The following is a 41,234-nucleotide window of genomic DNA, read 5'->3' as shown; positions in this document are numbered from 1 at the left end:
GAACTTGCGTTTCATATATTTGTTTTCTCTACCCTTTCCAAAAAATCTCGTCTTTCCTTCGCTAGTCACAGCTACAGCAGGGACTTTTAATCCTAAATCAATGCCCATTACCTGTTCGCCTGTTGTTGTCTCTGTAGGAATTTCAAGTGAAACTTGAGCAAACCATTTTCCTGCTTTCTCAACGATTCTCATCAGACCATATTTTGCATTTTGAAGAAATTGTTTATCTCTTTCTGTTAAAAGAGCAGGGAAAATCGTCTTTTTCACTTTGTTGTCCACGATGATAGGAAAAGCAATAGAGGAATTGGCAATGGAATAGTTTTGGTTGTTGATATAGTAGGTGGGTTTCCTTAATATTGGACGCTTCATTTCCTTCTTCGTTTTCTTAAATACGCTTTTAGCATCACGAATAGCTTGATTAAGTACTGCAGAAGGGAGTTTAGCTTCTACATCTTTCGTTGTGAGTTTAGGGAAGGAACCTTCTTTTTCTGCTTGTTCTGTTAATGAATTAATAGCCCGAATATATTCTCTGCTTAATAACTTTAATTCGATGGAGTGACTTGGAAAAAATCTTATCTTTATAGTGACGGACTGCATACGTTTTCACCTTTCTCCTAAATTTGTTTCGCTCTTTTGATTGATTTATACTCGTCAAATGTTGATCCTCTAATTAAAGACCAGCCACCTATATAAGATGAACAAAAGAAAATAACAAATGGAAAAGGAAGGAAGGGGAATTTTGGAACTGTAGGAGTGTAGCTACCGCCTTTGTCTTCGGATTTCAACCACAGGTAGGGGTTAAATTAAGAAATTTGAAGACGGGCAGCGGCCGGAAGTCCAAATATTCACCGTAGTCACGGGCGAAGCCTACGTTAGCCTCTTAAGTTCATCTTATATAGCCAAAATATTTGTCGAATTTGAAATCCTTGATAAATTGTTCAGTTCTACAACAGTCGCATTTCACTCGTATGTTTTTTGACCCCCCTGTTTTTTGTTGTTCAACATATCTATTAATCGTTTCACTAGACACATTTCCTGCGGTACTTACAAAGTATGAACGTGTCCAAAGTGAAGGCAAATGAGCTAAATGTTTAAACTCCTCTCTCGGTCGTTTAGATGTGACTCCTTTAATTTTTGCCATAATATCAGCAGGACTACATGTCGGCAAAGCATTCAAAAATAGATGTGCGTGATCTTGATCTGTTTCGATTGCGATAATCTCTACTTTCAACATCAAATTTAAGAAAGATTTTCCTTCGATATCGTGGACAAAAAACAAAGTGATAATTGATTAGCGATACGGTTGTGTTGATTCTTCTATAATTATCCATACTTAATTGTATCGGTTTATGTTTAAAACTGAAACATGATAACCATAAAATATTGGAACATTAAGTGTCTTAGGACACCCCTGTTCTAATCTCGCTATCATCCCACACCTAAAGGAGTGGGCTTTCTCGCTTATTTTATGGGAGCGATTCAGAAGGGTGAACAATTAAATTCGAACAATGCGCGCGCGATTTCTAATGATGAAATTCTAAACAATCGTATTTAAGAACAGCACAATGGTGTTTCTGCTGAGAGTAGGTTTCGTTTCTCCACGTTGCAAAGAGCTTATGAGCTAGGCCTTGTGGACAGTACCGGTGTGTTAACTTCTTCCTATCGCAGTAAAGCCTGACTTGATCGACGGGCGACCCTTGAGAGGCATTTTTGGCCCAAACCGCTGCCGCTCCGCTCCACGGGAGGCATTTTTGAAAGGGTTGACCGGCACTTTCCTTTTACCAGAGGGCGGTTACAATGTAACTGTCATCCGACTCAAAGAGGCGTCCCTAGCAGCCATTTCTGGCTTCCGGGACACCCCCATCTTCGTATAAAGTCTGATTCCTGTGCTTCCTTTACTCTGCACGTTCAAGCTGCGGCTGTACGACTTCCTGATGTTTGCCCGGCCAGAAGGCCAGCCGCCCAAAGAGCACTGTGAGTGCAGGCACCAGAAAAGGACGAACCACAAAGGTATCCAGCAGCACACCGATTGCCGTAATGATCCCGAACTGCACAAGCACCTGGATCGGGAGCGTAGCCAGGACGGCAAACGTACCGGCCAGAATCAGGCCTGCCGAAGTGATGACCGAACTGGTCTCATTCACCCCTTCGGTGATAGCCTGCTTCAGCGGCATGTGCTTCCGCTTTTTCCAGATATTCGAGATCATAAAGATGTTGTAATCCTCGCCAAGCGCAACCAGGAACACAAAGGAATACAGTGGAATGGCTCCCTGAATGGCATCGGCGCCCAGCCCATAGTGAATAATGATCCAGCCCAGGCCCAGTGCCGAGAAAAAGGACAAAATCACTGTGGCCACCAGATAAAGAGTAGCCACCACAGAGCGCAAATACAGCAGCAGCAGCAAAGTGATCAATCCGATGACAACCGGGATGATCAGATCGGTATCCCGCTCGCCTACTTCCTTGTTGTCATACTGCGTTGCAGTCTGTCCGCTGACCCAGACACTGCCTGCGGGTGAATCAACGCCGACATCAACCAGCGCCTGCTCCCCCGTCGCCAGAAGCGCAGGAATATGGCTCATAGCCTCCAGTGAATAGGGATTGTTTTTAAACTCGATATCAAAGCCCATTATATTCTTGTTTACCGCACCGGCTTGCGGGTCTGAGACCGTATCCACATAAGAAAGCCCGCTCAGAACAACCTTCAGATCTTCCCCGTTCACTTTCCCCTCGGTATCCAGCATCAGCTTAGCCGGAGCCAGCTCACCCGGAGAGAACTGCTTGCCGATCAGGTCAAAGCCTTGACGTGACTCCATATCCTTGGGAAAGGATGACAGAATATCATAGGTGAACCGGATGCCGCTTGCGAAAGAAGCCAGCACCCCCAGAACCACTACTGTCACACCTACAATCATCCAAGGACGGGAAACGACCAAGCCGCCAATTCCTTTATTATGTGAGGTTTTGGGCTTGGGAGCCGGCTTGCCTTTTGCCCGGGCCCGTTCCGCCTCCATATGCGGGGTGCGCGGAATGAACGGGAAAAAGGAAGCCCGCCCGAAGATCGCCAGCAGAGCCGGCACTAGCGTCAGACTGGCGATGCCCATTATAAGGATTGAGACGCTGAAAGGAATTGCAAAACGGTGATAGGCCCCGAATTTGGCCAATAATAAAGCAAACAATGCAAGCACAACCGTGAATCCGCTCATGGCTATGGCCCCGGAGGAATCCGTGATGGAACGCAGCAGCGCCTGGCTTTTGCTGTCTTCCACCTTCAGCAGCTGGCGGAACCGGGAGATCAGGAACAGGCAATAATCGGTGCCGGCCCCGAAGAGCAGAACGGTCATGATGGAGATCGCCTGCGAGTCTACCGTAATCCAGCCGGCCTCCGCCATTTTGCCCAGTACAGGGCTGGTTACCCCATAGGCAAAACCTACCGCAACGAGCGGAATAATAGCCAGAATAGGAGAACGGTAGATCAACAGCAGGAATACCAGCACCAGCAGCACCGTTGCAATCAGCAAGGATACGTCGGCATTCTCGAACAGCCCGGTAGCATCAATGGATATCCCCACAGGTCCGGTCACCCGCAGGCTTAGTTCTTCTCCGTCCACCCGGGCTGCGGAGGGATCTGCTCCGGTTGCTGTGTTAATCCTCTTTTTCAGCTCATTGACGGCCTCTCCCAGCTGTTCGCTGTCTGCTTTTTTATCAAACAGCACAGGAGTGACCAGGGTACTGCGGTCTTCTGACAATGAAGCCGCCAGCGCCTGGGGGGGCAGCTGCCCCAGAGGCGGCACAAAATTCTGATGCGGCAAAGGCAACTCCGCAAGTGTCTTGTATACCGCGCCGATATGTACTAAATCCTCCTCGGGCAAACCGCCTTCCCTATGCCATACCAGCAGTGCGGGAACGCCGCTGCCACCCGGAAATTCTCTCTCCGCTACCACGCCGGCCTGTACGGACTGAAGATCATCCGGAAGGTTCGAAGCATTGTTGGCAACCTGCGAATTTACGGAGGGCCAGATCAGGGTTAGTGCCCCTACGATGACAATCCAGAGGAGAAGCGTAATCCATTTGGTCTTACGGCCTGCCACCCATTTTCCGTAGCCTGACATCCCATTCATCCTCTCTTGTTACCCTGCAGCCCCCAAAATGAGCCGCGGGTCATTTTTCTTTCTTATCATATATACCCACAGGATTTTTATCAAATCTTTTTTATTCCCAAAAGATCCTTATACAAAGCAAATCCCCCTTCTCACAAGCAGACTGGCTGCCTTGTGAAAAAAGGGGGATTGTATTTCTTTATCCTACATCCGGCAGCTCTTCCTCGGAGAACTGGCTGTTGTAGAGATCGGCGTAGAACCCGCCTTGCTCCAGCAGCTCTACATGGCTGCCCTTCTCAATCACGCTGCCCTTATTCATGACCAGAATAAGATCGGCATCGCGGATGGTGGATAAACGGTGAGCGATGACAAAGCTTGTTCTGCCGCTCATCAAGGTGTTCATTGCCGTCTGGATCAGCACCTCGGTCCGTGTATCTACACTGCTTGTCGCTTCGTCGAGAATCAGGATCGTTGGATCGGCAAGGATCGCCCGGGCAATGGTAAGCAGCTGCTTCTGGCCTTGTGAAATATTGGAGGCCTCTTCATTCAGCACCGTGTCGTAGCCCTGCGGTAGCGTGCGGATAAAGTGATCGGCATGGGCCGCCTTTGCCGCCCGCACGATATCCGCTTCGGTTGCGCCTTCGCGGCCGTAGGCAATATTGTCGCGGATTGTACCGTTAAAGAGCCAGGTATCCTGCAGTACCATCCCGAATTTGCTGCGCAGCTCGCTGCGCTTCATGTCGGCAATGTTGATTCCGTCGATCAGAATCTGCCCTTCGTTCAGCTCATAGAAGCGCATCAGCAGATTGATTAAGGTGGTTTTGCCGGCACCGGTTGGACCTACAATGGCGATGGTCTGTCCGGGACTGACTTCGATATTCATATCTTCAATCAGGATAGAGTCCTCTTTATAGCCGAATTTCACATGACGGAACTCAACTGCACCTTCTTCTCCATACGCACCATGTGATGCCCGTGAAGTACTGACTTCCGGTACTTCCTCTTCTTCGTCAAGAAGCTCAAAAACACGCTCTGCAGAAGCAACGGTCGACTGAATAATGTTGGCAATGTTGGCTGTCTGGGTGATCGGCATGGTAAATTGCCGCGAATACTGGATAAAAGCCTGAATATCACCGACATCAATCATTTTTTTAGTGACAAAAATACCGCCGACTACGCAAATCAGCACATAACCCAGGTTTCCGATGAACATCATCAGCGGCATAATCATTCCCGACATGAATTGTGAGCGCCAACCGGTATCATATAAGTCGTCGTTGATGGTGTTAAAGTGGCCCAGCGACTGCTTCTCACGGCCAAAAGCCTTGATAATCCGGTGTCCGGTGTACATTTCCTCCACATGGCCGTTCAGCTGCCCCAGCGATCTCTGCTGACCGATAAAATAAGTCTGCGAGCGCTTGGTAATCGCCATAATAACCACGAAACTCAGCGGCAGGGTAATGATGGTAATCAAAGTCAGCCAAGGGCTGATCGTCAGCATCATAACAACGACACCGATAATCGTCACAATGGAGGTAATCAGCTGGGTTAAACTCTGCTGCAGGGTCGTACTGATATTATCCACATCATTGGTTGCCCGGCTGAGCGTTTCGCCATGGGTCCGGGAGTCAAAATATTTGAGCGGCAGCCGTTCCAGCTTGCTGTTGATCTGCTCACGCATATCAAAAACAACCTTCTGGGCTACACCGGCCATTACATATTGCTGAATATAGCTGAATAACGAACTGAATAAGTACAAGCCGCCAAGGATCAGCAGAATATCGTTGATATACCCATAATCGATGGTGGCTCCCTCCACACCCATCAGTTTCCCATAGGCGCCCTCGAACAGCTTGGTGGTGGCCTTACCCATGACTTTCGGGCTGAAGATGCTGAACACTGTACTCGCGATGGCCGTAATCAGCACGATAAGCAGTTGAACCTGGCGCGGACGCAGATAACGGATCAACCGGCGAAGCGTACCTTTGAAATCCTTGGCTTTCTCTGCGGGCAGCATCATGCCCGGCCCTCCGGGTCCGCCCGGTCCCGGACCTCTATGGCGGGGAGCCGTGTCAGGGCGTTTATATTTCGGGTTGTTGTCGCTCATGCTATTTCCTCCTCTGACAGCTGCGAGGATACAATCTCACGGTACACTTCACTGCCCTCCAGCAGTTCATGGTGAGTGCCGATCCCGGCAATACGTCCCTCTTCCAGAACGATAATCCGGTCGGCATCCATAACCGTGCTTACCCGCTGGGCCACAATCACAACTGTAGCTTCTGTAGTTTCTCCTTTGAGTGCGGCACGCAGCTTGGCATCCGTCTTGAAGTCAAGTGCCGAGAAGCTGTCGTCAAACAGATAGACTTCCGGTTTTCTAATCAATGCACGGGCAATGGACAAACGCTGCTTTTGGCCACCGGAGACATTGTTGCCGCCTTGGGCAATCTCCGAATTAAAGCCATCCTTCATCGCCGATACGAAGTCAAACGCCTGGGCCACAGTGGCTGCATGATAAATTTCTTCATCGGTTGCCTCCTCTTTGCCATAGCGGATATTCTCGCTGATCGTACCGGTGAACAGCACAGCCTTCTGCGGGATGTAACCAATCTTATTCCGCAGCTCCTCCTGGGTCATCTCACGCACATCTACCCCGTCAACCCGCACTGTACCTTCATTAACATCGTAGAAGCGCGGAATTAAGCTGAGCAGAGTGGATTTGCCGGACCCCGTACCGCCGATAATAGCCGTAATCTCACCCGGACGGGCGCTAAAGCTGATGCCGGACAGCGCCGGCTGCTCTGCACCCGGATAGGAAAAGGAAACATTCTCGAATTCTACATAGCCATGTATGCCTTCCCGGCCTTCCTGTCTAGCCGCTGCTGCTTCACGCTGCAGGGCACCTGCCGAAGGATCCGTAATTTCCGGCTGCATATCCAGCACCTCATTGATCCGCAGTGCTGAAGCAGACGCCCGCGGAATCAGAACAAACATCATGGAAACCATAATCAGGGAGAACATAATTTGCATCGCATATTGGATAAACGCCATTAGCGATCCAACCTGCAGATCACCGTCGCCAATCCGGATTCCTCCGAAATAAAGAATGGCAATCATGGAGAAGTTCATCACTATCATCATTAGCGGCATAAGGCCGGCCATAATTTTATTAACCTTAATTGCAGTTTCTGTAAGATCCTTGTTCGCTTCATTAAAACGTTTATTCTCATGGGAGATCCGGTTGAAGGAACGAATCACCCGAATGCCTGTCAGATGCTCACGCAGGACAAGATTTAATTTGTCGAGCTTGACTTGAATCGCCTTAAACAGCGGCAGCCCCTTCATCCCGATGAAGAAAATGGCTCCGACCAGCAAAGGAATAACCACCACAAAGATCAGGGACAGCTTGGCATCCTCCGAGACCGCCATAATGATCCCGCCGATCATCATCATCGGGGCCCCGATCATCATGCGCAGCATCATGGTCAGTACCGTCTGTACCTGCGTGATATCATTGGTTGTTCGCGTAATCAGCGAAGCGGTTCCCAGCTTGTCGAACTCATGCAGCGTAAAGTTCTCCACATGGTTGAACACACGGGAACGGGTATTCTTGCCAAAACCCGCTGCTACCTTAGCGGACAAGTAACTGGCAATAATAGAGCATAAGGTCCCCCCTGCCGCCACAAGCAGCATGGAAAGGCCAATGGACCAGATCAAGCTGCGGTCCCCCTGCACAATGCCTTTATCGATGATATCGGACATCAGGGTAGGCAGGTATAGATCTCCCAGGGACTGCAGGAATACCAGGATCAACACAGCCGCGATAGCCAGCCTGAAAGGCTGCAGTTGTCTCATTAATTTAATCAAACTTCTCATCTCCGTTCATTTGTAACCGGTCCAAATCGGGTGGAGGGTTATCTTCAATAAAAGCATGGACCTTCATCAACATATCGGCCAGTTGATTGCTCTCCTGCACCCCCAGATGCTCCACTAACCTGTTCAGGGTCTTATCCATGTGCTCCCTGGCTTTGCGTGTGATCTTGCCTCCCTCTTCAGTAAGCAGGATGCGCACAACTCTGCGGTCCGAAGGATCGTCCTGGCGCTGCACCATCCCTTTGGCTTCAAGACTGTTGACCAGTTGGGTGACGGTTGGCGGAGTCAGGCCCAGAAGGCGGCTGAGCACAGATACCTTGAGTCCTTCCTGGCCCGCCTTTCTGGCCAAACATATCAATAACGTCATCTCACTGGGCTTATGCCCTTTCACCGAATGCTGCCAATGCGCTTTTCGCAATTGTCTGAGTGCGATGAAGAGCTTGCTCGTGACGGGATTTTCTTCATTTATCCCAATGTCTCTCACCTCTATTTAGTTAGGAGTACTAATAATTAAACATCATATTAATTAGTATTCCTAATTATATTTTCACGGCAGGCCCATTGTCAAATTTTGAACACGCTATCAAATATTACGGATTTAAGAACGCAAAAAAAGCCTGCCATAGGCAGCCTTTTAATAGATAAGCTATAATACATCCCCTTACAAATTTCACAGGCAGTCACTAGAAGTCGGCTCCATGCTCCTGGGAGGTAAAACTTCCCCAGCCAGCAGGACGATCGCATGGTTGATTCATAACCACAAAGCTAAACAATACCAAAGTGGCGGTCGTCATCAGCAGCAACCTTCTCATCTTGTTGTCTCACCTCCTGCATAAGGCCGGTATACAGCTGCTGCTGCTGTTCGCTGGCATGCTGTCTGTTGACCTCAAATAGGGTGACACAATGAATAAAGCCCTTTTCATTATTCAATCGGATCGAGAGCCGGAGACTCTCCATAATATGGTCAATGCCTTCTGGATAGTTCTGATGCTGAATCAGGTATACCGCGATTTGATAATTCAGTCTGAATAAACGGTCAACATTAATAGGATCCTGAAATTGTCCGAAACGCAGCAATTCCCGTGCAAAACGGTTCAATGCCGCATCCGCCGGGAACCCGTAACGGTTGGCTGACTCCATAATAATAATCAGCCCCGGAAGAATCTCTCCGGGATGGTTGGCCAGGAAGGAAATGTAGTCCGGCAGAGCCGAAATGTTACCGCTCAGCAATTCCAAAGTGTAGCTGTTCGCTACGGCAAACAGCTGAAAGCTCTCGACGGCTGCGCGTCCTTCCTCATCCAGCATTTCAAACCAGCTCAGATCGGCATAACCTGCAGTGTACCTCTTGGCTTCTTCATAATGTGCCTGTTTGGTGAGCGCAAGGGCTTTGAACAAATAACCATGACCATAATAGACGACGAGTGGACGTTCTGTATGCAGCTCCTCACGGCGTCTGCTTCCGATCTTCCGCAATTCGTCCCGGTACACACCGTTTGCCAGAGCCCTTAGCTCGTCCGCATACTTCTCAACCTCTTTCCATTTATTCAAAGCGAAACATTCTTTCGCCATCTTCAGCAAGCCATCCAGCTGCATTTCCTCCGGAAGGCGTCCCCGAAAAGGTTCAAAAGTGATCAGTGCGCGCAATTTCTCTTCCATATCCACAGATTGCAGTGACTTGAATATACGGTATTGGCTGATGGCAAGACGTTCGGAGTAGCTGTCCTGCTCATTCTCTGCTACAATTTTGTAAAAAATGTTCGACTCTTGGATCTTCCCGTTGTTGAATAACTTATCCGCCACGGAGAAGACGATATCCAGCGGTTTGGCGAATTCAAGCATCCGGTTCAACACATCTTCGATTACATGGTGTTTGCCAAGCTCTGCACAGCGGATCAGGAACGGCTCTACACGCCGGCGTGAAATCCTCTCTTCACTGAAGCACTCGTCAACATAAAGAGAATACCACCAGCCCTCCGGGAAACCGAAGGCCTTGATTACTGCATCGAGCTGCCCAAGGGAGAGGGGTTTAGGGGGATTGCCGTGTAGAATTGCGCTAAGACTTCCACGGTTCAGACCGGATATCTTGGCAAATGAGGCGAGATTATGACCCGAACGGGACAGATTCTTCTCAAACTCTGAGCGTAAGGTTGTCAGTTTAGCTTCCACCCGGCACCTCCTCTGTCGTGAAAATGATAGCCCTTCTATTAATTGACATTATAGGGGAACCTTAACGAAAGCACAACAAAAAGAGGCGCTTCATGCTCCCCTTCCGGTCTCTATTCATAATCTATTAACGCTACTGCGGCAGCGTAGTATGGTTGTTTGTTATTCGCTGGGAGGCCTTAGAATGAGCAGCGCCTGCCTTGCGGCTGCGCAGGCTTTCCATCATTCTATTCTGCGCCAGCAGGATATAGCCGTCCAGCCGCTCACTTAGCTCAACTACGGCCCGGTCACTGAGGCTCCGCTGCTGCGCCACCTCCAGCAGTTCGCACCTTAAGCTCTCTATCGTCATAAACAGCTCGTCTTCTCTGCTGTCCAGCCTGGGATCATCCTGGGAAAAAGCCCGGTAAAGGTTCACGCTCACTCACCTTCTCTCTATCAAACTTTACCCTATCATAATCGCTGATGCCAAAAAATATATTTTCAAAAAAAAGAAAAATTTGTCGATTAATTGACATTAATTAATTATAAACTACCAAGCAGTTCTTTTGCAAAAGAAACCCATTCCCGGGCCGCAAAAGATAAATACCGGTCCCTGCGCCAGATCATCCCCAGCTCCCAGGGAATATACGGCTCTGCCAGGGGAATCACAGTAATCCGCGACCGGTCCATATCCCGGCAGATAGTCTCCGGGAGCAGCGCGATTCCGAGCCCCGCCGCCACCATTCCGCTGATCAGATCCCATTGAGAACTCTCATAGACCACCTTCGGCTGAAATCCCGCCTTGACGCATTCCGTAATGATCCGGTCATGCAGAGCAAAATCCTCCCGGAACAAGACAAACTCCTCCGCAGCAAGGCGGTCCAGCGCCACCTGACGTTCTCCCGCCAAGTGGTGCCCTGAAGGAACCAGCAGCTCCAGCTTCTCTTGAACAAAGGTGAAGCAGTGAAATTTGGCTGCCTGTACAGGCAGCACAACCACCCCAATATCAAGCAGACCGGTCTCTACATCATTCTCCACTTTCTTCGCTCCATCCTCATGCAGGCGGATAGTCACCTGCGGATATTTCTTGTGAAACTGGCCGATAACCGCAGGGAAAAAATTCGCGCCAACCATCGGCGGCAGCCCGATCCGGATGTGTCCTTGCTTAAGCTGGCGCAGGCTGTCCAGCTCGGAGGACAGGCTGCCAAAGGACTCCACAATATTCTGCGCCTTGGCCAGCAGGGTCTCTCCGGCATCGGTCAGGCGAATGCTTTTGCCCTCGCGGTAGAACAGATCCGCACCCAGCTCCACCTCCAGATTATGAATCATTTTGCTGATAGTAGGCTGAGTGATATAAAGCGATCGTGCCGCCTCGGAGAAGCTGCCCAGTCTTGCCGCCTGAACAAAATACTGCAATTGCCGGATATCCATAATGCAGGCCCCCTATCCATAGATAAATGGAATGTCACATATTCAATCCATTCATTTTACCTATGAAAATAAATGATGTAAACTTTCATTATGATGAAAGGAGCGAAGCCTGATGAAAAAGTTAGCTATGGGCTTGCTGCAGGTGGCGGGACTAACCTTGTTCTCACTGCTAATCAACACCCTCACCTCATTCTTGCATATTCCTGTTCCCGGGAGCATTGTCGGCATGGCCGTACTGTTTCTCCTGCTGGAATTTAATGTTGTCCATCTGAACTGGGTGGAGCTCGGCGCTTCCTGGCTGCTGGCCGAATTGCTGTTGTTCTTTATCCCTTCCGCTATAGGCGTCATGAACTATTCAACCTTGCTGGAGACAGATGGTCTGCGTGTGCTGGCTGTTGTTCTGGTGGGCACCTTTACCGTTATGGCCAGTTCCGGGCTGCTTACGGGCGCCATCTATAAGGTGAAGGAGCGTAAAACATCATGTTAACCGGGCTATTATTCCTCGGTCTTACCATTGCCGTATATTTGCTGGCCAAACGCGTGTATTCTTCCCGGGGCAAAATGTATACCTCCCCGCTGATTATTACGCCGCTCCTGATTATCAGCTTCCTGCTGATGACAGGGATTCCTTACGATTCCTACAATGCGGGAGGAAAGTGGCTGACGGATCTGCTGCAGCCGGCCACCATCGCTTTTGCGATCCCTTTGCACAAAAATTTCAAGGTGCTCAAAAAACACGCCGCCGAAATTGCGGCAGGCGTGCTGTCGGGTACGGTAACCGCCGTAATCTCCTCCATGCTGCTCGCCAAATGGCTGCATCTCAGCAGCGATCTGGCGACCAGTCTGGTTCCACGGTCCGTTACCACTCCGATTGCCATGAGCATCTCGCAAAGCATCGGCGGTGTGCCCAGCATTACAGCGGTCTTCGTAATTCTGACCGGTGTGCTGGGTACGATGATGGGCCCGTCAGTGCTGCGCCTCTTCCGCATTGACAATGAAATTGCGCGCGGCGTATCGCTGGGCACCGCGGCGCATGGCACCGGCACTTCCAAAGCCTTCGAGCTGAGCTCGCTGACCGGCACCATTTCCAGTATCGCGATGATTCTGACGGCACTCCTTACCATCGGAGTGGCTCCGGCTCTACTCGCGGTTTTCCTCCACTAGGCCGACCCGGCTTGGGCCATAGACACGCTGACCCGGAGATATTCCCGGCAGGCGTGTCTTTTTGTTATACAAAAGGCTACAGCTTCACCGGCAGTCCTGACTGCGCCGACTCAAAGGCGGAGCAGGTAACCTTAAGCGTCTTATAGCCGTCCTCATAATCACTGAGAATACGCGAGCGGTCACCGGTCCGCACGGCATGCAGGAAAGCCTCGCTTTCCGCTGCATAAGGATTGCCGGTGTTGGCATACTCCGTGCTGTTGCCGCTCCGCACCTCCATCAGCCGCTCCGGGTTCCAGTCCAGCATCCCCTGCTCGTTGTAGAAGCTGAGGCCTACATGCCCCACTCCATCCGGCAGCACACAGGTATTGGAGATATTCGCTACAATGCCGTTCTCCAGCTTGAGCGAGACGGTGCCGATATCGGAGACTGTAACGTTCTCATGCTTCTCATGCATTATCCGGTTGCCGAACATTCCATATACTTCCTTGACTTCGCCTGCAAGATAGCGGACCAGGTCCACAATATGAGTCGTCTGTTCTGTAAATTGTCCACCGGACTGTTCCTGGTTGCGCCACCAGGCAACACCCGGCATGCCCCCCATCCACTGTCCGACAATCATGCCCACCTTGTCGTTGCTCAAGCTCGCCTTCAGCTGCTTCACAGTCTCCTGATAGCGGAAATGATATCCCACTGAAGTCAGCAGGTTATGCTCTTTAATGTCCTGCAGCAGGCTGGCGGGAATTTCCGTACTTGAACCCAGCGGCTTCTCGATGAAAAAAGGGATCTCCCGGCGGATCAGCGCACGCTCAATGGCCCCATGCGACTGGGGCGGCACACAGATGTAGACGGCATCCAGCTTGTGGGCGTCCAGCATCTCTGTAATTTCCCCATAACCGTCGGCCCCGTAAGCACGGGCCATCTCTTCCCCCTTCTGCTTGCTGCTGCCGCATACGGCCTTTAGGGATACATCCTCCATCTTGGCCAGTAAATCCGCATGCTCTTTGGAGAACCAGCCTGTCCCAACGATTCCGATATTCAGTGTCATTTCTTAACCTCCTGTAGCGTAATAATGAATGCCTTTTCAATGATTATACGCGGTTACTCCATTACCCGGTAGTCCCTCCATTCCTCAGGGAGCAGCCGCAGATAGGGATTCTGCAAAAAACGGTCATCCGCCAGTATAATGGTGCCCGTGTCACTTTCGCTGCGGATCAACCGGCCCCCTGCCTGAAGCACTTTGCTCATGCCCGGATACACATAGCCATAGTCAAAGCCGTTTTTGCCCTGGCTGCTGAAATATTCGCGCAGCAGATTGCGCTCCAGTCCCAGCTGCGGCAGCCCGACTCCCACCACCATGACACCGTTCAGGCGATCTCCAGGCAGATCTACGCCTTCCGAGAATATACCGCCCAGTACGGCGAAGCCGAGCAGCGTCTCTTCCGGATCCGGCTGGAATGCAGCCAGAAATCCCTCTCTATCAGGCTCGCTCATCCCCGTCCCCTGTACCATCGTCTTCACCTGAGGGTATTTCTCTGCAAACACTCCATATACACTTTGCAAATATAAATAAGAAGGAAAAAAGACCAGGTAATTCCCTTTTTTCGCTGCCATCCCCTGCAATGCATCGCTCAGTGGCAGCAGCGAATCAGCCCGGTCATGATAACGGGTGGAGACGGGAAGAACCGTTACCTTCCACTGCTCTTTTTGAAAGGGGGACGCTACCGTAAGGCTGTAATCTTCCTCACCTGCACCCAGCATGTCCCTGTAATAGGAAAGCGGAGACAACGTGGCAGAGAACAGAATCCGGCTGCGGAAACCTCCCGCCATCTGTCCCAGCAGATACGAGGGGTCCAGGTTGAACAGCTTCAGGTACACATCGCCGCGCTTTACCTCTGCGTAGGTAATATAACGCTCATCATAGGTTTTGAAGGTGCGGAGCATGGCTTGAACTGCATAATACGTATCCAGAAGATTGCCTTCCTCTTCCTCAGGCAGCGTCAAGGTCCGGAGAGACGGACTGATCAGCTCCAGCTCCGCCTCAGTAGCGAATTCCGCCAGGAGGGGCGGCAGCTCTTCCGGATAGACGGTCCATTTCCCCTGCCCTGCCTCATTGCAGCTCTTGCGCAAAGCGATAAAAAAAGCATTTACCGCCTTGGCAGCAGCACTCAAACTCCGGTTCACCTCTTTGAACTCGCGCTGCAGCGCCAGAAAAGGAGCCTTGGACAGGCTGGCGGAGAACATTTCCCGCCCCCGGTCCACCAAATTATGTGCTTCATCCACAAGCAGCACCGTTCTTTTCTTGCGGGCCTCCGGCAGACGCTTCAAGCTGATACGCGGATCAAAGATATAGTTATAATCACAAATAACAGCATCGGAAGCATAGGCCGCGTCAAGCGAGAATTCAAAGGGACACACCTGATGCCGCCGGGCATAACGTGCGATAATCTCCCGGGTCATCAACGTTTCATGCTCCAGCATATCCATCACCGCTTCGTTAATCCGGTCATAATACCCGTCAGTGAATGGACAACTTTCCTTCGTGCACAGCCCCTCTTCGTGAAAGCAGGCCTTCTCCTTGGCCGTCAAAGTAATGACATGGAAATGAAGACCTGCGGCGGTCAGCAGCAGCAAGGCTTCTTCGGCTGCCATACGGGTCACCGTCTTGGCTGTCAGGTAAAAAAGCCCACTGACCTTTCCTTCCCCAACAGCCTTGATCACAGGGAACAGCGTAGACATGGTCTTGCCGATACCCGTAGGAGCCTGGGCAAACAAACTGACACCCTCCGTGACCGATTTGTAGACCGAGCCGGCCAAATGCCGCTGCCCCTGGCGATAGGACGGAAACGGAAAGGCCAGCTCCCGGATGCTCGCATCCCTGCGGGCTTCATGACGCAACATCAATTCCGCATAAGGTGCATACACCGCCACCGTATCCATGACAAATCTGCTGAGCGCCTCAAAGGATTCTGTCCGGAAAAAGCTTCTCTGCTCTTCGCCGCCCCTATGCACATAAGTGAGTTTCACCTCTATAACCGGAAGCTTTTCCTCAATTGCTACGATGTAAGCGTACAGTAACGCCTGTGCCCAATGAACCTCACGTCCGTCTTCGAGTTGAGAGAGGGGTACGGCGGTGGATTTAATCTCCTCCACTGTAAGCTCTCCGGATTCGGAGACCAATAATCCGTCACAGCGGCCGTCAACGGTGAATACAAAGTCCTGATACGGAATCTCCGTATTCAGGTAGACTTCTTTGCGATCGCCTTCTTTATATTGCTTCTGGATGCTCTGATGAATACGCGTGCCTTCCGTCATGGAGGCGCCGCTGCGGAACCCCGGCTCAATACTACCGCTGCGGTAGGCGTATTCCACAAGTGCCCTTACTGATATGGAAACGGTATACTTCATAGTAATCCTCCCCGTAACCGGACATCCTAATGATCATGAATGGCCGTTCTTCGCCTTTTCCCACGATATTAACCGCTCTGGGGGCAGCTAAGTCCTCTTTATCCCGCAGGAGCTGATCTTACGCCTTCCCCAGGGGTCATGCCCGCAATCCCGATTTTTGACAATCCCGGTCCATCCCTGCATAATAAATTTTATTACTATGGAATTCTTTTGTCTTGCCCCGCTTCTTTCCATCTGGGGGAAAGACCGTTTTATTATGTAGAAAGAAGGCGAAGCTGTGTCATCTTTTCATTTTAAACAGTGGATCGTAAAACCCTTTGTGTTCTTTTCCATTATTTTTGTGCTCAAGAGCTTCCTGGCGTGGGGCGTTATTTTTGGAGAGCCGCTGCATTGGAAAGCAATCCTTACGGAGATCCCCTTTGTCTGGGCCCTCTACAGCCTGATTGAACGGTTCGCTTCCAAACGCAAACTGGGATATTACATGACTGTCAATCTGCTGGTAACAGCGATCTTTTTTGCCGCCATTATGTATTTCAAATACTACGGGGTCATTGTCACTTACCATGCAGCAGAACAGGTGAATCAGGTTACCGCTGTCAGCAACAGTGTCTTCTCGCTGATGGACCCGTATTATCTGCTGATTTTTACAGACATCATCGTCCTGGGCTTCTATTTCTTCTTTAACAAGAAGGGCCGGGTGTATAAAAAGGACAACATCAACCGGATGAACGGAAGGCACATCTACAGCATCGTGTTCGCGGCATCGCTGGGATTGTGTCTGTTCAATATTCTGCCCAACAAGGCCAGCATGAATGAGATCAAGAAGGCGCAGGAGATGGGCATTCTCAATTATGAAGCTTATACCCTTTTTGCTCAAGACAAAACCGAGCTGGTCAATGCCAAGGAAATTACGCAGGAAGCTGTCGATCAGATCAAAGGGACCAACCCCGGCGCCACCTCGGCGAACCACGGAGCGGCAAAGGGCAAGAATCTGATCATCATTCAGCTGGAATCCTTCCAGAGCTTTTTGGTCGGATTGGAGCTTGACGGTCAGGAGGTTACACCGAACCTGAACAAACTGCTCGACAACAGCCTGTATTTCTCCAACTTCTATCAGATGGTTGGACAGGGCAACACCTCGGATGCGGAGTTCGTCGTGAATACTTCCTTCTATATTCCTCCGCGCGGAGCAGCCACCATGTCCTATGTCGATAAGGTCTTGCCAAGTCTGCCGCGCTTGCTGAAGGAGAACGGCTATCAGACCGCAACCTTCCATACCAATGATGTAGAATTCTGGAACCGCGGCGAACTGTACAGCTCACTCGGCTGGGATCATTATTATGACCACGAGTTCTTCGGTAACGAAGATGTGTTCTTCTTCGGAGCTTCGGACGAAGTTTTGTACCGCAAGACTGCGGAGAAATTGAAGGAGATGGGAACCGGGGGCCAGCCATTCTATGCTCAGGTCATCGCGATGTCGGCCCATCACCCCTTTACCATTCCGGAAGAGAAATACCGGATGAAGCTGCCGGAGCGTTACGAAGGCACCTTTGTGGGGGATTACATCCGCTCCCAGAATTATGCGGACGAGGCCTTTGGGCAATTCGTGGAAGAACTGCAAGCAAGCGGTATTTGGGACAACAGTCTGATTATGGTTTATGGGGACCACATGGGACTGCCGATTTATTCGCTTGATCATGATGACAAAGCCTTGATGTCCGAGATTTATGGCCATGAATACAGCTATTCTGATATGCTGAATATTCCACTGATCATTCATGGGGCTGGCAACACCACGCCCGAGACCTTGGAACAGGTAGGCGGGGAAGTGGATATTATGCCAACGGCCGCCAGTCTACTGGGCATCTCCATGGAGAACAACCTGCATTTCGGCCAGAATTTGCTTAGCCAGACCGGCAATCTGCTGCCGCAGCGTTATTATCTGCCTTCCGGTTCATTCATTGCCACTTCGGGATTGCTGATCCCCGGCACCAGCTTTGAGGACAATACCCAATACCCTATTGCCGCAGGAGGCAGAACTCCTGCCGCCACAGAGGATGAATACAACCGGGCTCTGAAGCTGCTCCACTTGTCGGACAGTTATGTCAAACAGCTGCCGGATAAAGTCCCGGCTGCAGAATAACACAAAAAGCAGCGATTTTCCTGTAATTGGAGAATCGCTGCTTTTGCGTTTATCAAACCCTCATAACCCGAAATCATACCTCTCGGCATAACGGGCACACTTGGTGGAATAGTTGGCGAAAGTCCTGCCAGGCTGTGCCTGATTAACGTTTCTGCTCTTCCAGCATACGGTAATATTCAGCCAAGCGCTCCATTTCATCCGGCTCCAGGATGGCCAGATGCTCGGCAAGCAGCAGTTTCAATCTATACTGCGCCTCTTGGTGCAGCTCCTCCCCCTTACGGGTAATCGTAACCACGACAGCCCGGCGGTCCTTCTCGTCCTGCTCACGGGCGACTAATTCCAGCAGCTCCAGCCGGTCCAGCATCACTGTAACTGCACTCGATTTCACTTCCAGTTTGTCAGCCAGTTGCACTACACGTGATTTCCCCTCTTGGGCCACCATCCGAAGTAATCCGAATTGCGGTACAGTCAGGCCAATCTCTTTATGCAAAGACATTTGGGAGGTGATCTTGCGCTGCACCCTCCACATAGATAGTCCAATACGTTCCACTAACGGATCTATTGGTAACGGCATTTCTTTCAGCTCCTAATCCGTTTGTTCTATAGTAAGCGTACCATTGAAACCGCTGCCTTTTCAATGACCCGGCGGCAGCCATACCAAGCGTATCCTGTCCACTTCACTAAACAGCCATTTTTCGACACAATTCTGCCTATTTCTTGCCACAGCTCTACCCACAACGTTGCGCTATAATCGTAGCAGTGAACAGCGGTTCACGAAAATGAATTTAATTTGTCAGGGGACTGGTGGAGGAAATATGAAATTAGCAACAAAATTAACGTGGATGATGCTCATTGTCTTACTGGTGGTGGGGGCATCCATAGGATACTTCGGTTACCGTGCCGCATATCATCAGGTGGACGAAGCGGCCGGCATTGAATTGGTAGGCTGCGCCAACATCACAACCGGCCTGATCGACCCGGAAGACATAGCTGCCCTCTCTGCAGGAGACAGCAGCAAGCTAAGCGCCATTGAAGACCGTATCGGTTGGATTGTGGCACACAAACCGATCTTCAAGGAGGCTTTTATTCTGTCGCTGGACGGCCGTGTGCTGGCTGCAGATGCCAGCTTCAAAGCAAGAGGGTATAGTGCAGGAGATTCTTTCTATTTCAGTGAAGAGGTTAAAGACATGATTACTGAAATGAAGCACTCCGCTTACTCGAAAGTCTATACATACGAAGGAACCTCCCTCAAGACCGGCTACGGCCCCATCTATCAGGATCACGACCCGTCCAAACCGATCATTGCATTAATGGCGATCAATTTTGACGGGCCCTTGATTCAGGAACGAACGCAGGATATCATCGTTCAGCCGTTTGTGATTGGCGCTTCGATCCTGGCCGCCGCCATTCTGGCTGCCTACCTGCTGATCCGCCGGATGGTCAGCCCGCTGACCACACTTTCCCGTTCGGTCAACCTGGTGGCACAGGGAGATCTCACCCATGATCCGATTCTGTTCAGCGGCAAAGACGAGATCGGAACCCTGGCCCGGGACTTCAATGAGATGACCCTGAATCTGCGGAGCCTGATTGCACAGGTCAATGACACCTCGATGCTTGTAGCTTCTTCCTCCCAGCAGCTCTCTGCCAGTGCAGAGGAGACGAACAGGGCAGGCGAACACAGTGTTCATGTGATGCTTACACTTGCGGATGGGGCACAGACCCAGCTGCAGGATCTGGAAGGCGGCTACAAAGCTCTCCAGGACATGTCCCAATTCATCACCAGCATTGCCGATCATGCCGACAAGGCCATGAATGATGCCGCCAATAATGCAGACAAAGCGCGGTCTGGCCGCGAATCGATGGCTTCCACCACCGGTCAGATGGATATCGTAAGCGGCAGCATCTCCGACTTGTCAGACATCATAGATGATCTTTCGGGCCACTCCAAAGAAATCGAGAACATTGTCAGCACCATTGCCGGCATCGCCGAAGAGACGAATCTGCTGTCGCTCAACGCTGCAATTGAAGCAGCCCGGGCGGGGGAAGAAGGCCAAGGGTTCGCCATTGTTGCCCAGTCGGTGCGCAAGCTGGCTGAAAGATCGGGCCATTCGGCGGGACAAATCAGTGAACTTTTGCATCTGATCGTGAACCAGATGGACCAGGCCGGAGAGACGATGAAGCGTTCGACCCATGAAATGGAGCACGGCAAGGACATGATACAGTCCGCAGGCCGTTCATTCTCGGAGATTGAGCTGTCCATCTCCGAGATGGCCCTCCAGAGCCAGCAAATTTCCGCTACCGTCCGTGAGCTGGCGCTTCTCTCCACCAGCCTTGTCCAGACCATCCAGGCCATCGTGAGTGTCTCCAATCAGACGGCAGAAGGTGCGGAGACCTTATCGGCCGCTTCCGAGGAACAGTTGGCCGCGATGCAGGAAGTGCAGTCTTCTGCCGCCTTTCTTTCCGCGCTGGCGGAGAAGCTGCAGGTTCTTGTAGAGCGGTTCAAGGTGTAGAGCGAGGGTGTAAAGCGCAGGTGTAAAGCGCATGAATAAAGGCAGGCCAAGGGGGTTCCCCGGGCCTGCCTTTTGTGACTGCAGCACCTGCGATGTGCTCTTCAGGTTCAAGATACCGCTGCATTGGCTATGAACCATTCGCCAAGCTCACCCGCTGGCATCGGTCTTCCGTAGTAATACCCTTGCATTACCCGGCAGCCCAGGGATTGGAGCAGTTCAATCTGTTCCGGTGTCTCCACGCCCTCCGCGACAACCTCCAAATTCAGATTGCCGGCAATGGCAATAATATTGCTGATGATCGCCTTCTTGGAATGCATTCTGCTCTTGCGGATGAACACCTGATCGATCTTAAGCGTATTGACCGGAATTTCATCAAGGTTGCCCAGCGAAGAGAATCCGGTGCCAAAGTCATCCAAGGATACCCTGACCCCCAGCAGACGAAGCCTCGACAACTGGGCTACAGTCTCTTCCATATTATTCATGGCAATCGACTCCGTAATCTCCAGCTCCAGAAAATGCGCCTCGAGTTCCGAGAAGGTCAACGCCTCCTCAACGGCGTCATACAGACCGCCGTTTTCAAACATTCTGGCCGACATATTAATGGAGACCGGTACAGCAGCCACTCCCTCCGTATGCCAGAGCCTGTTCTGGCTGCATACATCCTTCAGCATCCAGTAAGTAATCGGAACAATCAGCCCGGTCTCTTCGGCAATCGGAATGAATTCAGTTGGCGAGACCAGTCCGTGCTCCGGATGCTTCCAGCGCAGCAATGCTTCCAAGCCGACGGCAACATTCAGGAACGAGTCCCATTTGGGTTGATAGACTACCGTGAACTCCGAGCAGGCCAACGCTTTGCGCAGATCCTTCTCCAGCGACATCCGCCGCAGCTGTTGGCGGTTCATCTCCTGGTCAAAGACACTGAATTTATTCTTTCCCGAGTCCTTTGCCGTGTAGAGCGCAGTATCCGCAGCTTTCATCAATGCCGACCGGTCGAGACCATGCGCCGGTGTCAGACTGATGCCCACACTGGCAGTGATATACAGCTCATTCCCCTGAATGCTGTAATACTTCTTAAGCTCTTGCAGAATATGCTGCGCCACTGCCTCCGCTTCCGCAAGCGGGCATTTGGGCAAAGCAATCAGAAATTCGTCACCACCGAGCCGAAAGACCTTGCCTTTTGCACCTACAACTTCCTTTAATCGGCTGGCAACCTCTTGCAGCAGCATATCGCCGATATCATGGCCAAGCGTATCATTGATCGATTTAAAACGGTCCAGATCCACAAAAAACACAGCACCCGCAGCAGCACCAAAAAAGTCTTCCTTAAAGTACTGATTGAGCCCGTGGCGGTTCGGCAGCTCCGTCAGGGGGTCATGGTAAGCCAGCCGTTCCAGAATATGGCGCCGCGGAATTCCCCAGCCCCAAAGCCGCAGGCGCGGCGATGTCTCTCCGGATAACTGCCATAACCTCCGCTGCCTGAGTGCCGAACGGACGACAACCGCCACAAACACAATAGCCAGTACAACGATCCAAAATTCAAAGTGAATTTCCATTTGATCCATAGGACGACCTCTTCATCAATTATATTCAAATCGTATTCCTAAGCGTATTTCTCAAGTATGAATCTATACACGAAAATCGGATAAATGGAAGAGTGCGTAAAGATTATGGTGGTCCTTAAGAAGCAACTCCAGGTGTATTCTACCCTGTATCTGTCAGGCTGTCTAAGTAAATACTGGAACTTGGAGGCTTTTTTTGCCTGCGGCATGAAAACTCCATATTTACCGTCACAATCAGTCATTCCATGACGTTTTTGGACCGGTTCTCGGGACTTTTTACACAAATGTCCTTTTCCACATCAGAGCATTGGCAAGGACCAGTATAAGTAAATAAACGTAGACTCCTGCCGGGAATAAGGTAAAGATATAATGGACGCCTGCCAATCCCGCGAGAATGAACAGCAGAATAAACGAACTGGCAGTAAAATCCTTCTGCTTAACTGCCTCAAATTTCTCCGAGAAGGGCAAGGCCCGCGGCAAAATCCTGAAACAAAGGACTGCGTAGATCAGCAGTGACAGCAAGGCTGCCGCTAATTGCGGAATAATGTGTATGCCGAACAACCAGATGAACAGAACCGCCTCCACCAGAAATAACGGCAACAGCAGCCGGAACAAGGCGGCCTTGAGCATGCCACGATAGATCGGGCCCGTTCCCGGAAGAGGGATGACCCTATAGATCCAGGCTCCTTTGTAACTGGCGGAATAACGCAGCATCAGCAGTATGGTCTGCAGCATCATTGCACTGAAATATATAAACAGGTAGCCCCTTGAATCTTTGAGCATAGCTGCATTGCCGGTAAACACAGGATTCAAAATAAAGATAAACGGAAACACAATGGAGAATCCCAGAGACGGATACACCTTCAGCTTGAAATCGCGCTCCTTCTTCATCATGGACCAGCTAAACCGGAAGAACATCCCCTCTTCCCGGCTCCGGCATATTCTTCTGGACAAAAAGTCAGCCAACCGGCCATTCTCTTTGCCTCCAGTGCCTTGCTCGGCAAGCTTGAGTACGCTCTGCTCAAACAGCGGCATCAGCTTGACGTAAGCAGCAATCAGCAGCAGCGGAACCAACAGGGCGAGCACAGTCAGCAGCACATAACTCTGCCCGCTCCCTCCCGCGAACAGCATCTCAAACGGCGCGGCGAACCAGACCGGGGATATGAAATATTGCCACCAGGCGGGCTTGAAGGCACCGCTTAGCTCAACAAGGTTAAATAACCGGCTAACCAGCTGGTAACCTACCGTTATCCCGATAGTCAACAGAATCTGCACATAGTTTATGATGTCCTTGAGCTTTTCCCCGTCAAAAAATTTCATGATCAGCAAGTAGAGTAAAGCAGTAATGACCAGGATAAAACAGTCCATCAGAATAATCTCCCCGGCGTACAGCAGAAAAAAAAGAATCCCGTGCCGGAATAAGGAGACAATTAGGGTCGGGCCCGTCAAGGATAACGTCAAGGTTAATAAATAAACCAGAATGTGAATGCTTTTGGCCATATTGAGCGTAATCCGGTTGACCGGTTTGGAGAACAGAATGTTCTTATCCCTCAGATCAAGCATGACCGAAGAGAAATCGGAAATCAGAGTGGTGGTAATCATAAACATTGTAATGCTGAAAATTAGGCTCATCTGCAGCATAAAATGATCTTGGGGCAGAATGAACATGATCATTAGAACACCCATCAGCACATACATCCACTGAACCCGGAAGGGTGAGCCTTCCTTCTTCTCATCCTTCCGCTGGGAACCCGATAATACGGTGGGTGTTCTTCGCCCGTCCATGGTCAGCTTCATCTGTAAAATACTCCGCATCACCCTGTAGTCCACACCGATTCTCCGGAATCCGCCCTCCAGCCTATCCAGCAGCCGAAGTACGAGAAAGTTATTCATGAGAGTCCCCTCCTTGAATAACCGCCACAAACTCGCCGGCGATATCGCGATATTTATCAAACCCCGTCAATTGATTAAAAATTTCTTCCAGCGATCCCTCGCGGCTTTTCTCCTTCAGCTGCGCGAAGGTTCCATCCGCCACAATCTCACCTCCATTGATCAGAATGATCCGGCTGCTGATTTTCTCAACGACGTCCATAATATGAGAGGAATAAAAGATCGTCTTGCCCTTGGCGGCAAGCGAGGCAAATATCTCCTTCACCACCATGACACTGTTGGCATCAAGCCCGCTGAGCGGTTCATCCAGAAACAGAATATCCGGATCATGCAGCATACTGGAGATCAGCAGCACCTTCTGCTTCATCCCTTTGGAGTAGGAAGAAATACGTACATCATAAGACTTTTCCAGGCCGAGCAGACCCATTAGCCTCTCTGCTTTGTCATCCGCATCGGTCCGGTTCATTCCATACAACTCGCCGACAAAGCTCAAATACTCTCTGGCCGTCAGGCTATCGTACAATTCAGCTACTTCCGGCACATAACCAATCCTCCGCTTATAGGAAACATCGCCTTCCGTGATGTCCTTGCCAAAGATCTCCACCTTGCCGTTATAACCCTCGACCAGACCCAGCATAATCTTAACCGTTGTGCTTTTCCCCGCCCCATTCGGGCCAATGTAGCCAATGATCTGTCCCCGGTATACTTTAAGATCAATCCCCCGCAGGACCATGCGGTCTGTGTAGTTCATCCATAACCCGGATATCGCTATGACCGGCTCTTCTTCATGTTTCATTTCATGCTCTCCCTTCAAACGCAGAAACTTCAACCTTCTTCCCTTTCCACGCGTTATATTTCCTATATCTTCCTATTCTATCAAACTTCGCCGGATTGCGCAGTGAGATTCAAGACAGCGGAGTGCAGCAAGTTCCGATTCATTTCCTACATATTATTTCATTGACAATCATAATGTTTATCTATACATTGGTATCATTAACCATTATTCAAACTAAATTAATGGGTTTAGGAGGTTTTATTGGTCATGGACACTATAGACAATAATTTGCTGTCTGCAATTCAAACCAACTGGCACGGATTTGTAGTTTCCATCGTCGTGTTTGCCGCATTGTTCCTGCTGGCCCGCAGACGGGTAGGTTTTGGAGCCCGGGTCCTGACGGGGCTTGGAATTGGACTTATTGTGGGGATTATTTTTCAGCAGCTGGAGCTTGAGACCAAAGCCATCAGCACCTTCGGCAGCATCTATATCAGCCTGATCCGCATGCTGGTTGTTCCCCTTGTGTTTGTCCTGGTCTTGAACAGCATTGCCTCTTTAACCAATCTGGAGTACCTGCGCAAAATCGGTATCAAAACTTTCGCCTGGTTCCTGGGCACCACCGGTATAGCCGCGATCATCGGGCTGCTGATAGCGCTGCTGTTCAATCCGGGCCAAGGCATCCAGCAAGACGTACCGGCCGACTTTGCCGCTCGCGAGATCCCGACCTTCTCGCAGGTCATCCTTGACCTTGTGCCTTCCAATCCGGTGAATGAAGCTGCGAATGGCAAGGTAGTGCCGCTGTTGATTTTCGCCATTTTTCTGGCGGTAGCCATTATCAAAGTCGGCTCCAGGAAACCGGAAGCCGTGAAGCCGCTGCGGGATATCATTGAATCCCTTACCGTGGTGCTGCATCAGGTGGTTAAATTCATCATCCGCTTGACACCTTATGGTGTATTCGCCTTGATCGCCGCCATTTCAGCGCGTTACGGCTGGGAGACTCTGCAGGAACTGGGCAGCATTATCATCACCTCATATGTGGCCATGATTATTCATTTTGTGCTTATTTTCGGCGGTTTGGTATTCTTTGTAGCCAAGGTGAATCCTCTGCGCTTCTTCCGTAAAATCTATCCGACCGTAACTGTCGCCTTCACAACCCGCAGCAGCTACGCAACTCTCCCGGTCAATCTGGAGGTTATCACCAAAAGACTGCATGTCTCTCCGAGAATTGCCAGTTTCGTGGCACCTTTGGGGGCTTCAGTCAACTTCAATGCCTGCGGCGGCATCTGGCCAGCCATTGTCGCCGTATTCACCTCCCAGGTATTTGGAGTTCCACTGGGGGTAACGGATTATATCGTTCTGGTCCTCGTAAGCATTATTTCTTCCATCGGAGTAGCCGGTGTTCCCGGTCCAGCCGTTATCTCCACTACGGTAGTACTGACCGCGCTTGGATTGCCGCTTGAAGGCATTGCCATTGTCGCCGGTGTGGAAGCGCTGATTGACATGGGCCGCACCGCCGTAAATGCGACCGGAACGGCCGTTACCGCTCTGCTCGTCGCCAATTCGGAGGGCGAATTCGACCGTGAAGCGTTTAACCGCGATGGGGATGAAGATGAGATTGCTTTGAGTGCAATATAAAAATCAAGGACACCGCAGCATAAGCCATGAGCGGTGATTACCGAAATACCCGTCACGACAAAAAAGGGGTTTCCCATTAGCCATGAAATGGCTGCTGGGAAACCCCTTCGAGTTGGTTAGACATTAGCACTTAATGCGGGTGCTCCGCGAGCGGACCGTTGCTTGGGTCGTTCCGTCCTCTCCGCTGTTTAATCGGCAAAAGCGGCTAAACCTTCCTTAAAACCATAATAGGAAATATTTGCTAAAATAGAAGTTCCGACCAATCATTTCAAAATGCCTCTCGGGGACGAAAAGAGAGGCATTTTTGCCTCTCATGGGGCACCCGGGATGGCGTAAAGTAAGTTATGTTTGACTCCAATAAAGAGGCGGTTGGCTAATCAGCCCATGACCAAAAATGCAAAGCAGCGATCCTCAAGTAAACGGGAGAATCGCTGCTCTGTCATAGTTAAATCTACCTAATTCATACTAATACGTTTCCGCTGTCTGGCCGAAGCCAGGCAGGTCTCAATCAGGTTCATATTAACCACAATATCTTCGGCGGCGAATAACGGTTTGCCTTCAAACACCGCTGCAGCAAAGTTATCTACCTGGCAGACATAAGGGTTCGCCCCCGTGGCTCTGGCCCGACGGACCCCTTCCTGGGTATACACAAAAAACTCGGCGTCATCTTCACGGGCATTAAAAGGCATCGGAACCTCAATCCGTCCCTCTGTGCCGAGAATCTCCAGCAGCTGGCGGTTGAACGCCCACATGCCGCAATCAAAAATCAGGCTTACGCCGCCGGGAAATTCCACAAGCCCGGAAGCCATCATGTCCACATTGTCATGCTCCGCAGAGAAAATACCGTGAACGGTCACCGCCTCAGGCTCCGTCCCGAACAAAAGACGCGCCGCGCTCAGCGGGTAGCAGCCCACATCATACAACGAGCCGCCGCCCCATGCCGCTTTGAAGCGGATGTTGCTCTTATCCTCGGCATCGTTGTAAGTAAACGTTCCCCGGATGGATCGCAGCTCGCCAATTTCGCCGGAAGCGATGATTTCCTGCAATTCCGCAATCCGCGGATGATGCCTGTACATATAGGCCTCCGCCAAATGAACCCCCGCCTCCTTGCAGGCCTTCACCATCTCGGCAGCCTCGCGGCTGTCCAGTGCAATCGGCTTTTCACACAATACATGCTTGCCTGCTTCTGCCGCGCGGATAACCCACTCCCGGTGAAGATGGTTCGGCAGCGGGATATACACAGCATCAATCTCCGGATCTGCCAGCAGCTCCTCATAACTGCTGTAGGCCTTCTCAATCCCGAAATCAGCAGCAACTGCGCTGCTCTTCTCGAGCCCCCGGCTGGCAATGGCCGCAATCACGCCACGCTCTGAATCCTGTATGGCCGGCATCACCGAACCAATGGCGATTTGAGCACAGCCCATAATTCCCCAACGAAGCTTTTGCATCACAGGTGCACCTCTTTCCGTAGCCGTATTCAAGTTACTGCTTACTATTGTATATAAACCCCGCTACAGATTCTACCCTGTCTTCCTTAAGTCCTGTCTATATCAGGTTCTGCATCAGCACCGCCGTGGCCAATACCACAATCCGCGCTGCACTCATAACCACGAAATTGCGGACGGCCAGAATAAAGGTTGTTGCCTTCTCCTGCTTCGCAGTAAACAAGGATATGTTGCGGCGCAGCGGGATCAGCGTCAATAGAATCAACAGAATCAGCAGAGGATGTACACCGATTAGCAGCAGGACCACCAGATCCAGATAGGATACATAGTAGAGCAGCTTGAACAGGAGGAGCGAATGAGTGCGTCCAATATAGACGGGGAGCGTATATCTGCGATTCTCCACATCATCATCCATATCACAGATATTGTTGGCCAGCATAATACCGGCAATCCCCAGGATCGCCGGTACCGAGAACCAGAAAAGGTAAAGCACCTCGACAATGTTGATCTGCAGCTTCACCCAGCCTTCCTGAAGAAGCAGGGCAACAACGGTATTCTCCGTATGAATATAAGCGGAGATGAAGATGATGACAAATCCCATGAACAGCCCCGAGAACAGCTCCCCGAGCGGCATCCGGGAAATGGGAATCGGCCCGAAGGAATAGAGAATGCCGATCAGGAAGGACAATCCTCCAAGGGCAAACACGAGTAATCCCGTTTGCGCGACTAACGCGAGCCCGCCGCCCGCAGCGAGTACAAGCAGAATCACAATGACCGCTACCACCACAGGCTCCTTCAATTGATAGCGGACGATCGGGTTATGGGTTTCATAGCCATATCCGTGTTTTTTGGCCGCTTTTTTGAAATCATAATAATTGTTGATCGCCGTTGTCGCCATATCAAAGCTCAGCAGGGAAACGAACATCAATCCAAACCGCAGGACATGAAAATCCTCGAACCTGTACAGAGCGTACAGCGATCCCAGCAGGAATGGAATCATACTTGCCACCTTCGTAGGCAGCTCCACAAACTTCAAAAAAATCCTCGCATTCACAGCCATTCACCCTTATCGTCAATTGGACCTGCTTCTACTGTTCAGTAGTAGTTACTGTTATCGGGGACCATTCGGCAATAACCGTCTGCCCGTGCGCCGACACGCTGCCTTCAGGCGTCAGATCCTTCTCAGTCATAATGCCCAGTGCAATGGTGAAGCTGTTCAGCTTGAGCGGCACATTGCGTTCACGGCGTACTTCCCGGCCATTCACATAAAAGACGGCCTCATCATTGCCACGGTGATACGTAATCCGGTAGGTGTTGAATTCACGCGGCTTGAAATCCGTATCTTCCTTAAAAATGCAGAAATATTTGGTGCCCCCGCTGTCCGGAACCTTCACGCCCGGGAAGGGCAGCACTCCGTATACACTGGCATAGGTATCATTTCCGGCAAAAAAATCAAGCGCAGCACCGGTTGTAAAGTCGAGCAAATTCAGGGAAACATACCCGTCATACAAATCCCCGGGCGCTGTCCCCTGGGTGCGGCAGCGGATCTGCAGTTCAAAGCTGATCTCGCCTGCCTCCGGAACCTCCACAGGCAGCACTGAGTAGTACATATGCTTCGCATTATCCAGAATCTGGACCTGGTTGTTCTGACGCGTCAGCTGTGCGCGGACATACAGCATGCCATTGCGGACAATAACAACCGCCTCCGGCTCCCGGTAAGCCCAAAAGGTACCGTCCGGCAGGGTGAACCCCCCTGTCTTCCAGACTTCGCCTTCCGCCAAAATCGTATGAAAATCACCGATAGTCATTTGCTTGTCCATGAAATCACTCTCTTTCAGGGGATGGATTTGTTCAGATAAATGCTTGTACCAGCAAAGCGGCCGCCATAATCGCTCCGCAGCGTACAGAGGCCTGCAGCGAAGCTCCCATGAGCGGCAAATAAGCCGGTGATGCATTATGCTGCTGAAGGCCACGATAGACATGGACTGGCGGGATGGCCGTCAGCAGGGCCAGCAGCGCATAGAACGGAAGGACGTCCAGCAGTACACATACCACAAGCGAGGCATAGGATAAATAGAGCAATATCCGCGAGAATACAAGCGCTTTGCGCTCCCCCCATACCACTACCAGTGTCCGTTTTCCTGCTTGCTGGTCTGCTTTCCAGTGCAAAAAGTGATGGTTGAACAGCAACAAAGTCGTCAGCAGGCCTACGGGTAGAGAGAGCAGCACCGGCTTCATGCTGAATTGCCCTGTCTGGACAAAATAGGAACCGAGTACGGGCATCAGTCCAAAGGCGGCGAAGATGGCCGCCTCGCTGTAGCCCATGCCCCGATACCCAAACCGCAGCGGAGGGGCTACGTAGAAATAGGCAATCAAAGCGCCTGCGGCTACAAACCAGAGAATTTCGCTCCCGCTGTATACGCTGAGCAGGGCGCCGCATAATACCGCAACAGCCAGCAGGCTCCAGGTCAGAGCTGCAAAGGTCCGCTCGGAAAGCACACCGCGGGAGAGAAATCCGGAGTTTGTAGTGACGATATCCGGCGTACGCTCCGCTTCCACATCCGTTCCGTTGCGAAAGTCCCAGAGATCATTTACCATATTAGAGAATAAATGTGCTGCCGCACCTCCAATAAAGGTGATACCAAATAAAAACGGATGGAATGTCCCCTCCCATACATAAGCCCCCACACTGCCCAGGACAATCGGTATAAGCATAACGGGAATAACTCCAAACCGGGAAGCTTTCTTAAATAAGGTCCATTTGTTCATCTGTAGGCTTATCTCCTCAAAATAATTAAAATTCATCTGATAATAATTATCAGTAACTATTATACATCAAATTTCGACAACCGGGCGAGATTCGCCATGCAAATTATTACCTGAACATGGTACACTATCCTGGCTGGTACTTATTTCCTTGAGAGTCTATTACTATGAAGGAGAGCACCATGAAGCTGCGCAAAAAGATCATTATATTTGTTACGCTTATTGCAATATTCGGCTTAGGAGTTACCTACCTGCTGCTGCATTTTATCCTGCTGAACCGGTTCGAGCATCTGGATGAAGCTGCACTGTACAACAAGCTTAAGACCGTCCTCTATTCTTATGAGGAGGACTTGCAGACGATTTCAAGTCATCTGTTGAACTATTCCACCGACGAGGAAGTCTACCAACTAGCAGACACGGCTACGCAGCTTATCCAGGTGGAGGACCCTTCCGCGACAGCTATATTTGATAGTTCCACCTACAAAAACAATCACTTCGATGTGCTCGGGCTGCTGAACAAGTCCGGGCAGCCGGTGTATGCAGGATTGTACGATTCACTGGCACGAACCGTAACCGCTCCCACTCCCGAGCTGCTGGCGCTGTATTCGCGGATCAAGAGTCTGCCGCCTGTCCCCGATCAGCGCAACGCCAGATCAGGGGTTGTCCTGCTCAAAGACAGACCTATGCTGATTACAGTTACCTCTATAGTAGATACGGCCCGGAACAAGCCTGCAAGCGGAACGGCCATTGCGGGAAGATGGCTGGACCGCCAGGAGCTCACGCGAATTGGGCAAGGCACTGCCTTGGGGCTTTGGATAGAGCCGGTATCGCCGGCACTCCTCAACCTCATCCCGGATGACGGCTCCTGGTCGACCTCAGTCACCCGTGAAGGAATGTCCGTTCAGACGATGGTCAATGATTTGTTCGGCGAACCTGGTATTGTCATTACCTTGGAACAGCCGCGTCAAATCTACGAAAGCGGGCTTGCGTCAATCATCCGCTACCGGCTTTTCTATTTTGTCAGCATCCTGCTGATGTGTATATTCACTCTTATTTTTGTCAACCGCTATATTCTGGGGCGGATTTCTACACTCGTCAGAAGTATCCGGTCCGTTGGCAGCAGTCAGGACCTGTCGATCCGGATCAACAGTTCCGGTACCGATGAATTCAGTGATGTGGAGCACGAGTTTAACCGGATGCTTGCTTCACTGGAGCATGCACAAAAGAAACTGGGTCAGCAGGCCCTGCTGGACCCGCTGACCCAGCTGCCCAACCGCTCACTCTTTTTTGCCCGGCTGAATGAAGTCATTACTTCCGCCAGGGCCAGTCGAGAGCAAATTGGGTTGCTGTTCATTGACCTCGATCATTTCGAGACTGTCAACGACACCCTGGGCCATGATTTCGGCGATGCGATGCTGCAGGAAACGGCACGCCGGTTACAACAGACGGTTGGCCCGCATGATGTGGTATCAAGGCTCGGCGGCGATGAATTTACAATTCTTCTATCGGGCGTCTCTGCGGATACGGAGCATTTTGCCGCCGAGCTGACCCGGATACAGGAAGCCCTGGCAGCCCCTCACCCGATTCATGGTCATCTTCTGTACAATACGGCCAGTATCGGTGTCAGCTTCTATCCTCAGAATGGCGAAGATGCCAATGCTCTGGTCAAGCAGGCCGACCTTGCCATGCTTCAGGTGAAGGAGAACGGACGCAACAACGTCATGTTGTATTCCGAGGAGCTGGAGGAAAGCGTGCGGCGCAAGAAGGTGCTGGTCCAACAATTGCTCTCTGCTGCCAGCAATGAGGAGTTTGAGGTGTACTACCAGCCGATCCTGTCCTCACACACCCTTCAAGTGTCCAAAGTGGAGGCATTGCTGCGCTGGACCAGCCCCACTTACGGAAGAATTCCTCCTTCGGAGTTCATTCCGCTGGCTGAGACCAGCGGTTCTATTCTAGGCATCGGCCGGTGGGCATTGCGGCAGGTCTGCTCCGACCTGCGCCATTTCCGTGCCGAAGGTCTGGCCCTCAGCGCTGCCGTCAATATCTCGGCCATACAGCTGATGCAGCCTGGACTGCTGGAGACGCTCCAGGAACTGCTGCACGAATTTGATCTGCCTCCGGCAAGTCTGGAGCTGGAGATCACAGAGAGCATTCTGGTATCCGGCGATACCATTGCCCAATCCCTGCAAGCGCTCAGATCAGCCGGATTCCGGATCTTGCTGGACGATTTCGGCACAGGCTTTACTTCCTTAAGTTACCTGCAGCGCTTCCCGGTCGATATTATTAAGATCGACCGCTCCTTCATCGCCGAGATCACTCCGGAACATCAGGATGAGCGGGTGATTCACGCCATTATTGAGCTGGCCCACAATCTCGGGCTGCAGGTAGTCTCGGAAGGCATTGAGCTGCAGGAACAATTCGATATTCTGCGCAGACTCGGGAGCGATGAGCTGCAGGGCTATTTTATCAGCAGACCGGTCCCCTCTTCCGAAATAAATGAGGATAAGATTATAGGCAAGTTCAAGGGGATATGATATGATAGGCAAGCTTGCGGCAGCGCCCTCTTTGAGGGTGCTGTTGTTATGAGCACTATTTCACTTAAATACAGGAGGCTTTAACTGTTATGTCAGCGCAATCCCAACCTACCCAGTCTGTCAAAATCGTCAGTGCCGACCCTAGCGCCATCGGCCTGTTTGGACTGGCTATCGTCACCTTGGTCGCTTCTTCGCAAAAGCTCGAAATCACTACAGGACTCAGCTATGTTATTCCCTGGGCTATCTTTCTTGGCGCGTTTGCCCAGCTGTTCGCAGCCATTCAGGATGCCAAGCACAATAATACGTTCGGCATGACTGCTTTTGCCGCTTACGCCTTTTTCTGGTTCGGCATGGCCGGCAGCTGGCTGATCAAGCTCGGCGTATTCGGGGAGACCCTGTCCAGCGGCGTAGATACCAAACAGCTCGGTTTTGTATTTCTTGGTTATTTGATCTTCACCCTGTTCATGACGATTGGAGCCGTTGAAGCCAACAGAGTGCTGTTGATCATCTTTATCCTGATTGACTTTCTGTTTCTGGGTCTGACTTTTGATTCCTTTGGCATTGCTGCTGAATCCTTTCATAAGCTGGCTGCCTGGTCTGAGCTAGCCATTGGCATTGTTTCTCTTTATGGCTGCGGCGCAGCTGTACTGAATGCCCATTTTGGACGCAGTTTCCTGCCGGTAGGCGCTCCGCTACGCATTTTCAAGAAATAATCCATCACCCGATGTGATCCCATACATTACACTTTAACAACAACGGATAAGAGCCTGACCGCCTTTTGGCAGCAGCGCACTTATCCGTTGTTGATTGTAGAGAGAAATATTAAGAATCCTCTTGCACAAAGGCCCCAAAAGTGCCATGCTATATTCAACTTGACTACGACAAATATCGACATTTCTATTTTTTTGATATTGGAGGCAATTCATGGCTTTCATCAATAAAAAGCCTTTAACAATCATCCTTGTCTTCTCGCTCGCTCTGCAGATCTCATTGTTCTACTACTACTCTTTATCGGTGGACCGCGAATACCGGACTGAAAAAGCCGATCTATCCTCCAAGGCCTTGATGCTGACCTCGAACATGGAAGAAAGAATCTCGATTGTAAGGGGCGTCAGCTCTTTTATGCAAACGGTTGGCTTCGATGCAGAACCTTCCGTCATCAACAACTACCTGCAAAATGCATACAACCAATCCGGAAATGTTATGAATATCGCAGTGGCTCCGGATGGCCTGATCCGTTACTACTACCCAACGGACGGCAATTCAGCCATTCTCAATAAAAGTCTGTTCCTGGATGCCTCCTTGTCAACACCGGGTCTCGTCCAGGAAACCATCCGTTCCCACAGCATTACCATTGATGGGCCCCGGACGCTGGCTCAAGGCGAATATGGCATGGTGATCCGGCAAGCTCTGTTTAACGGGGATGCCCTGGCCGGTATTGTCTCCGTCACTGTGCGCGTAGATGACATTCTTAATGAATTCACGCACAAAAACACGGAAGTGTATGTGACTACAGAAGATCACTCTTTTTTGTTTGGGCAACTGAATCCTCCCGATCCGCACAAGCAGATCACTGTACCCGTCCAGCTCTATAACCAGCACTGGCTGATGGGTGTATCCATTCAGCCCCACAAAAGACTAGAGCTGCTGCTGGGTGTACTCTGGATAGATCTTGCCTTCCTCCTGATCATTGCTTTTATTGTCTATATTTATTGGCATCAAAGCCGCTTTAACCGTGAACTGGAGCGGATGGTCAACATGCGGACCCACGACCTTCGTGAGTCCAAACGGATGTATGAGCGATTGGCCCATTTCGATCCACTGACCGAAATCCCGAACCGCAGGTATTTCATGGATGAATTTGAACGCCTGCTGCAATCTGCAAAGCCCGGACAGACCTACTCCCTGTTCTTTTTCGACTTCAACAAATTCAAGGAAATCAACGACTCCCTTGGCCATTTTACGGGGGATCAGGTCATCAAGACCATGGCTCAGCGGCTGAATACCGGCATTCTGCCCTTCACTCACTTCGCCCGCACAGGCGGTGATGAATTCGTGATGCTGTATGCGAACCTGCCCCAGCAAGACATCCCTGTCATAGCCGGACGTATCAGTGAGCTGGTCGCAGAGACAGCTGAGATTGAGGGGGCTCAGATCAGCATGTCGACCAGCATAGGAATCTCCCTCTACCCGGAACACTCGCGGAATAAAGAGGATCTGTTGAAATTCGCCGATATCGCCATGTATCAGGCCAAGTCGCAGGAGAAAGCTGGCTATTTCCTTTTTAACCAGGAGCTGCGGGAGAAGCTGGAGCAGCAAAAAATGATCTCTAAATACCTGCATACCGCACTGGAGCGTAAAGAGTTCGTGCTTCATTACCAGCCCCAGATCAACGCTATCAGCGGCGAAATGATTGGCATGGAAGCCCTGATCCGCTGGAATCATCCTGAAAAGGGGCTGATTGGCCCCGGCACCTTTATTGCTGCGGTAGAGGAAGCCGGATTAATGACACAGCTGACGGATTGGGTCCTGCGGGAGGTCTGCAGCCAGCTCCGCTGCTGGAGGGAAGAAGGGCTGGCGCTGCTGCGGACGTCCATCAATATCTCCAACAGCTGTTTTTACAACCGCAATCTCATTGAGGATTTGTTCGCTGTACTGGACCAATATCAATTGGATACAGAGGTGCTGGAATTTGAGATTACAGAAAGCACAGCCTTACTGGAAGAACATTTCCCACTGCTTCAGCAAATGCGCGACTGCGGGATCAAGGTGTCCATTGACGATTTCGGCACCAAATATTCCTCGCTGAATTATTTGAAGCATTTTCCCGTCAACAAGATCAAAATTGATCGGACCTTCATTTCAGGCATCGGGATCAGCACGATTGATGAGACCATTATAAAATCCATTGTTTTCGTAGCTTCACAGCTGAATTATGATCTGATTGCCGAGGGAGTCGAAACCGCGGAACAGGCTGACTTTCTGATTAAACACCACTGTCCCAACATTCAGGGTTTTTATTTCTTCAAGCCGCTCCCTGCAGATGAAATCCGCAACTTTATGATATGATACACTCGAAAGAATTTAAGGGATACCGAAAGGATATGGAACCCATGCAAGCTTTCACTTCTTATGAATTGGCCGGCACGGCAATTTTTGCCCTGATCCTGGTCTTCATTGCCTACCGCATCATCCGCAGCATGCCGAAGATGGCCGGGAATATTGCCGCTTTTCGCCGCAGAACGCTGGTCTGGACCCAGGTTGCCCTGGTATTGACCGTACTCCAGCTTAACTTCAAGGCAGGCGATTGGCGTTTTGCCATTATTCTGGGTCTCATCGTGTTGTTTACCGGCAGCATCTGGTGGGCTGCCCGTAGTTATGATCTACGCCGTCCCGCCGAACCAGAACCGGATACTTCCGCTCCGAAGTCAGAATAAAGCGTGATCTATCCCGGATAATCAGAGTGCAAGAGCTGTAAGCCTCCGAAAGGGGGCTTTTTTAGGTTAGGGCAGCCCGCGAACCCAAAGTTCACATTTCTGTGACCAGGCATACTTCGTAAAGACATAACCATACTAAGGGCATCACAGCACAGGGATGGAGGTCTTTTCGGATATGGGCAAAAAAATGAATCTGCTGATGTTCAGCGGCGAATATGACAAGGCAATGGCCGGATTGATTCTGGCAAACACCGCCAGGGAGATTGAGTGCGAGGTGACGATGTTTTTTGCCTTCTGGGGCCTGTTTCTGATTCGTGATCCGGAGAAAATGACACTTGAGGACAAGACGATCTACGAGAAGCTAATGGATGTGTTTACCCCAAAGGGACCGGAGCAGCTGCCGCTGTCGCGGATGAATTTCAGCGGACTCGGGCGGCTCATGCTTGAGGAGATGATGGAAGACCAGGGTGCGCCCAAGCTGATTCATTTTCTCAAGGGCGCCCGCAAAAAGAATATAAAGTTCTACGCCTGCAAGCTCTCTGTTGAGATCATGGGCTTCAAAGCGGAGGAATTCCTGCCTGAGGTTGAGATTATCGATGCTGCCACTTATTTGAAGGATGCTCTGGAAAGCGACATGCAATTGTTCATTTAAACACCGACGCTATAGTCCCCCCATGGGCTTTAACCTATTTCCTCCGGCAGGCATATACTGAGACTAAGAAGAAACGGCTGCACCGCCGGTGCTTCAATCTCAGAGAACCTACTGCTGGAGGGATTGCCCGTGCTAAGCTTCACTCGTACCTCTGCTGCAGAGAAACCCGACTCCCTGCAAGAGCATTTCGAAATATTTCGGGAACACACTATCGGCATCCGGCATTCCATCGACACTCCTTATGGCAGACAGCCGTTGTTATATGCCGACTGGACCGCCAGCGGACGGCTATATGAACCGATAGAACGCAAGCTTCAGGAGAACTTTGGCCCCTATGTCAGCAATCCGCATACCGAATCCAATACTACGGGATTAACGATGACCCTCGCTTACCATGAAGCCCGCCGTATTATTAAAAAGCATGTCAACGCAGGACCACAGGACGTCCTGCTTTTTTGCGGCAACGGCACCACCGGGGCGGTGAACAAGCTGCAGCGCCTCATGGGTCTTAAGCTCCCGGACTGGATGAAACCGGGCCTGCCGGGGATATCCGGTGAAGAACGTCCGGTAATCTTCACCACTCACATGGAGCATCACTCTAATCTGCTGCCTTGGCAGGAAGGAGTCGGAGATGTCATTCCCGTCCCGCCGGGGGCGGACGGGAACACGGACGTCCGGCAGCTTGAAGCGCTGCTGCGGCAGTATCGGCACCGGCGCCTCAAAATCGGCTCGTTCACAGCCTGCTCCAACGTCACCGGAATCCAGACCCCTTATTCCAGTCTCGCGGCAGCCATGCATCGGCATGGCGGAGTTTGCTTTGTCGATTTTGCCGCCAGCGCCCCCTATGAGCCGATCAACATGCACCCCCGGGCGCAGGCCGAGAAGCTGGATGCCATCTTCTTTTCGCCCCATAAATTCCTGGGCGGCCCCGGCAGCCAGGGGGTTCTGATCATGGATGGCAGTCTCTGCCGGAGCATGCTTCCCGATGAGCCCGGCGGCGGTACAGTCGTCTGGGTTGACTCCTGGGGCAGGCGGCGTTACATAGACGATATAGAAGTCCGGGAAGACAGCGGAACTCCCGGTTTTCTCCAGGCCTTCCGCACCGCGCTCTGTCTCCGCCTGAAGGAAGCCATGGATGGAGGCGGCCATTATATCAGAGTCCGGGAACAGGAATTGTGTCAGGAGTTGCTCGCAGGACTGCGCAGCATCCCGGGACTCACTCTGCTGGCAGGCAATCAGACCCAGCGGCACGGCATCGTGTCGTTTATCATGGACAACATGCACTATAACCTGGCCGTTAAGCTGTTGAACGACCGCTACGGCATCCAGGCCCGCGGCGGCTGCTCTTGTGCCGGGCCTTATGGCCATCATTTGCTTGGAATCAGTCCCGAAATGTCCGCGCGTTTCATTCAGGCGATCCAGTCCGGAGACCAGTCCCTGAAGCCGGGCTGGATCCGGCTGTCCCTCCATCCGATTATGACCCTTCAGGAGGTGCAGCGGATCATCTCCGCTGTACGGGACCTGGCCCGGCACGCAGAGGAATGGAGCCGGGACTACCGTTACAGCCCGGAGACCAACAGCTGGCTTCACTTAAGCGCCCCCCCCGCAGGGCCGGTGATCACGGAGCTGTTCCGGCTGTAACCTCAGCCCGCTGCCCGCCCGGTACATCAGGGTGCAGACTTCACAGGAGCTCCGCTGCCGCCGCATTGGAAATGACCTGCTGTACATTTTTGCAGCCGGGGATAACTGCGCTGACTGCGGAGTGGCGCAGGCACCAGGCCAGCGCCCATTGCGCCATATCCGTCCCTGGCGGCACTTCATTCGCCGCAATCTCGGCCACCTCCTGCAGCTGATTGCGACGGGTATCCGGGTTATGCCTCTCCCGGACATCGCCCTGCCTGAAGACGGCTCCCGGCTTGTATTTGCCGCTCAGGTAACCGCTGGCCAGAGGCACCCGTGCCAATACGCCCAACTGATGCTGGAGGCACAGCGGCAGAATCTCCTCTTCCGGCTGGCGGTCGAGCCGGTTATACACGACCTGTATGGCTCTGGCCCCCACACTACTTGCCGATTCCGTCTGATGCCGGCCGCTGCCCGATGCACTGATGGACACGCCCAAGTGGCGGATTTTGCCTGCCTGCACCTGCCTGTCCAGCATGCTCCACAGTTTGTCATTGTCGAATTGCTGATCCGTTCCGGAGTGGAACTGATAGAGGTCCACATATTCACTCTTCAGTGCGCGCAGGGAATCATCCAGTTGCTTCAATACCTCATCCGCACTCCACAGCTGCTCGCGTTCCAGATGCCCCTGAAAATGATGGCCGAATTTGGTAGCCACAATCCAATCCTCACGTTTGCGGCGGGCCAGATAATCACCGATCAGACGCTCTGACAGATGATCTCCGTAACACTCTGCCGTGTCAATCAGGTTCAGGCCAAGCTCTCCCGCTTGATCAAGTATGGCATCTACTTCGTCCTGCACGAAATTCTTGCCCCATTCGCCCCCGAACTGCCAGGTTCCTACTCCGATTACGGATACCTCAAGTCCCGTACTGCCCAGCTTGCGATACTTCATTCACAGCCACCTCTTCCCAGGAAATTTACTTACTTCCGCCTTCTCTTCCCGCTCTGGAGAACCGCGCTTCAATAGCCTTGACGCCCCACAAGGAGAGGCCGATGAACAGCAGCACATAGATCCCTTCCGCAGGGTGGCGGATAAACCGCTCCACATCGTTGCCGATATAAGAAACCACAAAGACCATAATGGCTTTGCCGGCCATAAGCGCGAGCAGATACGAACGCAGCTTCATCCCGGCCAGCCCGGCAGCCATATTAATCACCACAAACGGCCCCACCGGGAATATACTAAGCAGAAAAACATAACTGAACCCGCTCTGCCGTACCCACTTCATCGCCTTAGCAACCTTCGGCCGCAGCGACCATTTACGCACATAAGCATGTGAGCTAATTTTGCGGATAATCAGGAATGTGGTCACACAGCCGGCCACCAGTCCAATCCACGAGTATAAAAAACCGAGCCACAGCCCGTACACCGCACCGTTGAGCCCCACAATCGCAATCGTCGGCAAAGGAGGCACAAAGGACTTCATAAAAGTTAAGGCGATGCCCGGAAAAGGGCCGAATGAACGATACTGCTCCATTAAATACAGCAGCTTATCCTCTGTCAGCCAGGACATAATATCCAGATTGTACATTACCCGCCGCTCTCCCCATCCACGCTGAAAATTAAAGAAACCATCTCTCTTAGGCCTCAATTATACATTACTTTGAGAAGACTGCCGACTGTGACTGAGGCTTTTGTTTGTCTATCGGGCAGGGAGACTCTTGGTTTATTGTGCGCCTGCCATGAAATATTCAATGCCCTTCAGCAGATCTTCCGGCAGTTGGTCCAGCTTGAGGTATCCTTTTATTTCGAGGGCCACCCGCTCACGGTCATTTCCAAAAACATCAACTACACGGGCAAGGCGTTCCCAGGACCTCAGCTCGGCGCGGAAGGCTTCATTGCTCATCGGCCTGTCATGCGACTCCACATACCACTGTGCCTCATATCCGTAAGCAATGCCGAGCAGCCGCAGAAATTCCGAGCTGCTATACCTTCGCGGTCCGCCATAAACAGAAGGGCCAAGGGCATCTCCCAGGAACAGAATATCATCTTCCTTGACATGAAGAATACAAGAGTCGGCGGTATGATCCCCGCCAACATGCCTTAGTTCGCAGGTGATTCCCCCGAGATCAATGACAAGCTGGTCGCTAAA

At 51.3% G+C, this 41,234-nt stretch carries 32 protein-coding genes and 1 pseudogene (1 of these 33 only partly in view); 11 read left to right on the top strand and 22 right to left on the bottom strand.

All coding sequences use genetic code 11. The features are described 5' to 3' along the window. The 9 genes and pseudogenes from IEY53_RS23685 to cidR all read right to left on the bottom strand — a co-directional run. A partial coding sequence (locus tag IEY53_RS23685; RefSeq protein WP_505820232.1) for a nuclease/transposase family protein occupies positions 1–597 on the bottom strand: 597 nt, incomplete at its 3' end. A gap of 382 nt (positions 598–979) precedes the next feature. After that, positions 980–1,331: pseudogene (gene tnpA, locus IEY53_RS23680) on the bottom strand (IS200/IS605 family transposase); the annotation flags it as partial. Positions 1,332–1,895: 564 nt separating this feature from the next. Beyond that, positions 1,896–4,121 (bottom strand): MMPL family transporter, encoded by a 2,226-nt coding sequence (locus IEY53_RS23675; protein WP_189029427.1) that lies wholly within the window; start codon positions 4,119–4,121, stop codon positions 1,896–1,898. A gap of 178 nt (positions 4,122–4,299) precedes the next feature. Further along, positions 4,300–6,207, bottom strand: coding sequence for an ABC transporter ATP-binding protein (locus IEY53_RS23670; RefSeq protein ID WP_189029425.1), 1,908 nt, complete (start codon positions 6,205–6,207; stop codon positions 4,300–4,302). Beyond that, positions 6,204–7,964, bottom strand: coding sequence for an ABC transporter ATP-binding protein (locus tag IEY53_RS23665; protein WP_189029423.1), 1,761 nt, complete (start codon positions 7,962–7,964; stop codon positions 6,204–6,206). Before IEY53_RS23665 ends, IEY53_RS23670 begins: the two co-directional genes overlap by 4 nt. Then, positions 7,957–8,337, bottom strand: a complete 381-nt coding sequence (locus tag IEY53_RS23660) for a MarR family winged helix-turn-helix transcriptional regulator (protein WP_268240817.1) — start codon at positions 8,335–8,337, stop codon at positions 7,957–7,959. Before IEY53_RS23660 ends, IEY53_RS23665 begins: the two co-directional genes overlap by 8 nt. A 398-nt stretch (positions 8,338–8,735) precedes the next feature. Beyond that, positions 8,736–10,136 carry a DNA-binding protein gene (locus IEY53_RS23655; RefSeq protein WP_189029419.1) on the bottom strand — a complete coding sequence of 467 codons (1,401 nt, stop codon included), beginning with the start codon at positions 10,134–10,136 and terminating at the stop codon, positions 8,736–8,738. A gap of 130 nt (positions 10,137–10,266) precedes the next feature. Then, positions 10,267–10,548 carry an aspartyl-phosphate phosphatase Spo0E family protein gene (locus tag IEY53_RS23650; RefSeq protein ID WP_229696306.1) on the bottom strand — a complete coding sequence of 94 codons (282 nt, stop codon included), beginning with the start codon at positions 10,546–10,548 and terminating at the stop codon, positions 10,267–10,269. A gap of 107 nt (positions 10,549–10,655) precedes the next feature. After that, positions 10,656–11,543, bottom strand: a complete 888-nt coding sequence (gene cidR / locus IEY53_RS23645; RefSeq protein ID WP_189029417.1) for a cidABC operon transcriptional activator CidR — start codon at positions 11,541–11,543, stop codon at positions 10,656–10,658. A gap of 112 nt (positions 11,544–11,655) precedes the next feature. Between cidR and IEY53_RS23640 the strand changes: the two genes are divergently transcribed. Next, a complete protein-coding gene (locus tag IEY53_RS23640) occupies positions 11,656–12,030 on the top strand; it encodes a CidA/LrgA family holin-like protein (RefSeq protein WP_189029415.1) in 375 nt (124 codons plus the stop codon). Beyond that, complete coding sequence (locus tag IEY53_RS23635) at positions 12,024–12,707, top strand: CidB/LrgB family autolysis modulator (RefSeq protein ID WP_189029413.1); 684 nt, start codon at positions 12,024–12,026, stop codon at positions 12,705–12,707. Before IEY53_RS23640 ends, IEY53_RS23635 begins: the two co-directional genes overlap by 7 nt. Positions 12,708–12,783: 76 nt before the next feature. On the opposite strand, the gene IEY53_RS23630 is transcribed toward IEY53_RS23635, so the two are convergent. Next, complete coding sequence (locus IEY53_RS23630; RefSeq protein WP_189029411.1) at positions 12,784–13,752, bottom strand: Gfo/Idh/MocA family protein; 969 nt, start codon at positions 13,750–13,752, stop codon at positions 12,784–12,786. A 53-nt stretch (positions 13,753–13,805) separates the two neighbouring features. Next, a complete protein-coding gene (locus IEY53_RS23625; RefSeq protein ID WP_189029409.1) occupies positions 13,806–16,112 on the bottom strand; it encodes an ATP-dependent DNA helicase in 2,307 nt (768 codons plus the stop codon). Between the two features lie 277 nt (positions 16,113–16,389). Between IEY53_RS23625 and IEY53_RS23620 the strand changes: the two genes are divergently transcribed. Beyond that, a complete protein-coding gene (locus IEY53_RS23620) occupies positions 16,390–18,255 on the top strand; it encodes an LTA synthase family protein (RefSeq protein WP_189029407.1) in 1,866 nt (621 codons plus the stop codon). 142 nt (positions 18,256–18,397) lie between these two features. On the opposite strand, the gene IEY53_RS23615 is transcribed toward IEY53_RS23620, so the two are convergent. Then, a complete protein-coding gene (locus IEY53_RS23615; RefSeq protein WP_189029405.1) occupies positions 18,398–18,829 on the bottom strand; it encodes a MarR family winged helix-turn-helix transcriptional regulator in 432 nt (143 codons plus the stop codon). Between the two features lie 241 nt (positions 18,830–19,070). On the opposite strand from IEY53_RS23615, the gene IEY53_RS23610 reads away from it, so the two are divergent. Continuing rightward, on the top strand, positions 19,071–20,765 hold the full coding sequence (locus IEY53_RS23610; protein ID WP_189029403.1) for a methyl-accepting chemotaxis protein: 1,695 nt from the start codon (positions 19,071–19,073) through the stop codon (positions 20,763–20,765). A gap of 107 nt (positions 20,766–20,872) precedes the next feature. Here IEY53_RS23610 and IEY53_RS23605 read toward each other — a convergent pair whose 3' ends face one another. The 3 genes from IEY53_RS23605 to IEY53_RS23595 form a co-directional block, all read right to left on the bottom strand. Next, the gene (locus IEY53_RS23605; RefSeq protein ID WP_229696305.1) at positions 20,873–22,327 is read right to left on the bottom strand and encodes a putative bifunctional diguanylate cyclase/phosphodiesterase; all 1,455 of its coding nucleotides are present in this window, start codon (positions 22,325–22,327) and stop codon (positions 20,873–20,875) included. A gap of 273 nt (positions 22,328–22,600) precedes the next feature. Beyond that, positions 22,601–24,217 carry a hypothetical protein gene (locus IEY53_RS23600; RefSeq protein ID WP_189029401.1) on the bottom strand — a complete coding sequence of 539 codons (1,617 nt, stop codon included), beginning with the start codon at positions 24,215–24,217 and terminating at the stop codon, positions 22,601–22,603. After that, positions 24,210–25,010 (bottom strand): ABC transporter ATP-binding protein, encoded by an 801-nt coding sequence (locus tag IEY53_RS23595; RefSeq protein ID WP_189029399.1) that lies wholly within the window; start codon positions 25,008–25,010, stop codon positions 24,210–24,212. The genes IEY53_RS23600 and IEY53_RS23595 overlap by 8 nt, the downstream gene beginning before the upstream one ends. A gap of 246 nt (positions 25,011–25,256) precedes the next feature. On the opposite strand from IEY53_RS23595, the gene IEY53_RS23590 reads away from it, so the two are divergent. Then, positions 25,257–26,624 carry a dicarboxylate/amino acid:cation symporter gene (locus tag IEY53_RS23590; protein ID WP_189029397.1) on the top strand — a complete coding sequence of 456 codons (1,368 nt, stop codon included), beginning with the start codon at positions 25,257–25,259 and terminating at the stop codon, positions 26,622–26,624. A gap of 455 nt (positions 26,625–27,079) precedes the next feature. On the opposite strand, the gene IEY53_RS23585 is transcribed toward IEY53_RS23590, so the two are convergent. From IEY53_RS23585 to IEY53_RS23570, 4 genes are all read right to left on the bottom strand, one after another. Continuing rightward, positions 27,080–28,075, bottom strand: a complete 996-nt coding sequence (locus IEY53_RS23585) for a Gfo/Idh/MocA family protein (protein ID WP_189029395.1) — start codon at positions 28,073–28,075, stop codon at positions 27,080–27,082. Positions 28,076–28,169: 94 nt separating this feature from the next. Next, the gene (locus IEY53_RS23580; protein WP_189029437.1) at positions 28,170–29,123 is read right to left on the bottom strand and encodes a 1,4-dihydroxy-2-naphthoate polyprenyltransferase; all 954 of its coding nucleotides are present in this window, start codon (positions 29,121–29,123) and stop codon (positions 28,170–28,172) included. Between the two features lie 34 nt (positions 29,124–29,157). Beyond that, positions 29,158–29,889, bottom strand: a complete 732-nt coding sequence (locus IEY53_RS23575; protein ID WP_189029393.1) for a DUF6081 family protein — start codon at positions 29,887–29,889, stop codon at positions 29,158–29,160. A 31-nt stretch (positions 29,890–29,920) separates the two neighbouring features. Next, entirely contained in the window at positions 29,921–30,838 is a 918-nt protein-coding gene (locus tag IEY53_RS23570; RefSeq protein WP_189029391.1) for a prenyltransferase, read from the bottom strand. Between the two features lie 164 nt (positions 30,839–31,002). Between IEY53_RS23570 and IEY53_RS23565 the strand changes: the two genes are divergently transcribed. From IEY53_RS23565 to IEY53_RS23540, 6 genes are all read left to right on the top strand, one after another. Further along, positions 31,003–33,369 carry a putative bifunctional diguanylate cyclase/phosphodiesterase gene (locus tag IEY53_RS23565; RefSeq protein ID WP_189029390.1) on the top strand — a complete coding sequence of 789 codons (2,367 nt, stop codon included), beginning with the start codon at positions 31,003–31,005 and terminating at the stop codon, positions 33,367–33,369. Between the two features lie 89 nt (positions 33,370–33,458). Beyond that, positions 33,459–34,082 (top strand): acetate uptake transporter, encoded by a 624-nt coding sequence (locus tag IEY53_RS23560; RefSeq protein WP_189029389.1) that lies wholly within the window; start codon positions 33,459–33,461, stop codon positions 34,080–34,082. A 211-nt stretch (positions 34,083–34,293) separates the two neighbouring features. Then, complete coding sequence (locus IEY53_RS23555; RefSeq protein ID WP_189029388.1) at positions 34,294–36,438, top strand: bifunctional diguanylate cyclase/phosphodiesterase; 2,145 nt, start codon at positions 34,294–34,296, stop codon at positions 36,436–36,438. Between the two features lie 35 nt (positions 36,439–36,473). Further along, a complete protein-coding gene (locus IEY53_RS23550) occupies positions 36,474–36,806 on the top strand; it encodes a hypothetical protein (protein ID WP_189029387.1) in 333 nt (110 codons plus the stop codon). Positions 36,807–36,981: 175 nt separating this feature from the next. Beyond that, positions 36,982–37,458, top strand: coding sequence for a DsrE/DsrF/DrsH-like family protein (locus IEY53_RS23545; RefSeq protein ID WP_189029386.1), 477 nt, complete (start codon positions 36,982–36,984; stop codon positions 37,456–37,458). Between the two features lie 129 nt (positions 37,459–37,587). Continuing rightward, on the top strand, positions 37,588–39,099 hold the full coding sequence (locus tag IEY53_RS23540; protein ID WP_189029385.1) for an aminotransferase class V-fold PLP-dependent enzyme: 1,512 nt from the start codon (positions 37,588–37,590) through the stop codon (positions 39,097–39,099). A gap of 40 nt (positions 39,100–39,139) precedes the next feature. On the opposite strand, the gene IEY53_RS23535 is transcribed toward IEY53_RS23540, so the two are convergent. The 3 genes from IEY53_RS23535 to IEY53_RS23525 all read right to left on the bottom strand — a co-directional run. Further along, positions 39,140–40,033, bottom strand: a complete 894-nt coding sequence (locus tag IEY53_RS23535; RefSeq protein WP_189029384.1) for an aldo/keto reductase — start codon at positions 40,031–40,033, stop codon at positions 39,140–39,142. Positions 40,034–40,058: 25 nt separating this feature from the next. Next, complete coding sequence (locus IEY53_RS23530) at positions 40,059–40,673, bottom strand: TVP38/TMEM64 family protein (protein ID WP_189029382.1); 615 nt, start codon at positions 40,671–40,673, stop codon at positions 40,059–40,061. A gap of 135 nt (positions 40,674–40,808) precedes the next feature. Next, positions 40,809–41,234, bottom strand: the final stretch of a protein-coding gene (locus IEY53_RS23525; RefSeq protein ID WP_189029380.1) for an MBL fold metallo-hydrolase. It continues 429 nt past the right edge of the window; 426 of the gene's 855 nt are visible here — the last part of the coding sequence; its start codon lies off the right edge, out of view; the stop codon is at positions 40,809–40,811.

It is taken from the genome of Paenibacillus albidus (assembly GCF_014644435.1).
In the GTDB taxonomy this organism is placed as follows: domain Bacteria; phylum Bacillota; class Bacilli; order Paenibacillales; family Paenibacillaceae; genus Paenibacillus_AQ; species Paenibacillus_AQ albidus.
The sequence above is the reverse complement of the archived record's forward strand: the minus strand, read 5'-3'. Positions and strand labels throughout refer to the sequence as shown.

What these genes read in the sequence shown, in the direction of transcription:
- IEY53_RS23565 (WP_189029390.1), top strand. Translation starts at nt 31,003, where the DNA reads ATGAAGGAGAGCACCATGAAGCTGCGCAAAAAGATCATTATATTTGTT.
- IEY53_RS23660 (WP_268240817.1), bottom strand. Translation starts at nt 8,337, where the DNA reads ATGACGTTATTGATATGTTTGGCCAGAAAGGCGGGCCAGGAAGGACTC.
- IEY53_RS23570 (WP_189029391.1), bottom strand. Translation starts at nt 30,838, where the DNA reads ATGAACAAATGGACCTTATTTAAGAAAGCTTCCCGGTTTGGAGTTATT.
- IEY53_RS23610 (WP_189029403.1), top strand. Translation starts at nt 19,071, where the DNA reads ATGAAATTAGCAACAAAATTAACGTGGATGATGCTCATTGTCTTACTG.
- IEY53_RS23535 (WP_189029384.1), bottom strand. Translation starts at nt 40,033, where the DNA reads ATGAAGTATCGCAAGCTGGGCAGTACGGGACTTGAGGTATCCGTAATC.
- IEY53_RS23555 (WP_189029388.1), top strand. Translation starts at nt 34,294, where the DNA reads ATGGCTTTCATCAATAAAAAGCCTTTAACAATCATCCTTGTCTTCTCG.
- cidR (WP_189029417.1), bottom strand. Translation starts at nt 11,543, where the DNA reads ATGGATATCCGGCAATTGCAGTATTTTGTTCAGGCGGCAAGACTGGGC.
- IEY53_RS23625 (WP_189029409.1), bottom strand. Translation starts at nt 16,112, where the DNA reads ATGAAGTATACCGTTTCCATATCAGTAAGGGCACTTGTGGAATACGCC.
- IEY53_RS23670 (WP_189029425.1), bottom strand. Translation starts at nt 6,207, where the DNA reads ATGAGCGACAACAACCCGAAATATAAACGCCCTGACACGGCTCCCCGC.
- IEY53_RS23635 (WP_189029413.1), top strand. Translation starts at nt 12,024, where the DNA reads ATGTTAACCGGGCTATTATTCCTCGGTCTTACCATTGCCGTATATTTG.
- IEY53_RS23675 (WP_189029427.1), bottom strand. Translation starts at nt 4,121, where the DNA reads ATGAATGGGATGTCAGGCTACGGAAAATGGGTGGCAGGCCGTAAGACC.
- IEY53_RS23530 (WP_189029382.1), bottom strand. Translation starts at nt 40,673, where the DNA reads ATGTACAATCTGGATATTATGTCCTGGCTGACAGAGGATAAGCTGCTG.
- IEY53_RS23600 (WP_189029401.1), bottom strand. Translation starts at nt 24,217, where the DNA reads ATGAATAACTTTCTCGTACTTCGGCTGCTGGATAGGCTGGAGGGCGGA.
- IEY53_RS23615 (WP_189029405.1), bottom strand. Translation starts at nt 18,829, where the DNA reads ATGCCGTTACCAATAGATCCGTTAGTGGAACGTATTGGACTATCTATG.
- IEY53_RS23595 (WP_189029399.1), bottom strand. Translation starts at nt 25,010, where the DNA reads ATGAAACATGAAGAAGAGCCGGTCATAGCGATATCCGGGTTATGGATG.
- IEY53_RS23605 (WP_229696305.1), bottom strand. Translation starts at nt 22,327, where the DNA reads ATGGATCAAATGGAAATTCACTTTGAATTTTGGATCGTTGTACTGGCT.
- IEY53_RS23630 (WP_189029411.1), bottom strand. Translation starts at nt 13,752, where the DNA reads ATGACACTGAATATCGGAATCGTTGGGACAGGCTGGTTCTCCAAAGAG.
- IEY53_RS23545 (WP_189029386.1), top strand. Translation starts at nt 36,982, where the DNA reads ATGGGCAAAAAAATGAATCTGCTGATGTTCAGCGGCGAATATGACAAG.
- IEY53_RS23560 (WP_189029389.1), top strand. Translation starts at nt 33,459, where the DNA reads ATGTCAGCGCAATCCCAACCTACCCAGTCTGTCAAAATCGTCAGTGCC.
- IEY53_RS23590 (WP_189029397.1), top strand. Translation starts at nt 25,257, where the DNA reads ATGGACACTATAGACAATAATTTGCTGTCTGCAATTCAAACCAACTGG.
- IEY53_RS23575 (WP_189029393.1), bottom strand. Translation starts at nt 29,889, where the DNA reads ATGGACAAGCAAATGACTATCGGTGATTTTCATACGATTTTGGCGGAA.
- IEY53_RS23640 (WP_189029415.1), top strand. Translation starts at nt 11,656, where the DNA reads ATGAAAAAGTTAGCTATGGGCTTGCTGCAGGTGGCGGGACTAACCTTG.
- IEY53_RS23550 (WP_189029387.1), top strand. Translation starts at nt 36,474, where the DNA reads ATGGAACCCATGCAAGCTTTCACTTCTTATGAATTGGCCGGCACGGCA.